The organism is Amnibacterium sp., from assembly GCF_051956055.1.
GTDB lineage: Bacteria > Actinomycetota > Actinomycetes > Actinomycetales > Microbacteriaceae > Amnibacterium.
On sequence record NZ_JBQCGC010000076.1, the window covers coordinates 1 to 55,703 of the forward strand.

Genomic DNA, 55,703 nt, shown 5'->3' on the forward strand with positions numbered 1-55,703 from the left:
GGGTTCAGGCTGATCGAGTCGATGCCGATGCGGGTGAGGAACGCGGCGACCTCCGGGTAGTCGGAGGGCGCCTGCCCGCACAGCCCCGAATGGATCCCGGCCCGCCTGCAGCCCTCGACGGCCTGCCGGATCAGCTCGAGCACCCCCGGGTCCCGCTCGTCGTAGTCGTCCGCGACGATCGCGCTGTCCCGGTCGACGCCGAGCGTCAGCTGGGTGAGGTCGTTCGAGCCGATGGACATCCCGTCGAAGCGCTTCGCGAACGCGTCGATCTGCACCACGTTGTTCGGGATCTCGCACATCGCGAACACCTGCAGGCCGTTGCGGCCGCGGGCGAGGCCCCGCTCCGCCATGCGGGCGAGCACGGCGTCCGCCTCGGCGACGCGCCGCACGAACGGGACCATCAGCACCACGTTCGTGAACCCCATGTCGTCGCGGACGCGGAGCATGGCCCGGCACTCGAGGTCGAAGCCCTCCTCGTACGCCTTATGGACGTAGCGCGCCGCACCGCGGAAGCCGAGCATCGGGTTCTCCTCGACCGGCTCGAACCACCGGCCGCCGAGCAGGCTCGCGTACTCGTTCGACTTGAAGTCCGACAGCCGCACGACGACCGGCTTCGGCCAGAACGCCGCGGCGATGGTGCCGATCCCCTCGGAGAGCCGCTCCACGAACGTCGCCGCCCCGTCCCGCCGAGGCCCGATGATCCGCTCCAGCCGCTCCCGCGTCCCGGCGTCCCCGACCTCCTCCGGGTGCAGCAGCGCGAGCGGGTGCGCGCCGATCCACGAGCTGATCACGAACTCCATCCGGGCGAGTCCCACCCCGTCGTTCGGGAGGAAGGACGCCGCGAACGCCCGGCTCGGGTCGCCGATGTTGAGCATCACCGCGGTGTGCGGATGCGGCAGGTCGCTGACGTCCGTGCGCTCCACCGTGAACGGCAGCGCGCCGAGGCGGACCGCGCCCACGTCCCCGTCCGCGCACGAGACCGTGACCCGCTCCCCGTCCGGCACCGTGGCGGTGCCGTCCCCGGTGCCGACCACCGCGGGGATGCCGAGCTCCCGCGCGAGGATCGCCGCGTGGCAGGTGCGGCCGCCCTGATCCGTGACGACCGCCGCTGCGGTGCGCATCACCGGCTCCCAGTCCGGTGTCGTCGTCTCCGCCACGAGCACGTCGCCCGGCTGGAAGCCCGCGAGCTCCTCCGGTCCGTGCACGCGCCGCGCGGTGCCCGCCGCGATCCGCTCGCCGACGGCGCGGCCGGTGGCCAGCACGGGCGCGTCCGCCGTGAGGTGGAAGGTCTCGAGCACGGTCGCGGATCGCGCCGCGGCGACCGTCTCGGGCCGCGCCTGCACGATGGAGATCGAGCCGTCGAGCCCGTCCTTCGCCCACTCCACGTCCATCGGCCGGCCGTAGTGCCGCTCGATGGCGATGGCGTCGCCCGCGAGCTCGAGGACCTCGTCGTCCGTCAGGCAGAACCGCGCGCGGTCCTCCTCGGGCGTCGGCTCGTCGTGCGTGCCGCTGCCGTCGCCGGTGAGCACCATCCGCGTCGCCTTGCTGCCGAGCTCGTGCCGGAGGACGGCGCGGTGCCCGGCCTCGTACGTCGGCTTGTGCACCGTGAACTCGTCGGGGTCGACGACGCCCTGCACGATGTCCTCGCCGAGGCCGTACGACCCGGTGATCAGCACCACGTCGCGGAACCCGGACTCGGTGTCGAGGGTGAACAGCACCCCGGACGACGCGAGGTCCGAGCGCACCATCCGCATCACGGCGACCGACAGCGCGACCGAGAAGTGGTCGAAGCCACGGTCGAAGCGGTAGTGGATCGCCCGGTCCGTGAAGAGGCTGGCGAAGCAACGGCGGACCGCGTCGAGCAGCGCCGCCTCGCCGCGCACGTCCAGGTACGACTCGTGCTGCCCGGCGAAGCTCACGTCGGGCAGGTCCTCGGCGGTCGCGGAGCTGCGGACGGCGAGGGGCACGTCGTCCCCGTACTCGCGCTGCAGGGCCCGGTAGCCGGCCCTGATCTCCTCCGCGACCTCCTCCGGGAGGGCCGCGGAGGACACGATGCGCCGCGCCTCGGCGCCCGCCGCCCGGAGCGCGTCCGCGTCGTCGGGGTCGAGACCGTCGAGCGCCTCGTGCAGCGGCCCCCACGCCGCCGCGGCGTCGAGCACGGCGCGGTACGCGGCCGCGGTGACGGCGAAGCCGTCGGGCACCCGGATCCCCTCGGCGGTGAGGGCTCGGCGCAGCTCGCCGAGCGACGCGGTCTTGCCGCCGACGAGCGGCACGTCCTCGATGCCGAGCTCGTCGAAGGATCGGGTCCAGCGGTGGGTCATGGTGGTTCCTCCTCGCGCCGCACCATCCCCGTGGCCGTCCCGCGCGGCACAGGGTCCTTGGGCCCTCCTGCCCGATCCGGGCCGGGCCGTACGGTCGCGGGCGTGAGCCCGGGATCAGGGGCCTCGCCGGACGGGCTCGGCAGCAGGGAGGCCGCGCGCCGGCTCGCGCAGCACGGTCCCAACGTGCTGCCCCAGCCCCGCGGCAGCGGCTGGCCGCGGCAGGTGCTCCGCCAGCTGCTGCACCCGCTGGCGCTGCTGCTCTGGCTCGCAGCCGGCCTCGCGTTCGGCACCGGGACGCCCGTCGTCGGCTGGAGCGTCGTCGTCGTCATCGCGCTGAACGCGCTCGTGGCCGTCGTGCAGGAGCGCCAGGCGGCGCACGCCGTGCAGGCGCTCGCCGGCTACCTGCCGCTCCGGGCCCGCGTGCGGCGGGACGGCCGCGTGCTCGACGTCGCCGCGGCCGACCTCGTGCCCGGCGACGTGCTCGTCGTGGCCGAGGGGGACCGCATCTCCGCCGACGCGCGCATCCTGAGCGGGGAGGTCGACATCGACGCCTCGGCGCTGTCGGGCGAGTCGGCACCGGTGCACCGCATGGCCGGCGGCCCTCCCGGTGACCGGCTGCTCGACGCGGCCGACCGCCTCTTCTCCGGCACGGCCTGCATCGCCGGTTCGGCGAACGCCCTGGTCGTCGCCACCGGCGTGCGCACCGAGCTCGGCAGGATCGCCGCGCTCTCGCAGCACCGCAGGAGGGGGGACCAGAGCCCCCTGGAGCGGCAGGTGCGGCGGGCCACCTGGGTGATCGCGATCGTCGCCATCGGCATCGGTGCGCTGTTCCTGCCGTTCGGGCTGCTCGCGGGCCTCAGCCTGCAGAACGCGGCGCTGTTCTCGGTCGGCCTGCTCGTCGCGAACGTGCCGGAGGGGCTGCTGCCCACCATCACGCTGGCGCTCGCGCTCGGCGTCAGGGTGCTGGCCAGGAGGGGCGCGGTGGTGAAGCGCCTGTCGGCCGTGGAGACGCTGGGGTCGACCACCGTGATCTGCACCGACAAGACCGGCACCCTCACCATGAACCGGATGCGGCTCGCGGAGCTGTGGGTGGCGGGCCGCTCGCTCGAGCCGGACGACCCCGCGATCCCGGCCCCGCTGCTCGCGGTGCTCGCGGACTGCAACCAGCTCGACGTCACGCAGGACCCGATGGAGGTGGCGCTGCACGACGCCGCAGAGCGCGCGGGCTGCACGCGGCGGCAGCCGGACGCCGTCTTCCCGTTCGACGCCAGGCGCAGGCGGATGAGCGTCGTGGTGCGCGAGGCCGCAGGGTTCGCGGTCGAGGTGAAGGGCGCGCCCGAGCAGCTGCTCGACCGATGCCGCGCGATCCTCGACGGGGCGGTCCGGCCGATCACGACGGCGGACCTGGCGGCGGTGGGCTCGGCCCTGCAGGCGCTCACCGCCCGCGGCCTGCGGGTGCTCGCCGTGGCGCGGCGCGAGGTCGACACGCCGCCCGACGATGCGGACGCGGCGGAGTCGGAGCTCGTGCTCCTCGGACTCGTCGCCCTCATCGACCCGCCGCGGCCCGGGGTCCGGGAGGCGGTGGCCGCCTGCCACGAAGCGGGCATCCGGGTGCACGTCATCACCGGGGACAACGGCGCGACGGCCGCGGAGATCGCGAGGCAGGTGGGCATCCGCGCGGACCGCGTGATCACCGGGGCGGAGGCGGACGCGTTGTCCGAGCCGCAGCTCGACGCGCTCCTGACCACCCGGGACGAGCTGGTGTTCGCCCGCGCGACGCCGGAGGGCAAGCTGCGGATCGCGGAGGCGCTCAGGGCCGACGGCGAGACCGTCGCGATGACGGGCGACGGCGTCAACGACGCCCCGGCGCTGCACGCCGCGGACATCGGGGTAGCGATGGGGCGGAGCGGGACGGACGTGGCCAGGGGCGCCGCGACCATGGTGCTGCTCGACGACGACTTCGGCACCATCGTCGCCGCGGTGCGGGAGGGCCGGCGCGTCTACGCCGACCTGCGCAAGTTCGTGCTCTACGTGTTCGTCCACGCGATGCCGGAGGTCGTGCCGTTCGTGGTCTTCGCGCTCGCGGGCGGTCTCGTGCCCCTGCCCCTGACCGCCCTGCAGATCCTCGCGATCGACCTGGGGACCGAGGTGCTGCCCGCGCTCGCGCTCGGCAGGGAGCCGGCGGAGCCGGACGTGATGCGCCGGCCGCCCCGCCCGAGACGCGAACCGCTCATGACGAGGGCGCTCCTGCTCCGGGCCTGGGGCCTGATGGGGCTGCTGTCTGCGGCGCTCGCGCTCCTCGCGTTCTTCGCCGTGCTCCTGGCCGGGGGCTGGACGCCAGGAGCGCCGGTCGGAGAGGGGACGGCGCTGCACACCACCTACCTCCAGGCCACCAGCGCCACGTTCGCGGCGATCGTGGTCTGCCAGATCGGCACCGCGTTCGCCGCGAGGACCGAGCGGGCGTCCCTGCGGTCGGTGGGGGTGCTGTCGAACCCCCAGCTGCTCGTCGCGATCGGGGTCGAGCTGCTGTTCGTCGTCGCCCTCACGACGCTGCCGCCCCTCCGGATCGCCTTCGGCACCGCGCCGCTGCCGTGGTGGACGTGGCTGCTGCTCGTCCCGTTCCCGGTGCTCGTGTGGGGCGTCGACGAGATCGCGAGGGCGATCAGGCGGCGAGCGGCTGCCGCTCCCAGGAAATGACCCAGGATCCCCTCAGTTTCCGGGGGTGCGGATCGGCCCTGGAGATCTACACTGGCGCCGTCGCGGGGTTCTCGCGGCGGCCGACCGGCCGAAGGAGGCGCGGTGAGCGACTCCGAGATCTCCTTCCCCGACGGGCCGCGCGTGCACCTCGACGACCGGCTCATGGAGCTGGTGCACGCCGCGAACGAGGTGCTCGCGGCGCAGGGCCGGATGCGGATGCTGCTCCGGGCGAGCCAGCGGATCACCGCCGACCTCGATCTCGATTCGGTGCTGCAGGGGGTCGTCGACGCGGCGGGTCAGCTCACGGGCGCACGCGCGGTCGCGCTCGGTGTCCTCGGCGCCGACGGCCGGTTCGACCGCGTCGTGCGCAGGGGGCCGGACGTCGTCGACATCGGGCGCCTCGGGAGGAGCGGGGAGGAGGGGAGTCCGCTCGCCGTGCTCATCGCCGGCGGGCGCCCCGTCCACGTCCCCGGCGAGGCCGCACCGGCGATGCTCGGCGTCCCCATCCCGATCCGGGGCGTCGTCTCCGGCGTGCTCCTGCTGCAGGGGCACCCGGCAGGCCGATTCACCGACGAGGACGAGCAGCTCCTCCAGTCCCTCACCGCGACCGCGGGCTTCGCCGTCGAGAACGCGCGCCTGAACCGGGAGACGCGGTACCGGGAGCGATGGGCCGCGGCCTCGGTCGAGATCACCGCGCGGCTCCTGTCGCCCGAGCAGGGCAGCGCCCTTCCCCTGATCGCGGCCCGCACGCGGGAGCTCGCGGACGCGATGAGCGCCTACGTGGTGGTGGGGACGGACGACCCCGAGCAGCTGCGCGTGGTCGAGGTCGGCGGCGAGGATCCGACCGGGGCCCGAGGCGCGCTGCGCCGTGTGCAGGACACGCTGGCCGGCGAGGTGCTGCGCTCGGGACGGGCGCAGCGCTACGGCGAGCAGGCCCTCCGCGCGCTCGGCCGGCCGGACCTCGACCCCTTCGGGCCGGTGCTGGCGCTGCCGCTCACCACCGGGTCGGGGACGATCGGCGCCGTGCTCGTGGCGCGGGCCGCCGGCCGGCCCGCGTTCACCGACGTCGATCTGACGGCCGCGGCCGACTTCGCCGGTCGGGCCGGGGTCGCCCTCGAGCTCGCTCAGGCCCGGGAGCAGGCCCAGCGGACGCTGCTCGTGGAGGACAGGAGGCGCATCGCGCGCGACCTCCACGACCGGGTCATCCAGCAGCTGTTCGCGACGGGCATGCAGCTCCAGCGGGTGCTCTCGACGCTCCCTCCTGGCCGGCGCGCCGAGCTGGTCGATGCGGCCGTCACGAGTCTCGACGCGGCGATCACGCAGATCCGGCGGATCATCGCCGCCCTGCGCACGGAGGGCGGCCCCGCACCGGCTCCCGCCCGCCTGCGGCTGTTCGAGGTGGTCGAGCGGCGCAGCGCGACCCTGTCCATCGAGCCGGAGGTGCTCGTCACCGGACCGATCGACGCCGTCCTCGACGGGGATCTCGCCGAGGACGTGCTGGCCGCGGTCGAGGAGGGGATCACCGATGTGGCCTGCCGTGAGGGCTGCATCGCCGTCGAGGTGGCGGCGGACGCGGACGGGGTCACGGTGATCGTGTCGAACGACGGAGTGGCGCCCGTCGAGGTGGCGGCGCGCGCCGATCTGCACCGCCTGGAGGAGCGGGCGCGGCGGCGTCGCGGCAGTCTCAGCCTCGCCCCCGTGGACGGCCGGACGGTGCTGACCTGGCACGTGCCGCTGCGACTGATGGCCACCGGCTGATCTCGGGCGCCGGCCACTCAGCCGGCGCGCTGCAGCGCGGGCACGAGGTCCTCGGCCCAGCGGGCCGCGCGGTCGAGCTCGCCGTCCGTCACGGGTCCGCGGGTCCCTTCGACGAGGAACTCGGCGGTGCCGATCACGCGCGAGCCCGATCGGCGCGCGCGGCGCCCGATGGCGCGGATCGCGCCGCGCGGATGACGCGGCGCCCCGCGGAGCCTCGTGTCGAACGCCGCCACCGCGAACCGGCGCCCGGCGGGCAGCACGGCGAGCCATTCGCGCACGCCGGGCAGGTCCCGCTCGGCCGGCGCGCCCTGCCGCACCGCGTCGTCGCGGGTCCGCGGGCTCGGCAGCGAGAACGCGTGGGTCGGCGCCCCGATGATCACGAGGTCGACATCGGGACCGGGGTCGGCGGGTGCCCTGGCGGCGTCGACCACCTCCACGTCCGCGACGCCGCCGAGCGCGTGCGCGATGCGGCGACCGATCGCCTCCGTGTTGCCGAACATCGATTCCACCACCACGAGCACCCGCATGGTCCCGACGGTCCTCGTACCTGCCGCCGCTGCGGGAGGGCCCTTCGTCCCTGGCGCGCGCGCGGCGCCGGACGGACCGTGATCCGGACCGCCGCGGCGCAGCAGGAGCGCGGCAGAAGGAGACACGGGCATGAGCACGATCGAGCAGCACACGGCGGAGCGCACCGAGTCGGCCGGCCGGCCGCAACGGCTGCTCCTCGCGACCGACGGCGGCCTCGCGGGGGTCGCCGCGATCCGCTGGATCGCCGAACGCGCCGCCGGCCGGGTCATGGAGGTGGAGGCGGTCCGGGTGCTGCCGGGCGACGGGCCCGACCTCACGGGCGCCGCCGCGGCGCGGATGGTCGACGCCAACGGCACGATGACGGAGGTGCGGGACCTGCTGCACCACCTGGCGCCCACGGTGGCGGTCCGGACCGAGGTGCTGACCGGGGACGCCGTGCGGACGCTGCAGCGCCGGGCGGAGCACGCGGACCTCGTGGTCGTCGGCACGAACCGCGGCGCGCGGGGGATCCCGCACCTCGTGGCGTCCTTCGCGACCCGGCTCGCCGACGGGTGCACGCGCCCGATGGTGGTCGTGCCCCGCGGGTGGATCCCCTCCTCCGGGCCGGTCGTGCTCGGGGCCCAGGGCGACGGCAGCGACGACGGGGCGATCGAGTTCGCGACCGCGGAGGCCGCTGCGCTCGGGCGGCACCTCGTGCTCGTCCACGCGTGGCGGCTCGCCGCGCTCGCCGCGCCGTCCGGCAGCGTCGACCTGGACCGGGACGCGGTGGAGCACGCCGAGAGCGACCGGCTCAGCGAGCTGTCGGACCGCATCCGCATCCGGCATCCCGACCTGCGGGTCGCGCCGGTGCTGGACCAGGACGATCCGGTGCGCGCGCTCGTCGCCGCGAGCAAGGGCGCTGCGCTCATGGTGCTCGGCACCCACGGGCTCACCGCGGTGGACCGGCTGCTGCTCAGCTCGGTGAGCCGGGAGCTGCTCGAGCGCCCCGCCTGCCCGATCGTGGTGGTGCCGGCCGCGGTCGAGACGGTCTGACCCGTACCGCGACCGCACGCGCAGAGGGAGCCCGTGGCGTCGGCCACGGGCTCCCTCTGCGCGCAGGGACCCGCTCAGGCCGCAGCGGCCCCCTCGGCGGCCCCGTTCGTGCCGATCTTGATCCGCTTCGGGGCGGCGACGGCCTTGAAGGGCACCGTGACGGTGAGGACGCCGTGGTCGAAGTCCGCCGTGATGTGGTCGGTGTCCGCCTGCTCCGGCAGGGCGATGCGCCGGTAGACGCTGCTCGACGTCTCGCGCACGACGTAGCGCTTCTTCTTGTCCTCCTCCTTCTCGTGCCGCTCGGCCTGGATCACGAGCGCGTCGTCGTCGAGGTCGATCGAGATGTCCGATTGCTCGAAGTCGGGCAGGTGCGCCTCCACCGTCAGCTTCGCGTCGTCCTCGGTCCAGACGTCCATCGCCGGCAGACGGGCGCCGCGCAAGAGCGGGGCCGTCCACCCGTCGCCGAACAGCTGCTTCTGCAGGTTCGAGAGCTCCGTGAGGGGGTCGAACCGGGCCAGGTTCCGTGACATGCGTGCTCCTTTCCGTTCCGCCGCGTGGGCCGCGGCGGCCGCACGGTAGGTCGGCGGCTCAGCGCCGGGCAGGGCCTTTGGTCCGCGCGGGTCGCAGGGACCTTCGCCACTGCGGCGCGGCTCCGGCGGGGGCCAGACTCACACCCTGATCGGGGGAGGGCGGACACGATGGCGAGGATCGGCACGATCGTCGGCTGGGACGGATCACCGGAGGCGGACGAGGCGCTGGCGTGGGCGGCGGACCGCGAGGACCACGCGGGCGGAGCGCTGCACGTGCTGCGCGTGCTCGACCTCGCGCGGAGCACGACTCCGGTCGAGCAGGTCGCCGCGGCGCGGTCGTCCCTCGCCGAGATGGCGAAAGCGCTCGCGGTGCGGAACCCCGGGCTGGAGACGCTGCCCGAGCTGGCCGTCGGCGATGTCGTCGCCGAGCTCGACCGGGCGGCCGGGCACGACCGCCTGCTCGTGCTCGGTGCCTCGCGGGCCGGCCGGGTCCGGCGCCCGGAGGCGCGGCGGATCCCGATCGCGCTCGCAGGCAGGGCGGAGGGCGTGACCGCGGTCGTGCCCAGGGGACCGACACCGGGCGGCACGGGCGTGCTCGCGGTCGTCAGCGGACGGGCGCACAGCCGGCCGACGGTCGACTTCGCCGCCGAGACCGCAGCGGCGCTCGGCGAGCGGCTCGTGATCCAGCGCCTCCACGACCCGCACGATCTCGAGGTGGGCGAGCCCACCCTGGTGGTCGAGAGCGAGATCGAGCGGGTCCGAGAGCACCATCCGGAGCTCGACGTGTCGCTCGCGAGCGGCTGGGTGAGCAGTCCGTACGGGCTGCTGTCCCGCTCGGACGCCGTGGCGCTGCTCGTGCTCGAGGGCTCCCGGCCGAGCGCGGCGCCGCCCCGATACAGCTTCGAGCGATGGCTCGCGGGCCAGGCGCGGGCGCCGTTCGTCGTCGTCGCGGAATCGATGCGGCCTCCCGCCGCGACGAGCGCGAGCGCCAAGCTCGCGCTCGCGGTCTGACGGCCGTGTCGACGCCGGAGGTGGGCGCGCGCCCGACGCGCGACCGGGCGGCCGCCGAGCACGTGCTGCTGGTGGCGGACGGCGGACTCGCCGGCATCGCGGCCACCAGGTGGATCGCGGCCAGGGCCGCTACCCGAGCGCTCGACGTGCACCTCGTCGACGTGCTGCCGCCCGAGCGGCCCGGCGACGGGGACGGGCCCGGGTCGATGCGAGCGGAGGCCGGCGAGGCGGCCGAGCAGGCACGCGACCTCGTCGTCCAGCTCGCGCCGGCGGCCGCGGTCCACGCGGAGGTGGTGCGCGGCGACGCCGACGCGGCGGTGCGGGACCGGATCGGCACGGCCGACCTCGTGGTCGTCGGGAGCAACCGGACGCCGCTCGACGTGCCGCGGCTCACCACGAGCTTCGCCGGGCGCATCGCGGCGTGGAGCAGCCGGCCCGTCGTCGTCGTGCCGCGCGGCTGGGAGCCCTCGAGCGGCCCTGTCCTCCTCGCCGCAGAGGGGGACGGCAGCGACGACCGCGCCGCGGCGTTCGCGGCCGAGGAGGCGGAGGCGGCCGGGCGGCAGCTGGTCGTGCTGCACGCCTGGCGGCTCCTCGGCCTCGGCTCGGTGGCCGCGGCTGCGGAGCGCAGCGGTCAGGAGGCCGCGGCGCGGCTCGACGAGGTCGTCCGGCAGCTGCAGCGCACGCACCCGGCGCTCCGGGTCGCGCCCCTGCTCGAGCGGGAGGGGCCGGCCAAGGCGCTCACGCGGCTCGGGTGGGGGGCCTCGCTCGTGGTGCTCGGGCGGCACGCCGTGACCCGGCTCGACCGGCTCCTGCAGCGGTCGGTCAGCGCCCGGGCGGTGGAGCGTCCCACCTGCCCGATCGCGGTCGTGCCGAACGCGGGCTGACCGCATCGGGCGGGAGGAGATCGATCGTGAACGCGGTGGTGGTGGCGCTCGTCGTCGCGGCGGCGGTGGTGCTCGTGCTGGTGCTGCTGTCCCTCCGGGTGGTCCGGCAGTACGAGCGGGGCGTGCATTTCCGGCTCGGGCGCGTGATCGGCACCCGCGAGCCGGGGCTGCGGGTGATCCTGCCGCTCATCGACCGGATGCCGAGGGTGTCGCTGCGCATCGTCACGTCGCCGGTCCAGTCCCAGGGGATCATCACGAAGGACAACGTGAGCGTCGACATCTCGGCGGTCGCGTACTACCGGGTCACGGATCCGGTCGCGTCCATCGTCCGGATCGAGAGCGTGCAGGCGGCGATCGACCAGATCGCGCAGACGACGCTGCGGAAGGTCGTCGGCCAGCACACCCTGGACGAGACGCTCGCCGAGACCGACGTCATCAACGGCGACATCCGGGTGATCCTCGACGCGACCACGACCTCGTGGGGCGTCGAGGTCACGCTGGTGGAGCTGAAGGACATCCAGCTGCCGGAGGGCATGAAGCGGGCGATGGCGAAGCAGGCGGAGGCGGAGCGCGAGAAGCGCGCGAAGATCATCGCCGCCGAGGGGGAGGCGCTCGCGGCGAGCGCCCTCGGCGCCGCGTCCGACACGATGATGCGCCACCCGCTCGCGCTGCAGCTGCGGAATCTGCAGACCCTGGTCGAGCTCGGCGTGGACAAGAACACGACGGTGGTCTTCCCGGCCCCGTTGATGAGCACGATCAGCGAGCTCGCCACCTTCCTCCGCCGGGAGACGTCCGCCCTGATGCCGGAGGTGCCCGACACCCCGGAGGCCGCTCACGCGGCGCCGCCCCGGGAGCCGGGCCTCAGCGCCTCCGATCCCCGCACCGGCTGATCGGGGCTCGCTCTCCTGCCAGGACGACGCGCGACCGCCTCGACCGCGGCGCAGCCGAGCAGCGAGATCGCGGCGGCGACACCCAGCGACGCCGGGGACGGGACGACCAGCCCGAGGAAGTCCCGTGCAGCGGGCACGACGAGCAGCAGCGCCGCTCCGGCCGCCGCGGCGCCGAGCACGAGCAGGCGCGCGACGTCCAGCGGGCGCGCGCAGACGACGAGGACCCAGATGCTGATCGCGCCCAGCACGACGAAGGCGGCGGTGGAGGCCGATTCGGGCGGCAGGAGGCCCAGCAGGCCGGTCGCCGTCGTGACGAGGATCGCGCAGGCGATGATCGCGCCCGCGGGCACCGCGAACCCGAGGGCGCGGCTGAGGAAGCCGCTCCGGTAGCGCAGCGCGTTCGGCCGCAGCGCCAGGAAGAACGCGGGCAGTCCGATCGTGAGCCCGTCGAGCACGGACAGCTGCCGCGGGAGGAACGGGAGCGGCCAGAGCAGCACCCCGGCGACGAGCGGCAGGACGACCGCCCAGACCGTCTTCGTGAGCGCGAGCATCGTGAGCCGTTCGATGTTCGCGATGACCTTCCGGCCCTCCGCGACGACCTGCGGCAGCCGGTCGAAGCGGTCGTCGAGCAGCACCGCGCGCGCGACCGCCTTGGTGGCGGCCGGGGCGGTGCTCATCGCGATGCCGAGGTCCGCCTCCTTCAGCGCGAGCACGTCGTTCAGCCCGTCGCCCGTCATGGCGACGACGTGCCCGCTCGCTCGGAGGGCGCGCACCATCGCCTGCTTCTGCCCGGGGGCGACCCGGCCGAAGACGGCGTCCCGCTCGAGGAGGGCCGCGAGCTCGGCCGGATCGCTCGGCAGGGTGCGCCCGTCGACCGCCCGGTCCGCGCGCAGGCCGGCGGCGCGCGCGACCGCCAGGGCGGTGCCCGGGTCGTCGCCGGAGAGCACGAGGAGGAGCACCCCCTCCCGCCCGAACCAGTCGAGCATGCCCGGCGCCTCGGCCCGCACCTGCTCGCGGAGGGTCACGATCGCGACGGGCCGCAGCCCTGCCGGCAGCGGTGCCGGCTCGGCGTCGCCGACCGTGAGGGGTGCCGCTGTGCAGGCGAGCAGCAGGGTGCGCCTGCCGGAGGAGGCCAGGGCCGCCGCGGCGCGGAGGGGCGCCTTTGCATCGTCGGGGAGCAGCGCCTCCGGGGCGCCGAGAACCCAGGTGCCCGACGGGTCGGGCAGTTGCAGGGCGCTCCATCGGCGCGCGGACCCGAACGCGACCCTCGCGGTCGGCGGGTCGCCCGCCGGCTGCGGGAACGCGGATCGCAGCGCGAGGGCGGTGCGGTTCGCGGTGTCGTCGGCGCCGAACCAGCCGAGTGCCTCCTGCCAGCCGGGAGCCGTCCCTCCGGGGAGCGGATGCACGGCGTCGAACGCGACGACCCCGTCGGTGAGCGTGCCGGTCTTGTCGAGGCACAGCACGTCGACCCTGGCCAGGCCCTCGACGGACGCGAGGTCGTGCAGGAGCACCCGGCGCCGGGCGAGCCTCGCCGCTCCCGCGGCGAGCGCGATGCTCGACAGGAGCACCAGGCCGAGCGGGATCATCGCGATCACCGCGCCGACCGTCCGCACCACCGCGTCCCGCCAGGCGCCGTCGCGGATCGCCGCCTCCCAGCCGCCCAGCGCCTGCAGCTGGCCGTTCAGGGCGACGAGCAGCACCGGGACCAGCGCCCACGCGATCACGCGCAGCACCCGGTCGAGGGCCGTGCGGATCTCGGAGGGGGTACGGGTGAAGCGTCTCGCGACGACCGTCATGGCGCCCGCGAACGACCCGCTGCCGATGCGGTCGACCCGCGCGCGGCAGCGGCCGGCGAGGACCGAGGAGCCGGCGAGCACCCGCTCGCCCGCCCCCTTGGCGACCGGGTCCGCCTCCCCGGTCAGCAGCGACTCGTCGACCTCGAGGCCCACGGCGACGAGCACGACGGCGTCCGCCACGACGACGTCGCCTGCCCGGAGCGCGAGGACGTCGTCGAGCACGAGGTCGCGGGCCGCGACCTCGAGGGCCGCGCCGTCCCGCACGACGACGGCCCGGTCCGCGGTGACGACCGCGAGCCGGTCGAGCAGCCGCTTCGCGTGCAGCTCCTGCGCGATCCCGATCACGGCGTTCGCGAGCGCCGACAGGCCGAACAGCGCGTCCCGCCAGGAGCCGATCGCGAGCAGCAGCACGAAGCCGCCCGCGACCACGGCGTTGAACAGCGTGAGGACGTTCGTCCGGATGATCGCGGCGACCGTCCTGCTGACGCGCGTCGGCACGGCGTTCGTGAGCCCATCGGCCACCCTCGCCGCGACCGCGGCCGACGACAGCCCCTCCTCGTCCAGCAGCGGGTCGTGGCCCCGCTGACCCGGCATGCGACGATCCTCGCGGGCGCGCCCGCTCGCCGCAGAGTCCAAGGTCACCGCGGTGCCCCGTGAGGACCATCGGCCCTCCCGCCCCGCCCCGCCCGGCGCTTCCGTGTGCGCGGGAGGAAGCCATGCGACGGTTCGGGGCACTCGTGATCCCGCTGGTGCTCTGCGGGCTGCTCGCGGGCTGCGGCACCGCCTCGCCGACGGCGAGCACACCGGCGACGTCCGCGTCGCGGACGACCGGCATCCCGGCGACCCGGCCCGCGACCGCCTCGCCCTCAGCGTCCCCGTCCGCGTCGGCGACCGGTGGCGTGGTCGTCTCATCGGTGACGACCCACCCGTTCGGCGTGCCGACGCCGGGCGCGCCGGTCGTGACGACCCACCGGGTCAGCCCGCCCGTGCTGCCGCCGCCCGCACCACCGCTGCCCTGCCTCCGCCAGGTCGCGGTCGGCGCGCACGCCGGGTACGACCAGGTCAGCTTCCGCTTCACCGGCGGCTTCCCGAGCTACGACGTCCAGTACGTCGCCGCGGTCACGGCAGGCGGCAGCGGCCGCCGGGTGCCGGTCGCGGGCGTCAGCCGGCTCCGGGTGCTGTTCCGGGACGCGCAGGCGCACGACGAGTCGGGTCGCTCCACCGTGACCACGGCGCCCGCCCGGCCCGTCGGGCTCACCGCGCTCGCCGACGTCGCGCCCGCCGAGGACTTCGAGGGCCAGGTCGTGTACGCGGTGGGCGTCGCCGTCCCACCGTCCTCGGGCGCGGGCCGGGTGCGGATCGTGGAGGTCGTGCGCACCGAGGGCGCCACCCGCTGGTCGATCGTGGCGCTCCAGATCGCGACGCGCTGAACCGTGCTCCAGCCGCTCAGGACGATGGACCCGGAGGACGCCGCCCTCCCGGACGTCGACTGGACCCGGCGTCCCGCCGGGGTGCGCCCGTGCGCGGCGGCGGTGCCCACCGGCGAGCTCGCGGGGCTGTGCGCGGGCGCGGACGGCGCGCCCCGCGCAGTGCTCGCGCCGGGCATCACCGGCTCCAAGGAGGACTTCCTGTTCATGCTGCCCGTCCTCGCTGCCGCGGGGTACCGCGTGGAGTCCTACGACGCGGCCGGGCAGTACCAGTCGGCTGCGGCCGGACCGGAGCGCCTCGGGCCCGGCAGGGGCTGGGACTACGAGCTGTTCGTGGACGACCTCGTCGCGGTGATCGAGCAGGGGCCCGCGCCGGTGCACCTCCTGGGGCACTCGTTCCAGGCGGTCGTCGCCGAGCTGGTCGCCGTCCGCCGGCCCGACCTCGTGCGCTCCCTCACGCTGCTCTCCGGGCCGCCGGTCGCCGCCGACGCGCTGGCCCGCGCGCGGCCGATCGGCGCGGTGAGTCCGCTGCTGCCCGCGGCGGCCCTGGCGGCGCTCGTCCGCTGGACGATCCGGCACAACGTCCAGCGGGTGCCTCCCGGGCGCCTGCGCTTCGTCCGCGCGCGGTTCGCGAGCACCAGGACGGACGCCCACGCCGCCTCCTTCGCGCTACTGCGTCGCGTGCCCGACGTCCGGGAACGACTCCGGGCCAGCGGCGTCCCCGTCCTGATCGCCGTCGGCGACCACGACGTCTGGCCCGTCGACCTGCATCGACGCTTCGCCGACGAGCTCGGCGCGGCCCTCCACGTCTACCCCGGCGGCCACAGCCCCTGCGAGACGTCCCCACACGCGCTGAGCCGCGATCTGCTCGCGCTGTTCCAGGCCGCGGAACAGCGGCGCTGACCCCGGTCCCGGGCGCCCGGTGGCGAGGTACCACGCGAACCGCATGCGGAGCAGGCCGTCCTCCCGCTGCGCCGCCGCGAGCGTGGCAGCGGTGAAGCGGAGCTGCCTGCCCGTCCCGCCGGGGCGCCGGAAGGAGCGCGCGGAGACCGCCATCGCGAGCGCCGGGTCGTAGCGGACGCGGACCCCGGGAGGCAGGTGCAGGGAGAGGTCCAGGTCGTCGTGCACGTCGCCGCGGTCGCGGTGCACGGCCGGCGCGATCCGCTGCCAGAGCGCCGCGGTGATGGCGAAGTTCGAGCCGTACAGCGGTGCGTGCCCGAGCAGCCCCGCGATGACCCGGAAGTACCCGACGGTCAACGACAGCCGGCCGAGGACGCGCACGACGCCGGGACCCCCGTAGAACGTCGCCGCGCCGCTGACCGCCGCGAGCTCCGGATCCTCCGTGAACGCCGTCCCGATGCGGGCGAGCCAGTCGGCGGGCGCCACCGAGTCCGCGTCGAGCCGCGCGAGCACGTCGCCGCGCGCGTGGTCGAACCCGGTCGCGGTGGCGCCGGGGATGCCGGGCACCCTCGCCGTCACCACGCGCGCGCCGTGGCGGGCGGCGACGCCGGCGCTGCCGTCGGTGCTGCCGTTGTCGACGACCACGATGTCGTCCGCCTGCCGGGTCTGGTCCTCGATCGCGGTGAGGCACTGCTCGAGCGCCGCCGCATCGTCGCGGACCGGGATGACGACGGCGATGCGCATCACGCGCCCCTGCCGGACGGCCCGCCCGGTTCCGCCCGGAGCGATCGCGCGCGGTGCCGGTCGGCGGCTCGCCTACCGTGGACCGCATGGCCCACGTGTCGGCGATCCCGGTCTGGGCGTGGCGCGTGCTGATGGGGCGGATCGCCGCCCGTCAGGAGGCCAGGTTCGCGAAGCACGCGGTGCCCGGGGTCGTGCGGGACCTGGACCTGGCGTACGTGCCGGACGGCGGTCGGGCGCACCGCCTCGACGTGCTGCGGCCCGCAGGGGGCGCCGCGGGCGCCCCCGTGTACGTGTACTTCCACGGCGGCGGCTGGACGAGCGGCGACAAGGCCGCGGTCGACGCCTACTGCGCGAGCCAGGCGGCCGCCGGGTTCGTGGTCGTCAACGCGAACTACCGCCTCGCCTCCGGGGGCGACGACCATTCCATGCGCTCCATGCTCGACGACGCGAACCGGGTCCTGGCCTGGACGAGGGACCGCATCGCCGGATACGGCGGCGACCCCGAGAGGATCGTCGTCGGCGGCGACTCGGCCGGCGGTCAGATCGCCGCGCTCACGGTCGCCGCGACGCTCGCGCCCGAGCTGGCGGCGCATTACGGGGTGGAGCCCGCGATGCCGCCCGGCGCGATCCGCGGTGTCGTCCAGCACTGCAGCTTCGCGGACCTGTCGTCGGCCGCGAAGCCTTGGTCGCCGGCCCTCGGATTCGTCCGGATGCTGCTGCCCGGCGCCGGCAGGGGGCTCCGCGGGGCGGCGTTCGCGGAGGCGGTCCGCTACCTGTCGCCGGTCGAGTGGGTCTCGGCCGCCTTCCCGGACACGTTCGTCTCGAGCTCCGCCCGCGACTTCCTGCGCCGCGCGAGCACCGCGCTCGTCGATCGCCTCCGCCGCCTCGAGGTCCCGGTGGAGGCGATGATCCTCGGCAGGCACCACACCCGCGCGCGGCACACCTGGCAGCAGGACGCGTCGCTGCCGGAGTCGCAGCTCGTGTACCGCCGGCTGCAGGCGTTCGTGCACCGGGTCACCGCCGCACCCGCCTGAGCGCAGGAGGCGGCGCACGCCGCCGGGGAGCTCGCTCACCACCGCACCCTCGAGCCGGGCCGCGCCCCCGACCAGGGCACAACGGCCCTGGCCCCGCCGTCCCGGCCACGACACCGTCGATCCCGCAGGAGCAGCACCACGACGGGAGGCGGCGGCGGGCGTGCGGACCTCGACATCCACGGCGCCGGACCAGGCGCCCGGTGGCCTCGCCGAGCCGGACCGGGCGGGCGGGGACCGTGCAGGCGTCCTCCGGCGCTACCCGTGGGTCGCGGCCTGGCTCCTGCTGCTCGCGGTCGCGCTCGTGCTGCAGCTCACGGGAGGCGCGGTCGCGGTGCCGTGGCTGCTGGGCGTCGGGTCGGCCGCCGCCGCGGTGCCGGAGGCCGTCCGGATGGTCCGCACCCTGCGCGCGGGCCGGTTCGGCGTGGACGTGCTCGCGATCGCGGCGATCGGCAGCACGCTCGCCGTGCAGGAGTGGTGGGCGGCCGCGGTCATCGTGCTGATGCTCCTCGTCGGCACCGCCCTCGAGGCCGCCGCGGGCAGGCGAGCCAGGCAGCGGCTCTCCACCCTCGTCGCCGACACCCCCACCGTCGCGCACCTGCGGACCGGCGACGAGCTGCGGGACGTGACGGTGGCGGAGGTCGCGATCGGCGACGCGCTGCTGGTCCGGCCGGGGGAGACCGTCCCCGTCGACTGCGCGCTCGAGTCCTCCGCGGTGCTCGACCTGGCGCGCCTGACCGGCGAGAGCCTCCCGGTGGACGCCGCCCCTGGCGACCGCGCCTCGAGCGGCGCGGTCGTGGTCGGCGCTCCGGTCCGGGCCAGGGCGCTCGCCTCCGCGGCGGACAGCGAGTACCAGCGGCTCGTCCGCCTCGTCGCGGAGGCGTCGGGCACCCGCGCGCCGATGGTGCGGCTGGCGGACCGGTACGCCGTGCCGTTCACCGCGCTCGCGTTCGCGATCGCGGGGATCGGCTGGGCGGTCTCGGGCGATCCCGTGCGGTTCGCCGAGGTGCTGGTCGTCGCGACGCCGTGCCCGCTGCTGCTCGCGGCGCCGATCGCGTACGTCGCGGGCTTCGGCGGCGCGGCCCGCGCGGGGGTGATCGTCCGCGACGGCGGGGCGCTCGAGGTGCTGAGCCGCCTCAGGTCGATGGCGCTCGACAAGACCGGCACGGTGACCAGGGGGCGCCCCGAGGTCACCGGGCTGCGCCCCGCGACCGGCACCGACGACCGGCTGCTCGGGCTCGCCGCCGCGGTGGAGCAGTACTCGGGCCACGTGCTGGCGGCCGCGATCGTCGCCGAGGCCGAGCGCCGGGGCATCCCCGTCCCGGAGGCGGCCGACGTCGTCGAGACCCCCGGGGGCGGTGTGCGGGGCGTCGTGGACGGCCGGGTCGTGGTCGTCGGCACGCGCCGCCACCTCGAGGCGGAGGGGGTGGCCGTCGGCGCTCCGGTCCTCACCACCGGCGCGAGCGTCGTCGAGGTCGCGGTGGACGGCGGGTACGCGGGCGCGGTGCTGCTCGCGGACCGGGCGCGACCGGAGGCGGCGTCGGTGCTCGCGGAGGTGCGCAGGCTCGGCGTGCGGCGGGTGCTGCTCGTCACGGGCGACCGCGCCGCGACGGCCGCGGCCGTGGCGGCCGAGGTCGGCATCGACGAGGTGCACGACACCTGCCGGCCCGAGGACAAGGTGCGGATCGTGCACGAGGTCGCACCGCGTCCCGTGGCGATGGTCGGGGACGGGGTGAACGACGCGCCCGTGCTGGCCGCCGCCGATGTCGGGGTGGCGATGGGCGCGCGCGGGTCCGGCGCGGCGAGCGAGGCCGCCGACGTGGTCGTGCTCGTCGACGACCTCGGCCGCCTGACCGCGGGGATGCGCATCGCGCGACGCACCGTGCGGATCGCCACCCAGTCGATCCTCACCGGCATCGGGCTGAGCGTCGCGCTGATGCTCGTCGCCGTGTGGGGCGTGCTCCCCGCGCTTGCCGGTGCGGTGCTGCAGGAGGTGGTCGACCTCATCGTGATCCTGCTCGCGCTCCGCGCCGCGCGCGACGCGGGAGCCCCGCGCGCCGCCTCCTCCTGAGCTGGCCCCAGGACCTTCTGCTCTGGCCGCGGCCGGGGACCGGGCCGAGCGTGCGCGCATGGAGCCGGCGATCGCCCCGCACCCGGGCCTGGTCGGCGGCCGCGGGCGGCGGATCGTGGTCGGCGTCGACGGGTCGCGTGATTCCGTCGCGGCGCTGCGGGCGGGGGAGTGGGCGGCCGCGATCCGCGGCGGCACCCTCGTCGCGGTCACGGCCTGGACCGCCTCCCGGCCCGTGCTCCGCACGCCGGAGCGGACGGAGGAGCTGCGGCGGATCGCCCGCGACGTCCAGCACGCCGCCGTCGAGGACGCCTTCTCGGGCCGCTGCCTGGTCCCCGTCGACCTCGTGCTCCGGCAGGGCAGGCCCGCGCCGGTGCTCGTCGACGAGGCGCGCGACGCGGACCTGCTCGTCGTCGGCAGCCGGGGCCACGGGGGATTCGCGGGTCTGCTGCTCGGGTCGGTCGGCATGGCCTGCGCCTCCCACGCACCGTGCCCGGTGCTCGTGATGCACGACGGCGACGTCCCCGCGGCGAGCCGTGCGCCGCTGCCGGACGGCACGGTCGTCGTGGGCGTCGGAGGGCGGCCCGATCCGTCCCGGGTCCTCCGGGTCGCCGCCGAGGCGGCGTCGGAGATGGGGGCGTCGCTCGACGTCGTCGCCGCGCTCGACGACGCGCAGCTCGCCGGCGGCGGCACCGACGCGCTGCACCGCGAGCTGCGCGCCGCGGCGCAGCAGGCCGTCGCGGAGGCCACGGCCGCCGCCTTCGCCGACGGGCGCCCTGTCGGGGTGCGCGAGCTCGTGCGCTCCGGCGGTGCGGCGCACGTCCTCGTCGAGGAGAGCGCGCACGCCGACCTCGTGGTCGTGGGCAGGAGCGGGGCGTCGGTGCTCACCGGCGTGCTGCTCGGCTCGGTCGCCCTGCCCGTCGCGCAGCACGCGGCCTGCCCGGTGCTGGTGGTGCCCGCGGCGCCCGTGCGGGCGGCAGAGGGGTCGATCGGGTGGCAGCCGGCCGCGGTCGCCTGAGCGAGAGCCAGGAGGACCTTCGGCCCTGCGGCGCGACCAGGGCGGTCGGTTGGATGCCCGCATGAGCACGATCGACGACGCGGTCGTCGGCTGGAACGGCACGCCGCCCGCGCGGTTCGTGGCGGACTGGGCCGCCGACCGGCAGGGCGGCCACGGCCGCCTGCTGCTGCAGCAGGTGCTGCGGCGGCACGAGGACGCCGGGGCGGCGCGGGCGGCGATCGCGGAGGAGGTGGCGCGCCTCGGTCGCGCGCATCCCGGGCTGCACGTGAGCGCCACCGCCGAGCACGGCGACGCCGAGGCGACCCTGCGGCACGCGGCTGGCCGCTCGCGGATGCTCGTGCTCGGGGTGCGGGCGCGGACGGACTCGGCTCCGTCGGCGGGCCGCGCGTTCGCGATCCGGGTGGCGGCGCTCGCCCAGGGGCCGGTCGTCGTGGTGCCCGACCGGGCGCCGACGCCCGGCGACCGGGTCGTCGTCGGCGTCGACGGCACGGAGTCGTCGATCGCGGCGGCGCTGATCGCCGCGGAGGAGGCCGAGCGGCTGGGCCAGCCCCTCGAGATCGTGCACGGCTGGTGGGACAGCGCGGGCTGGGACGCGCTCCCTCCCTACGAGCCCAGGACCATCCACGTGCTCGAGGCGGCCCACCGCGCGGTGCTCGACGAGTGCGCGGACGAGGTGGTGCGGCGCCTCCCGTCCTGCCGCCCGGTGCGCACGCTCGTGCACGCGCCCGCCGACGAGGCGGTGGCCGAGGCCGGCCGATCGGCGTCGCTGGTCGTGCTCGGCAGGCACGCGGGCATGATCGCGGTCCCCGCGCTGCTCGGCACCGCCGCGCGGTCGCTGCTGCGGCACGCGGCCGTGCCGACCATGGTCGTCGGCCCCCTGCGGGTGCCGCGCCTCCGGGACGCGCGGCCGGCGCGGGAACGGGTCGACTCGGTCGGCTGAGCCGGACGGAGGAGCGGGGAGCCGTGAGCGCGACCGTCTGGCGGACGCCAGGGCACGGGGGTGTGCTCGTGCGGCAGGAGGTGCCGTCGCCGGCGCTGCCTCCCGGTGAGGTGCGGGTGCGGGTGGAGGCCTGCGGCGTGTGCAGGACCGACCTCCACGTGGTCGACGGCGACCTGCCGCCGCACCGGCCCGCGGTGGTGCCGGGGCATCAGATCGTCGGCACCGTCGTCGAGACCGGGCCGGGGACCCATCGGTTCGCGGTGGGCGACCGGGTCGGGGTCGCCTGGCTCCGCAGCACCTGCGGGGTGTGCCGGTGGTGCAGGACGGGCCGGGAGAACCTCTGCCCCGACGCGCGCTTCACCGGGTGGGACGACGACGGCGGCTTCGCGACCGAGGCGCACGTGCCCGAGGCGTTCGCGTACCGCCTGCCGGCGTCGGCGGACCCCGTCTCGGTCGCGCCGCTGCTCTGCGCGGGCATCATCGGCTACCGCGCGCTGCAGCGCGCCCAGCTGCCTCCTGGCGGCCGGCTCGCCGTGTTCGGGTTCGGATCGAGCGCGTCGATCACCGCGCAGATCGCCAGGGCGGCCGGGGCCGAGGTGGTCGTCGTCACCCGCGGCGAGCGCAACCGGCGCCTGGCGGCGTCGCTCGGGTTCGCCGTGACCGAGGGGGAGACCGACCCGCCGGCGGAACCGGTCGACGCGGTGATCGTCTTCGCGCCCGCGGGGGAGCTGGTCCCGGTCGCGCTCGACGCGCCCGCGCCCGGCGGCACGGTCGTGCTCGCGGGCATCCACATGTCCGAGATCCCGGCCCTCGACTACGACCGCCTGCTGTTCCGGGAGCGCGACCTGCGGTCGGTGACGGCGAACACGCGCGCCGACGGGGAGCAGCTGCTCCGCGTCGCGACGCGGCTCGGGATCCGGCCCTCGACCACCGCGTACCGCTTCGAGGACGCGCCGCGGGCGCTCGACGACCTGCGGGGCGGCCGCGCCTCCGGCTCACTCGTCCTGCTGCCGCCGGTCTGATGGGGGACCCGGAGCTCACTCCCGATGGGTGAGGTGCACCACGGAGGCGTCGGCGCCGGGGAACACGAGCGCGGTGTGGCCGCTGTCGTCCCAGCGGACGAGGAACGGCTCGGTGCCGCCGGGGCCGTGCACCTCGAGGATCCGTCCGCGCCTCGGCTGCTCGTCCAGGTGGTGGGACTGCACGACGATCTCGTCGTCGACCTGTGCATGCATGGTGTGACCTCCACCGGGAGCCCACCCGGCCGGCCGGCGTCGCGACAGGGCCGAAGGTCGGTCGGCCGGGTCAGAGCCCGAGCACGAGCCCTTCGCGGATCGTCGGCTCGCCCGCCAGGTCGGCGAAGGCGCTGAACGCCCGGCCGAGCACCGCGCGCTCGTCCCCGTCGAGCCGGTCGAGGATCTCCCGGAGCGCGGCGACGCGCGCCGCCGAGACCTCGCCCACCAGCCGCCGCCCCTTCGGCGTGATCGAGACGGTGACCTCGCGTCGGTCGGCCGTGCCCGTGGCGCGGCTGATCCAGCCGCCGGCCTCGAGCCGGTCGAGGGACCGGCTGAACGTCGACACGACCGCGCCGACGCCCTCCGCGAGGTCCGTGACCCGCGCCGGGCCGCCGGTCTCCAGGAGCACGAGCACCCGGAACTGCGGCAGCGAGACCTCCTCGAGCGCGGGAGCGATGCTGCGGGCCACGATCCCGAGCATGGCCCGGGAGGCGCGCAGCGCCGGATCGACCTCCTGATCCACCACGTCCTCCCGTGTTCCGCGGGTTGTCGAGCCTACGGCAGCGCATCCGGGTCGGGGTGAGCCGACTCGTTTGTACCCGTGCAACAATCGGTGCTCGCAGCGTCCAGGGCAGCAGAAGGAGGCCGAGCCGTGATCGCATGCGGCACGTGCGGGGATTCGTCGTCGATCGACATCGTGCGGGACGGCGCGTCGCCCTGGGAGCGCCCGGCGGAGCAGTCCGGCGCGAGATGGGACGTCTCGTGCGGGGGCTGCGGGGCGACCTGGACCCTCGTGGACGAGGCCGATCAGGGCACGGACGGGCGGCCGGTCTCCACGTCCTGACGAGGGCGGGTCAGACCGCGGCGAGCCGGACGAGCGCGTCGCGGCCGTCGGCGGCCACGACGTCGCAGTCGGGCGAGCCGGGGTGCGACCGCTCGAACGCGAGCACCAGCTGCCGCACCTGATCGGCGATCAGCCCCCGCAGCGACTCGTCGCGGGTCTCCTCGGCGAGCCGCAGCGCCAGCGCGACCGTCGCACGGACGACGGACGTGTGCGCGATCCCGTACTGCCGGAGGCTGCCGAACACCCCGCCGAGCAGCTCCGCGGTGGTCGGCCAGCGGAAGGCGAGTCGGACCGCACCCCGCTCGTCGAGCCGGCCGCCGGGGGCCTCCCCGCGGCGGACCAGGGGCACCAGCGCGGCCTTGGACAGGTCGAGGGCGCTCAGGGTCGTGTACGGGTCGTTCGAGCCCGACGCGAGGCCGCGGACGGCCACCTCCACCAGCTGCTGCAGTGCGAACCGCAGGTCCTGCGAGGGCGTGCGCTCGTCCCCGAGCACATAGGCCCCGCGCACGGAGCGCGCGAGCGGCTCGGTGACCTCGCCGCCGGCGCGGACCACGACGAGCGGATCGCCCTCGAGCACGTGATCGCCCGGCATCGCGACCACCTCGAGCAGCAGATCCGCATCGGTCGCCGCATGCAGGAGCTGGTCGAGATCGACCTCCTGCACGTAGCCCTCCTTCGCGGACCGGACGGGGGACGTGCGCTCGCCCGACAGCGCCACGGGTCCCACCCAGCCCGGACGCGGGTCGGCGGGATGGCTGTGGTCGACCGCGCGGACGAGGTCGGTCTGCACCCGCTTCTGCAGCGTCGTGATCTGCACGGAGGTCGCGATGTGGTGGATGAAGAAGACGAGCACGGCCGAGTCGATGACGGCGCCGAGGACGGCGAGGTGCACCGCGAGCGTCGGCACGAACGCGGCCCGGTCGCTCACCTGCGTGCGGATCGACCTGAGCACGATCAGGCAGTACACGAACGTCGAGGTGAAGACGGCGAGCACCAGCTGGTTGGCGCGGTCCGCCATGAAGTTGCGCACGAGCCGCGGGCCGTAGGTGGAGGAGGTGGTGGCGAGCACCGAGATGGTGATCGAGAACGAGGTGCCCGCGACCGTCAGCATCGAGGTGCCGATCGTCGTGAGGATCGAGCGCCCCCCATCCGGGCTCAGCTCGCCGAGGAACGGCAGCCCGGCGATCGGTCCGGCGAACAGGCGGTCGGCGAGTACGAGCCCTTGCGCGAGCAGGACGGCGGCCACCCCGAACACCGCGGGCAGGAACCAGAAGGACTGCCGTGCCGCAAGGATCCAGCTCCGCATCCTCCGATCCTTCCCCATCGTCAGCGGACGGCGGCCGGAGTGGACTGCACCGACCGCGCCGGCCACCGCGCCGCGCGGCCCAGCAGCGCCAGTACCGCGGGGGTGAGCACGGGGCGCACCAGGAGCGTGTCGATCAGCAGTCCCACGGCCATGGTGAAGGCGATCTGCTCGAACGCGGTCAACGGGACGAGGGCGACCGCGGCGAAGGTCGCCGCGAGGATGGTGCCCGCCGCGGTGACGGTGCGCGCGGTGCTCGGCATGGTCGCCACGATCGCGTCCCGGAGGGGCACCGAGCGCGCCGTGCGCCAGATCGCCCCGACGGTGAACACGGTGTAGTCCGCCCCGAGCGCGAGGAGCAGCACCGCCGTCGAGAAGGGCGCGTAGAACGTGAGGCCGGGCTGGCGCAGCGCGTCCTGGAACAGCAGCACCGTGAGGCCGGACGCGGCGCCGACGCTGAGCAGGCCGGCGAGCAGCACCACGATCGGCGCGATCAGCGACCGGAGGTACATGGCGAGGATCAGGGCCTCGATGATGAACGCCGCGATGAGCGTGTCGCGCAGACTCTCCACGGTGAGGCCGGCCACCTCCGAGGCGATCCGGGTCTGTCCCGTGACGTCGACCCGGACGTGCCGCAGCCCGCTCGTGGCCGCCAGTCCGGGCAGCGCGCGCTGCAGCGCCCGGAGGTCGGCGACGGCCCTGGCCCCGAGCGGGTCGCTGTCGAGCACGACGATGTACCGCGCGGCGTTCCCGGCCGTCGAGTAGACGACGCCGATGTTCGCGCGGAGCGGGTTGTCGGCCGGGCCGATGACCCGGGCGACCCCCGGCTGCTGGGCGATGAGGACCTGGAGCGCGACGAGCTGCACGCGCTGCGCGTCGGCGACGTCCGTTCCCTCGACCAGCACCTCCACGGGGGCCGTGATGCCGCGGATGCCCGCCCGACCGAGGACGGCGGCGCTCCGCTGCACGGGGTCGTCCGCCGGGAGACCGGCGGTGAAGGAGAGGGAGAGCCGGGCGTGCAGCACCGGGATCGCCGCGACCGAGAGCGCCGCGACGGTGAGCACGAGGGCGACCGCGGCGATCGGGCGCCGGGTGAGCCGTCGCACGGCGGCCTCGGCGATCCGTCCGCGCCGGCCGCCGGCCGCCCGGCGCCGGCGCGCGCGCCGGATGAGCGCCGTCGGCCCCCGCAGGCTGAACAGCCGCGAGCCGACGATCGTCATCAGCGCGGGCGCCAGGGTGAGGGCGACGAGCACGGCCGAGACCACGGTCACCGCGAGCGACGGGCCGAGGGTGCGGAAGAACGCGAACGGGCTGACCAGGAGCGCGATGATCCCGCCGGCGACCGTCACCCCGGCGATCGCGATGACGGGCGCATCGTCACGGAGCGCGGACCGCGCCGCCTCGAACCGGTCCTCGCCCCGTTCGAGCGCGACGCGGTACGAGGAGAACAGCAGCACGCAGTAGTCCGTGATCACGCCGATGAACAGCGCAGCGAGCACGGGCTCGAGCTGCTGCGGCACCGACAGCCCGAAGTCGCCGGCGGTCCCCGAGAGCACGCGGGAGAAGATCACGTACCCGCTGCCGCCGGTGACGAGCACGAGCAGCGGCGCGAGCAGCGACCGGAAGGTCAGCCCGGTGATGACGAGGATGACCAGCAGGCTCGCGAGCTCGAACCTCGGCAGCGCCGCCGCGAGCTGCTCGCCCTGCGCGACCTGCGCCGGCACGAATCCGGTCACCGAGACGGACACCCCTGGCCGGTGGATCGCCCGCTGGAGCGTCCTGGCGTACGCCGTCGCGAGCGAGTCGGTCTTCCAGATCGACGTGCCGGGCGACAGGAAGAGGTAGCTGACCGCCACATCCCGCGAGACGAGCGGGACGGGCACCGCCGCGATGATCGAGCCCGGCGCGGAGGCGGGACCCGACCGGATCGTGTCCCGCGTGGCACGGTACGCCTGCAGCGCCACCTCGGCCCGCGTGCGGAGGTCGAGGCCGCCCTTCGCCTGCACCACGACCGTCGTGCCCGACAGCACCGGGACCCGGAAGGCGGCGAGCGCGCGCTGCTCGACCCGGAGCGCCGGGCTGTCGGCGGGCAGGAGGTTCGAGAACCCGGCGTCGCCGCCGACGGCGTGCCCCGCGGGGAGGAGTGTGAACACCGCCGCGGCGAGCGCCGCCCAGCCGAGGAGGACCGGCCAGCGACCGCGCACGACCGCGGTGCGATGGATCCGGCCGATCCCGCGGTCACGTCGCTCCGGGTGGGGCGCCGCTGCCGCGCGAGGCGTCGCCGCGCGGCGGGGAGGGGGCATCAGCACCGCGACCGCGAGCGCGATCAGCGCGACGACCCATCGAACCGCCCGAGCGGACGCCGTGCGGGTCGGAGCAGCCACGGCTACATCCGCTCCTTGACGCCCTTGCGGATGAGCCACGCGTTCATCGGGTAGGCGGTGGCGAAGCCGCCGAGCATCGCGAGCTGCATCACGAACCAGAACTCGGGCGTGAACACCGAGGCCGGTGCCCCCCACAGCGGCGTGATGACGAGGAGCTGCAGGACCGCCATCGTGCCGTACATGCCGACCTGCCAGGCCGTGATCGACAGGGTGTCCGCCTTCACGGCGGCCCACAGCCCCTGCCGGACGGACAGGCCGCGCATCGGCGCGATCGCGAAGTACTGGAACACGATCCCGATCGCGTACGCGACCACGTAGTCGAGGATCCAGGCCGCGAACATGCGGTGCGAGAAGAGCGTGCCGAGGCCGAGCGCCGCCGCGAGCGCCGGAATCGCGGCGATGGCGAACTCCGCGATCAGATCGCCGAGCGCGCAGCCGGCCCCGCAGTGGCTCGCGCCGACCGCGACGGACATCCGCCACGACACCGCGTCCTCCGCCTGGGCGCGGCGGTGCCGGTGGAACAGGCGCAGCCAGATCGGGCCGCCGAACAGCATCGTCACGGGCCAGACGACGTTCATCACGGCCATCCGGGCCGGCCGGCGCACGACCTCCACGGTGACCACCACGGCGCAGACGGCCGCCACGGCGAGCGACGCGCTCGCGAGCACCGTGAACCAGACGGGGAGGTCGCCGACCGACGACTCGGGTGCGATGTCGAGCGGCATCGGTGTCCCTTCCCGTCGATGGGCCCCGAACGCTACCGAGGAGGTCCTGGGCGACGACCGACCATGCAGTCCACCGCGGCCCTTCCGGCCGTGCGGGACCTTCGCCCCTACGGACGCGGATCGCGCCCGGCGGAGGCTCGGGCCGACGGAAGGACGTGCGGATGCCGGAGCGGCTCGCGGTGGCGTGGTCGGGGAGTGTCGCGTCGGAGCGCGCACTGGCGTGGGCGGTCGACGCTGCCCAGCGGTCGGGGACCGGGCTGCTCGTCTTCACCGTGATCCGGCGCGGCGAGGTGCCTGCCGTGTTCCGGGCCGAGCTGCAGCGGATCGCCGGCGCCGCCCTCCAGGACCGGATCACCGAGGTGCGCGCCGACACGAGGCTCCCGCACGTCCGCGGTCTCGTGCTCGACGACGTCGACGACCCGGCGGTCGCCGCGCTCGAGGGCGCGGTCGTCGCGGTCGGCGCCGACGCGCAGAACGGCATGCCTCCGCTGTGGCTGCTCCGGCTGCTACGCAGCGGCCGGCCCGCATCGGTGATGCGGGTGTCCCGTCGCGGCGCGCGGACCGCGCATCGCGTCATCGTGCCGGTCGACCGCAGCGACCACCCGTTCGAGGTCGTGCTCGCCGCCGCGGATCACGCGGCGCGCACGGCGGGATCGCTCCTCGTCACGATGGCGCCGGTGCCGTCGCGCGTGTCCCGCGCCGAGCACCGCCTGGGGCTGCTCGCCGCTGCCGCCAGGGAGGCGCATCCGGAGCTGGAGGTGGCGACCGAGGCGATCGCGCACGCACCGGGAGGGGGATCGGACGCGACGGTCCGCCGGGCGGCCGAGTGCGCGGCCGTCGTGCTCGAGCTCGAGCGCGCACCGAGCGGACGCAGTCCCGACGGGTTGGCGCGGAAGCTGCTCCAGCGCCTCGAGATACCGGTGCTGCTGCTGCCGAGCACGGCGCTCCTGCGCGCAGCGGGTGGGCTGACGGCGGCCTCCTCGGTCCCGGTCGCGGTGGGGGGCTGAGCGCGCCGCAGCACCTGCGCACGTGCTCCGCGTCGTGCGCGGACACGCCGCAGGAGGCGGGATGCGGGGGACGCGCCGCGTCGACCCCGGAGCATGGGGTGTGCCGAACCGCGAGCGATCCCGTGCGTGACGTCCTCCTGCGACTGTTCATGCGCACCTGGTACCGCTCGCGGGAGGGGGCGCTGGCGACGCTCCCCGCCCCCGGAGACGCCCCGGTCGCGCGCGTCCCCGGCCCCGATCCGCTGCGCGTGCTGCTGCTCGGCAACGGCGCCGCCTCCGGCTGGGGCGTCAGCTCGCACGACCTCGCGCTGACCGGTCAGCTCGCCAGGGCGCTCGCCGCCGAGCTCGGTCGCGGCGTGCAGGTCGACGCCCGCGTGGACCGGCTGCTCCGCCTCGCCGCGCTCGGTGCGCTGCTCGACGGCGTCGACCTCGGCCGGTTCGACGCCGTGGTGCTGCTCGCGGGCATGAGCGACGCCGTCACCCTCACTCCGCTCGACGAGTGGCGGAGGGCGATGGCGGCGCTCCTCGACCGCTTCCTGGGCGCGGCGCCGGACGCGGCGGTGCTCGTGATCGGGCCGCAGCCGGTGGGTACGGTCAGCACCTACGCGAGCTGGCCGAGTCGCATCGCGGACCGCCACCGCGTCGCGATGAACCGCATCAGCGCGGCGCTCGCGGCGGAGCGCGGCGCGCGGTTCCTGGAGCTGCCTGCCCCGATCCGGCCGCCCGGTGTGCCCGGGTACCGGTCGCCCGCGGTGTACGGCGAGTGGGCCGCCAGGATCGCGCCCGCGCTCGCCCCGGCGCTGCGCGGCCGCCCTCCGCGTTCCCCGCGCCCGCAGCCGGAGGAGGAGCGGCAGCGCGCCGCGCTCGCGATGCTGCCGGACGCGCCGCCCGACGCCCGGCTCGACCGGATCACCCACATCGCCGCCGAGACGTTCGGCACCCGGTACGCCGCCCTGTCGCTGATCGACGGCGAGGAGCAGCGGAACCGCTCCGTCGCCGGGACGGACCTGACGCGCATGCCCCGCTCGGTGTCGATGTGCGACCACGCGATCCGGAGCGACGGACCGCTCGTCATCGCGGACCTGGCTCTCGACCCGCGGTTCGCGGACAGCCCCGCCGTCACCGGCGAGCGGGGCCTCCGGTTCTACGCCGGGTACCCGATCGAGTCGCCGGACGGGTACCGCGTGGGCGCCCTGTGCGTGCTCGACACCGAACCGCGCGACCCCGACACGATCGACCTGGGCGCGCTGTCCGAGCTCGCGCTCATGGCGCAGAAGGAGCTGTGGGCCTCGGTCGAGCGCGCCGAGGAGTGAGCGCGGCCGTCGGGCGTGACCTTCGGCCCTGACCTCGGACCGCGGGGCGGCGGGAGGCTGGGCACCGGCGGTCGCCGCGCGGGCGGCCGGTCCACGCGGAGGAGCGGCGCATGACCACGGGAACGACCGGCGCGTTGACCACCACCGAGCTGACCGAGCGGGAGTGCTGGAACCGGCTCGCCGAGCACGGGATCGGGCGCATCGCGATGGTGGCCGGCGGCGAGCCCGTCATCCTCCCGATCGGGTACGCGGTGGTCCCCGGCGGGCTGCTGCTGCGCACCCGCCCCGGCAGCAAGCTGTTCTCGATCCTGCTCGACGGGCGCGTCGCGTTCGAGATCGACGACCACGACGACGAGCACGGCTGGAGCGTGCTGGTCGTCGGCCGGGCGGAGGAGGTGCTGCCGCGCGACCACGTCGGGATCCCGCCGGCGGCGCCGTTCGCGGGCGACGACGCCCGGGCGCTCGTGATGATCACCCCGATCCGGGTCACCGGCCGCGAGCTGCGGCTCGCCTGAAGCCCTCAGGAGGCGGACATGGACACCGACGTGGACCCGGAGGAGCGCATCGAGCACCTCGACGAGCACGAGTGCTGGCGCCGGCTGCTGTCGAACCAGCTCGGCCGGCTCGCCTTCGTGACCGGCGGCAAGGTCGAGATCCTGCCGCTCAACTACGTCGTGCGCGAACGGCGCATCCTGTTCCGCACCGCGCTGAGCTCGGACGTGCTCGACGCCCAGCGACGGCTCGTGCCGTTCGAGATCGACGGCTGGGACCGGACCACGGCGTGGTCCGTGATCGCCCGCGGCGTGCTCGGCCGCGTCGACGACCCGTCGGCCCTCGCGCTGGAGGAGCGGATCGGGCTGGCGCCGTGGGCGCCGGACGAGACGGGGCCGCGCGACACGCTCATCGAGCTCGAGGTCCGCGAGCTGACGGGGCGCGCGTTCCACCGGCGCGTCGACGAGCAGGAGCGCTGGTTCTGGTGAGCGCCGGCCCGCGCGGGACCTTCTGCTCTGGTCGCGGCCCCTTCCGGTGACGAGCCTCGGACCATGGATCCGATGAGCCACCCCGAGACCGCACCGGCGCACACGGGGGGAGGACGCGTCGTCGTCGGCGTGGACGGCTCACCCGACTCGATCGCCGCCCTGCGTGCCGGCGAATGGGCGGCGGCCGCCCAGGGCGGCACCCTCGTCGCGGTCACCTCCTGGGGTGTCCCGATGATCGTGCCGCGTGCGCCCGTCGTGATCCCGGACCTCGGCCGGGCCGCGCGCCAGCTGCTCCGCACGGCGCTCGACGAGGCGTTCGAAGGCCGCTGCCTCGTGCCGATCGACACGGTCGTCCGCATGGGGCGGCCGGCGACGGTGCTCGTGGAGGAGAGCCGCGACGCCGACCTCCTGATCGTCGGCAGCCGCGGGCACGGCGGCTTCGTGGGCCTGATGATGGGGTCCGTGAGCCTGGCGTGCGCGATGCACGCACCCTGCCCCGTGCTCGTCATGCACGGGGGCGACACGGTGCCGCAGGGATCCGCGAGCCGCGTGGTGGTCGGGGTCGGCGGGAGCCCCGAGACGGTCTCGGTGCTCCGCGCCGCCGCGGACGCCGCCGACCGCATGGACGCCCGCCTCGACGCGGTCGCCGCATGGTCCGACGCCGCGATGTACGGCGACGCCTGGCTGGAGGACAGCATCGACCTCGAGAAGGCGGCGCAGGAGGTGCTCGACGACGCGATCGCGACGGCGTTCCCGGAGGGGCGGCCGCCGCGCCTGCACTCGTCGCTGCGGCGCGGCTCGCCCGCGCAGGTGCTGGTCGACGCGAGTGCGACGGCGGACCTCGTCGTCGTGGGCCGCGCCGGCCGGCGGGAGTTCGCGGGCGTGCTCCTCGGCTCGGTCGCGATGCCGGTCGCCGCGCACGCCAAGAGCCCGGTCCTCGTCGTACCCGTTCCGCGCGCTGCTGAGCAGGAGCACGCCGGCGCCGATCTCGCGGAGGCGACCGCCTGACCGACAGCGCTCGCGGAGGACCTTGGGCTCTGACCCGGGGCGACGCGACCCGTGAACCTCGACGCACGACGAAGGAGTGGCGGTGCAGGGGATGCGGAGCGACCCGCTCTACGAGCTGACGGAGGCCGACTGCTGGGCGCTGCTCGAGCGCGGAGCGCTCGGCCGGCTGGCGGTCGCGGTCGGCGACCTGGTGGACGTCTTCCCCGTCAACTACGCGGTGTCCGACGGTCGCATCCTGTTCCGGACGAACGAGGGCACGAAGCTCGCCGCGCTGACGATCAACCGGCACGTCGCGTTCGAGGTCGACGGCGTCGACGAGCAGACCGCCTGGAGCGTGGTGGTGAAGGGCGTCGCGCGCGCCGTCGAGGGGTTCGACGAGGAGGCGGACGCGCTGCCGCTCGTCTCGTGGCTGCCGACCCCGAAGACGCAGGTCGTTCGCATCGAGGCGGGCGAGATCAGCGGGCGCGGGTTCGTCCGCGGGGCCGAGCCGGAGACGGACTGGTACTGACGATCGCGGGGGACCTTGGGCCCTGGGAGGCGGCGAGGGGCGGGCGGACCATCCGGGCATGAGCCCGACGCACCCGCTGACCGCGACAGCCGAGCGGGCCCACGGCGCCGAGACGCCGGCCGGCGTCCGGTCGGAGGCGGGCGCGCTGCGGACCGCCCTCGTGGACGTCTCGCTGCGGGACGGGGGCCGGGACCGCTGCGCGACCGCCGTCGCGCGGGCGCTCGGCGACCGGGGCGTGACCGTCCTCGGCCTGCCCGACCTGCTCGCCGACGCGGTCCGGGCCACCGCGGTCCGTCGCGTGCTCATCGAGCAGGTGCTCGCGACCGCGGCCCTCGCACCCGCCGTCGCCCGCCGCGCGGCCCGCATCCTGGCGCACCTGGATCCGGCAGCAGCGGCGCGGGCACTCGAGGACGGGCTGCCCGCGCGCGACTGGGACCCCACGCGGGCCGCATCGCCGCGCACGCGCTTCCTGCTCGAGCCGATGCCCGCGGCCAGGTCGCTCCGTTCCACCGCGATCGTGGTGGGCGACGCGGTGCTCCCGGCGCTGCCGCCCGCGGCGATGCCGGAGGCACGGCGCGCGGTCGCGATCGTGTCGCTGCTGGGGCGCGTGCATCCGGCGCTGGCCTCCCTCCGGTCGCTCCGGTACGCGGCGGACCCCGGGCTGCGGCGCAGCGCCGCGCAGGTCAGCGGCGACGACGTGCTGCTCGCGGCGGACGGCTCCCTCCTCGTCGGCATCGGGTTCCGGACGACCGCGCACGGCGCGAGGCAGCTCGCCCGCACGGTGCTCGACGCGGGCCTCGTGCGGCACGTCGTGGTCGCGGCGCTGCCGAAGGGCGCGCGGGTGGACCGGCTGGACCGGTTGATCGGCCTCGTCGGCACCGGTCTCGCGGCCGTGCACCCGTCCGCCTTCGACGACGACGTGACGACCTGGACGCTCGAGGCGGACCCGCGCGACGACGGAGCGCTCGCGTCCGGCGCGCCGCAGCCGCTCCGCGACGTGCTGGAGCGGTTGACGCACGGCGCCCGCCTCCTGGAGCTGCCGCCCGACGCCGCGCCGGCCGAGTACCTCCCGGTCCGGCCGGGCGTCGTGCTCGCCTCGGCACCGGAGGGGGTCCGCGCGACGGCGCTGCTCGAACGGGCGGGGGTCGAGGTGGTCCCGGTGCCCGACGCGGCCGGCCCGGCGGGCGGCCTGCGGCGGCTCGTGCAGCCGGTGCAGCGCGACGCGCTGCCGACCGGGTGAGGAACGACCGATCACGGCGATCGGATCCGACGACGACAGGAGTGGACATGTACGAGGACGTGGTGATCGGCTGGGACGGCAGGCCCCCCGCCGAGGAGGCGGTCGAATGGGCCGTCCGGAGGCCCATCGGCCACCGCTACCGGCTGGTGCGGGTCGTGGACGACACGCGGGCCGAGCGGGACGCGCCGTCGCCGGCCGAGCTCGAGGCCGCCGCCGAGCACGCCGTGCGCGAGGAGGTCGACGAGCTCGCGCGCACGCATCCCTCCATCCGCATCACGGGCGAGGTGGCGATCGGGGACGCCGCCCCGGAGCTCGAGCGCCGCACCGGCCAGGCCGCGCTGCTCGTGCTCGGGAGCGACCGCGTGCCGCACGCCGCGCCGCGGGTCCGCTGGACCGCGTCCGCCAGGATCGCCGCCCACGCGCACGGGCCCGTCGTCGTCGTGCCCGCGGGCACGCGGGACCGGCCGGGCCACGTCCTGGTCGGCGTCGACACCACCGCGGCCTCCCGGGCGGCGGCGCTGCGGGCGGCCGAGTTCGCGACCGCGACCTTCGCACCGCTGGTCGTGCTGCACGCCTGGCAGGCGCAGGGGGAGCCCGACGACCCGGCGGCCGTCGAGCCGCCGCTGGACGGGTTCGGCGTCGACGCCGACCACCCGGACGACGACCCTCCCTCCCGGACCCTGCCCGAGGCGCACGCCGAGGTGCTGCGGGCGGCCGTCGCCGAGGTCAGGATGCGGTACCCGCGGCTCCACGTGACCGGCAGGCTGGTGCACGAGTCCGCCCCGCGCGCGCTCCTCGAGGCCGCGGGAGGCGCAGCGCTCCTCGTCCTCGGGAGGCACAGCCGATGGTCCTCGTCGGCGCTCCTGCTCGGATCGGTGACGCACGAGCTGCTGCTCTCGAGCCCCGCTCCCGTCCTCGTGGTGGGCCGCAGGGACGTCCCGCTGCTGGAGCCCGTCACCCCGCAGCACGAACCGGCCGAGGTGCTCGGCTCCTCGCGACAGGTCGTCGGCTGATGGCGCCCGAGGGGCGGGCGGCCGGTGCGGGCGAGATCGAGCACGCGGTCGTGGCCTGGGACGACGCCGCCGTCGCCCGGCACGCCGCGGAGTGGGCGGTGCGGCGGCTCGGCGGCACCGGCCGGATCCGCCTCCTCCGCGTCGCCCCGGAATGGCGGGACGGTGCGACGGGGGCGAGCGAGCTCGCCGCGGACGTGACGATGCTCCGCCGGCTGCACCCGACCATGGACATCACGGGCGCCCTCGAGCACGGCGATCCCGAGGTCGTGCTGCGCCGCGCCGCGACACCCCACACGATGCTCGTCATCGGGGTGGCGGCCGGGGACGGCGCCGACCGCGGCGTGGCCGTGCGGGTCGCCGCGCGGGCCGCCGGGCCGGTCGTGATCGTGCCCGACCCCCTGCCGCACCCGGGCGACCGGGTGGTCGCGGGCGTCGACGGCAGCGAGGCGTCGATCGCCGCCGCGCTCGTGGCCGCGGCGGAGGCGGTGCGCCTCGGGCAACCGCTCGTGGTCGTGCACGCCTGGTGGGAGACGATCGGCTGGGACGCGATGCTGCCCTTCGAGGCGCACGTGATCGACTCGCTCGAAGGCGCGCACCGTGCGGTCCTCGACGAGTGCGCCGGCGTCGTCGCGCGACGGTTCCCCGTCCTCGAGATCACGCGCCTCCTCGTCCACGCGCCCGCGGGGGAGGCGCTCGCCGGTGCGAGCGGCTACGCGTCGCTCGTGGTCCTCGGGCGGCACAGCGGTGTCGCGATCCCCGCGCTCCTCGGCGCGTCGGCGCGGGCGCTGCTCCGCAGGACCGCCGTGCCGACGATGGTGGTCGGCGTGGACCGGGCGCCGGTGGCCGAGGAGGAGCCGGTCGAGGACCCCGCCCCGGCGCACGCCTGACCGCGCTACCGCCTCGCCGCGCCGTCGCCCGCCTGCGGCGCGGTCGTCAGCCGGTCGACGACGCCGACGGATCCGCGCACCCGCAGGACGGCGCGGCGGACGTGCACGTCCTCCGCGAGGTCGTGCACCCGCCCCCGCAGGTGCACGACGCCGTGGTCCACCCGCACCTCGATCCCGCTCGCGTCCACGGAGGACGACCAGGTCAGCTCCTCCTGCACCGCGTGCTCGAGCTCCTCGTCGCTGGGCCGGTCGGCCGGGCGGTGGTGGACGGCGGTCGCTTCGCTCATGCGACCAGGGTCCCCGGCGACGCGCCGCGCGGACACGGACCTTCGACCCTGGCCGTCCGCATTGCCGCGCCCGGATCGTGGTCGGGGATGGACGGGGATCCTCGGGAGGAGGACGGCATGCTGGAGCACGTCGTGGTGGCGTGGACGGGATCGGCGCGGGCGCGGGCCGCGCTCGAATGGGCGCGGCGGCGGCCGACGACCAGGGCGATCCGGCTGCTCAGAGTGCTCCCCGACGACGACGGCGGCCACGACGTCGCGGCCGGCGCCCGCCTGGCGCTCGAGGCCGAGGTCGACCGGCTCCACGAGGTGCGGCCGGACCTCGAGGTCGCGTCCTCCGTCGTGCACGGCGACGTCGAGGCCGCGCTGCTCGGCGCGGCAGCGCCCGGCGCGCTGCTCGCGCTCGGCGTCGGCGGTGCCGCCGCCCTGCGCCTGCCGCACCGCAGCGCGCTCCTCGCCGCGATCGCCCGCGAGGCGGTCGGACCGGTCGCGCTCGTGCCCGTGCACGGCGGCGACCCGCACGGCCCCGTCATCGCGGGCGTGGACGGCACGGCCGCCGGGGTCGCGGCGGCCCAGGTCGCCGCGACGGAGGCGGCCGCGACCGGCACCTCGCTCGTCGCCGTGCACGTGCACCCGAGAGGGCCGATCGACGGCTGGCCCGGCGGATCGCTCGACGCGGCCGCTCGCGACATCACCGCGCACCTCCCGCATCTGCTCGTGCGCCAGCGCATCGTCCGCGGCGACGTCAGGGCCGAGCTGCGGAGCGCCGCGACCGGCGCCTCCCTGCTCGTGATCGGGCGGCACCGATCGCCGGGCCCCGGCAGCGAGCTCGAGCACGACGCCGTGGCCGGCATGGCGTGCCCGGTGCTGCTCGTCCGTGCGGAGGACGCCCGCTGGTCGGCACCGGCTGCCGCCTCCGGCGCAGCCGTCGCGCCCGCCGGGTAGCGGTCAGCCGACCGTCGCGAGCGGCCGCTCGTCGTCCCCGAGCACGTCGTCCTGCTCGCCGCCCGCCGGATCCGTTCCGAGCAGCAGCAGCGCGCAGGCGGCCCGCTCGATCAGGGACTCCCTGGTCCCGCTGCCGCGCAGCCGCGGTCCGAGGACGATCAGCGACACCTGGTCGACCGCCTCCTCGAGCGCGTCGACCGGGGGCCTGCTGCTCAGCACCACCCGCAGGTGCAGCTCCGGGTGGGCCGCGCGGACGACGGCGACGAGCTCGGTCGCGGACAGCACCCCGGCCCGGCCGAGGCCGTCGCCCCGCAGCAGCACGAGGTCGGTGCCGCCCCGCTCGGCGAGCTCCGCCGCCGCGAGCACGGCGGTCCGCTCGGTGCCGGGACCCACGCCGACGAGCACAGGACCGCTCCGGTAGCCCTCGTGGATCAGCGCCACGGACGCCTCCTGCCGTTCGGCGAGGCGCCGGGCGAGTCCGGCGTGCGATCCCCACACGGGCCGGGGCGCACCGAGCACGATCGTGCCGCCGCGTCCCGCCCGCTGCAGGAGCACCTGCTCGGGGTCGCCGACGACGTGGCTGCCGGTGACGACGAGCTCCGGACGGAGCACCGCGATCCGCGCCGCCTCGGCGAAAAGGGCAGCGCGCTCCCGCGTCTGCTCGGGCGTCAGCGCGTCGTCGTCGCCGTCGAACTCGTCCAGCACCTGCACCAGCTCGATCGCGTCCCCGGGAGCCGCGTGCGCGACCGCCCAGCCCAGGGCGGCGCGGGCCGCGGCGCGGCCGTCCCACCCGACGACCGTCCGGCTCCGCGCGCTCACGTCCGGCATCGGCGTCCCCCTCCCGATCGACGACCTCGTCGGCGACGATGCTCGTGCGGGGGGCCGGGCGGGATCAGAGCCTTTCGTCCTCAGCCGATGGGTCGCGCGCGCCAGGCCGAGGGATGCGTCCGCAGCACGATCCCGCTCAGCACCCCCCGCACGCCGGGGACGGTCCTCGCGACCCGGACCGCCGCGGCACGCTGCGCGTGCCGGTCCAGGGTGCCGGTCAGGAGGACCGTGCCCTCCCGCACATCGACGGCGAGCCCCTGGAAGACGGGGTCGAGCCCGTACAGCAGGTCCTCGACCGCGATCGCGAGGTCCAGATCGGAGCCGGCGACGCCGGCGTCCGAGGCGGGGTCGAGCGCGTCGTGCACCGTCCGCACGCCCGGCGTCCTCCTGCAGGCCGTGACCGCCGCCAGCCGGGCCCGCTCCGTCGGCACCGGACCGGTCAGCGTGACGACGCCGTCGCGCACCGCGGCGTGCATCCAGATGCCGGCCTCACCGAGTGTCGTCTCGATCCGCTCGCGCACCGCTCGCGCGGCGCGGGCGTCGGCGAGGTCGCGCACGTCCGTCATGCCGAGACCCTGACTCGCCGGGCGCCCCCGATCGAGGGACCAAGGTCCCGGGGATCCCGATGTCCACGATCGGCGCACGCCCTCCGTATGCTGTCAGCGTCGTCCCGGCTCCGTCGGGGAGCGGCCTTCGACCCGGCGCAGGAGCAAGCGTGAGCGACCCCGACCTCACCTTCCCGGATCCGCCGCGCATCGAGCTGGATCGCCGGCTCTCCGATCTCGTCGACGCGGCCAACGAGGTGCTGGCCACGCAGGGCAGGCTCCGCGCCCTCCTGCGGGCGTCGCAGCTGATCACGCAGCAGCTCGACCTCGACTCGGTGCTGGAGAGCGTCGTCGAGGCGGCGCGGTCGCTCACGGGTGCGCAGTACGGCGCGCTCGGCGTGCTCGACGACCACGGCGGTCTCGAGCGGTTCATCCACGCCGGGATGGATCCCGCCGACGTCGAACGCATCGGCCACCTCCCTCGCGGGCGCGGGCTCCTCGGCGCGTTGATCTCGGATCCGCGACCGATCCGCATCGACGACATCGGGGCCGACCCGCGGTCGGCGGGGTTCCCCGCCGGGCATCCGCCGATGCACGACTTCCTCGGTGTCCCCGTGCCCGTGCGGGGGGTGATCTACGGCAACCTCTACCTCAGCGGGTCCCGGGCCGGGGCCTTCACGGACGAGGACGAGCAGCTCCTCACGTCCCTCGCCGCGACCGCGGGGTTCGCGATCGAGAACGCCCGGCTCTACCGGGAGACGCGCCGCCGGCAGGAGTGGGCCGCAGCGTCCGCCGCGATCACCAGCCGGCTGCTCGCCCCGCACGAGGGCGACGCGGTGCCGCTCATCGCGGCCAGGACGCGGGAGGTCGCGAAGGCGATGAGCACGTTCGTCCTGCTCGTCACCGACGACCCGCAGTTCGTGCGGGTCGCCGAGGTGGCGGGCCGGGACCCGAACGACGCGCGCGGCCGGCTGCGCCCGGCGGGCGCGACCATCGCGGCGCAGACGATGCGCTCCGGTGAGCCGCGCCGGTGGGAGGAGTCCGAGATCCGCGACCTCGGCCGAGAGGACCTCGCGGCGGTCGGGCCGGTGATGACGCTGCCCCTGCGCACGCCCGACCGCACGGCCGGTGCCATCGTCGTCGCGCGCGCGCCCGGCGCGCCCCCGTTCGACGACGGCGACCTCGCGGCTGCCGCCGACTTCGCCGGCCGCGCCGCCGTCGCGCTCGAGCTGGTGCAGGCGCGGGACCAGACCCAGCGGATGCTCCTGTTCGAGGACCGAGGACGGATCGCGCGGGACCTGCACGACCAGGTGATCCAGCAGCTGTTCGCGACGGGCATGCAGCTGCAGGGCGTGCTCGGCACGATCGAGCCCGGGCGGAACGCCGATCGCGTCGATGCGGCCATCACGAGCCTGGACGACTCCATCACGCAGATCAGGCGGATCATCTTCACGCTGCAGTCGACGGGGGGCGGTCCCGCTCGCTCCACGGGACGGCAGCGGCTCTTCGACCTCATCGAGCAGCACAGCGCGGCCCTGTCGATCGAACCCGACGTCACGGTGACCGGTCCGGTCGACGCCGTGCTCGACGGCGACCTGGCCGAGGACGTGCTGGCCGTCGTCGGCGAGGGCATCAGCAACGCCGTCAAGCACGGCGGCGCCTCCTCCGTCGAGGTCGCCGTCGCGGCGGACGCGAGGGGCGTCACGGTCACGGTCGGCAACGACGGGGAGCCGCTGGCCGACAGCGGCCGGCGAAGCGGACTCACGAACCTCGAGGAGCGCGCGCGCCGCAGGCGCGGGACGGTGCGGCTCGAGGCCCTCGATGGGCGCACCGTGCTCACCTGGGCCATCCCGTTGCGCGCCGGTCCCTCGCGGACCGAGTGATTCGAGGGCCGAAGGTCCCATGGTGGCGGGCGACCGCCTGACGCAGGATGACCGGCGCGGGAAGCGCCCGCGTGAACCCAGGAGGACCAGGAGCCCCATGAGCGACCCGATCACCGTCTTCCTCGTCGACGACCACGAGCTGGTCCGTCGAGGCGTCGCCGAACTGCTCGAGGCCGACCCGGAGATCCGCGTGGTCGGGGAGGCGGGCAGCGTCGAGCAGGGCCGCGGGCGGATCCGCGCGACCGAGCCGGACGTCGCACTGCTCGACGTCCGGCTGCCGGACGGCAGCGGCATCGACCTGTGCCGCGAGCTGCACACCACGATGCCCGCCGTGCAGTCGGTGATGCTCACCGCGTACGACGACGACGAGGCGATGATGGCCGCCGTCATCGCGAACGCCGCCGGCTACGTGCTGAAGGACATCCGCGGCAGCGGGCTCGTGGACGTGGTGAAGCGCGTCGCCTCCGGCCGGTCCGCGCTCGACCCCGGCCTGGTCCGCGCGGTCCGCGACCGGCTGCGGGGCGCGACCGACCGCGACCCGAGGCTCGCATCCCTGAACCCGAGGGAGCGCGAGGTGCTGGCCCTCATCGCGGACGGGCTCACGAACCGGCAGATCGGCAACCGGCTGTCGCTGACCGAGAAGACCGTGAAGAACTACGTCTCGAGCCTGCTCGCGAAGCTCGGCCTGCAGAGCAGGACCCAGGCGGCCGTGCTGCACCTCGAGAGCCAGCGCGTGGAGCAGGCGCACCGCTGAGCGGCACGGGCCGGGCGGCGCCCCCATCGCCACGAAGCGGGCGCCGCCCGGCGGCTCATGCGGCGACGACGATCCGGTTGTCGACCACCGTCACGTGCGGGGATGCCCACGCGGCCGACTCGGCCTGCCGGCGCTCGGCGAAGGACCGCACCCGTCCCTCCAGGATCGCGGTGGTGCCCTCGACCCGGACCGTGACGTGGTTCGCGTCGACGACCGCGTTGCGGCGGATCGCGGCCCGGATGCGCTCCTGCGTGTCGGCGGCAGACGGGCGGCGCACCAGCTCGATGCGGCTGTCGAGCCCGCGGACGCCGCGGAGCCGCTCGACGACCTTCCTCGCGACGACCCGCTGGGCGTTCGTCTCCACCGTCCCCGTGAGCACGACCACCCCGTCCCGGACCACGATGTGGATGTCCTCCGCAGGCACCTCCGCGTCGTCGCGGAACGCCCTGGCGACCATCGCGGCGAGCTCGTCGTCGTGCAGGACGTCCGCCTCGTCCGGCCGGACGCGGATGTCGTCGGCGACCGCGCTCACCCCGCGCACCCGCAGGGCCGCGCGCTCAGCGGCGAGCCGCTGCCGGTAGGAGTCGACGACGCCCGAGAGCGTGACGGCGCCGTGGTCGACCGCGACGCCGACGTCCGCGACGTCGAGGGCCGGGGTCCACTCGAGCTCCTCGAGCACCGCGCGCTGGATCTGGTGGTCGGCGATCGGTGTCGCCGGAGTGGTCGTGGTCATGCGGTCAGCGTGCGGCGCGAGCGGCCAGGCGGGCAGGGCCGAAGGTCCCCGCCCGACGCCGCTCACGGCACGACGCGCAGCCGGTCGTGCACGACCGTCACATGCGGCGACGACCAGGCCGTGAACACGGCCGCGCGCCGCTCCGCCGCCGAGCGGACGGAGCCGGTGAGGACCGCCTCCGTGCCGTCGACGAGCACCGTGACGTGGGAGGCGTCGAGCATCGCGTTGCGCTCCAGCGCGTAGCGGATGCGGTCCTCGGTGCCGGCGTCGGGACCCCTGGGGGTCAGGCCGATGCTGGTGTGCACCGCGCGTACCCCGGCGAGGTGCTCGACGAGGCGGGTGACCGCCTCCCGCTGCTCGTTCCAGTCGACCTCCCCGGTCAGGGTCACGATCCCGTCGTGCACGGTCGCCTGCACGGCGCCCGCGGCGACGGCGGAGGTCCGCTGCAGGGCGGCCGCGACGGTGGCCGCCACCTCCGCGTCGGTCGCCCTCGCCCACTTGCCCTGTCGCACGCGCAGCTCGTCGGCCACGGCCGCCACCCCGCGCACCCGCTGCACCGCCCTCGTGATCGTGACGGCCTCCGCTCGGGAGCCGGGCTCGCCGGTGAGCGTGACGACCCCGTCGTGCACCGCGACGCCGACGGCCGCGGCGTCGACCCCGGGGGTCCACGCCAGCTCGGCGGCGACCGCCTCCTGGATCTCCTGATCGGTGGCGGGTACCGGTGCGGAGCGCAGCGTGGACGACATGGCGGAAGGGTCGCGCGGCGGGCGATCCGCGCGCACCGGCCGAAGGTCCCCGTGGCACGAGGAGCCCGGCGGGACCTTGGTCCCTAAGCGGTGCAGGGCGCGTTCAGGAAGCGTGGAGCCGGACGGGGCACGGGCCCGGTCCGAATCGGAGGAGACCCGCCAGTGGACCCGCTCGCGCTCGCCAGGTGGCAGTTCGGCATCACGACCGTCTACCACTTCCTGATGGTGCCGCTCACCCTCGGCCTCGGTCCGGTGGTGGCCTTCATGCAGTGGCGGTGGCTGCGCACCGGTGACGAGCGGTGGCTGCGACTCACCCGGTTCTGGGGCAAGCTCTACCTGATCAACTTCATCATGGGCGTCGCCACCGGCATCGTCCAGGAGTTCCAGTTCGGGATGGCCTGGAGCGAGTACAGCCGCTTCGTGGGCGACGTCTTCGGCGCCCCGCTCGCGATGGAGGGGCTGCTCGCGTTCTTCTTCGAGTCGACCTTCCTCGGCCTCTGGATCTTCGGCTGGGACCGGCTGCCGAAGCGCATCCACCTCGCGACCCTGTGGATCGCGGTGGCGGGATCCATCGTGTCGGCGTTCTTCATCATCGTCGCCAACTCCTGGATGCAGCACCCGGTCGGCATCGCCATGGTGGACGGCCGGCCGCGCCTCGTGGACATCTGGGCGGTGCTGACGAACAGCACCGCGCTCGCCGCGTACGCCCACACCCTCACCGGCGCGCTCGCGGTCGCGGGCGGGTTCCTGCTCGGCATCGCCTGGTACCAGCTGTGGCGCCGCCGGCACGAGGGGATCGACGTGCTCCGGTCGGACGGCAGGCTCCGCGTCGGCACCGACCCGGACGATCCGTCTCGCGACGCCGCCGACCATCGGGTCTGGTTGTCCGCCCTCCGCATCGGCGCCGTCGTCGCGATGGTCGGGTTCGCCGGCGTGGCCGTCACCGGGGACGCGCAGGGCAAGCTCATGTTCCAGCAGCAGCCGATGAAGATGGCGGCCGCGGAGGCGCTGTGCGAGAGCGGCACCGACTTCTCGGTGCTGTCCATCGGCGACGTCGCGTCGCGCGACTGCTCGACCATCCGACCGGTGATCGTCGTGCCGGGTCTCCTCTCGTTCCTCGCGACCGGGAACACGACGACGACCGTGCCCGGCGTGCAGCAGCTGGTACCCGTCTACCAGCAGCGCTACGGGACGACGCTGCCCACCGGCACGAAGTACGGCGCGCGGTCGGGCCAGGCCATCGACTACGTGCCCGATGTCCGGGTCACCTACTGGGGGTTCCGCATCATGATCGGCTTCGGCGCCATCGCGGCCTTCGCCGCGCTGGTCGCCCTGTGGCTGACGCGCCGGGGCACCGTCCCCGCCTCCAGGTGGCTGTCGCGGCTCGCGGTGTTCGGCATCCTCGCCCCGTTCGGCGCCAACGCCGCAGGGTGGGTCTTCACGGAGATGGGACGCCAGCCGTTCGTGGTGGCGCCGAACCCCACCCCCGGCGGCATCGACGGGGTGTGGATGTTCACCGCCGCCGCGGTGTCGCCAGGGGTGTCGGCGGGGGAGGTGCTCTTCTCCGTCATCGCGCTCACCGGGATCTACGCCGTGCTGCTCGTCGTCGAGGTGTTCCTCCTCGTCCGCTTCGTCCGCGGCGGGGTGGCGAGCGCGATGCCCGAGCTGGCCGCGCCCGCTCCCGCCGAGCAGGACGACGTGCTCGCGTTCGCCTACTGACCGCCACCACCGACGAGGACACCCACCGTGCTTCCCACCATCTGGTTCATCGCCATCGCCGTGCTCTGGCTCGGCTACCTGCTGCTCGAGGGGTTCGACCTCGGCGTCGGCATGCACATGCTCGTCACCGCCAGGAGCGACGGCGAGCGGCGCGTCATGCTCAACACCATCGGACCGGTCTGGGACGGCAACGAGGTCTGGCTGCTCGTCGCGGGCGCCGGCACGTTCGCGGCGTTCCCGTTCTGGTACGCGTCCCTCTTCTCGACGCTCTACGTGCCGCTGGTGCTCGTGCTGCTCGGCCTCATCGCGAGGGCGGTCGCGATCGAGTACCGCGGCAAGGTGCAGCACGACGCCTGGCGCCGCGCGTGGGACCTCGCGATCGGCATCGGCTCGGCGGTCGTGGCGTTCGGCATCGGCGCGGCGCTCGCGCTCACCACGACCGGGCTGCCGATCGACGCGAACGGCGACCGGGTTGGCGGCCCGTTCGTGTGGTTGAACGGCTGGGCGGTGCTCGGCGGCCTCGCGGTGGTCGGGTTCTGCCTGGTCCACGCGGCGGCGTTCCTCGCGCTCAAGACGGACGGCGCGGTGCGCGCCAAGGCCGCCAGGTGGGTCGTGGTGGGCGCGCCGATCGCGCTGCTGCCGATCGTGGCCTGGGTGCTCGCCGTCCAGGTGCGCACGGGCGGCGCCGTGAGCTGGGCGCTCGTCGGCGTCGCGGTCGTCGCCGTCGTCCTCGCCTGGCTGAGCGCGCGGGGCGGCAGGGAGGGACGGGCGTTCGCGGGCATGACGGTCTTCCTCGCTGCGGGCGCCGGTTCGATCTTCGCGGCGGTCTACCCGGTCGTGCTGCCGTCGACCCTCGACCCGGCGTTCGACCTCACGGTCGCGAACGCGTCGAGCGGCAGCTACACGCTCACGGTGATGACGGTCGTGACCGCCTTCGGCCTCCCGCTCGTCCTCGCCTACCAGGCCTGGTCGTACTGGGTGTTCCGCAAGCGCCTCGACGTGCGGCACATCCCCGGTGTCACGGAGCACCGGGAGCCAGCGTCCCGATGAACCGCGCGACGCGGGACGAACGGATCGAACGGGCGGTGCTCGCCGCGGACGACACGCACGGTGCGGTCGCCGCCGCCGGATGGCTCGCCCAGCGGAGCCGCGGGCGCCCCATCAGCGTCGAGATCGTGGTCGTGGAGGGCGGGGTGCACGCCGCGCCGCCGGGACGGCCGGCGCACCAGAGCGCCGAAGGGGTCGCCTGGGGCATGCGCGAGTACCTCGCCGCCCGGACTCCGGGCACCCCGCTGTCGGTGGCCGTGCTGGAGGGTCCCGTCCTCGAGGCCGTCCACGCGGCGGCCGCGCGCGGCGACCTGCTGGTGCTCGGCTGCAACCGTGGAGGGGCCATGGGACGCCTGCCGATCGCGTCGCGGTCCACCCGGCTCGCCGAGGCGGCGGTCCGCCCGACCGTGCTGGTGCCCGCGACCTGGCAGCCGCACGTCGGACCGGTGGTGGCCGCGGTCGGGACGAACGGCGGCGACGCCGTCGTCGACTGGGCAGCAGCGGAGGCCGCCGGGTCGGGGAGCGAGCTGCTGCTCGTCCGCGGCAACCTGCTGCCGTGGCTCGCCGCGGCCCCGAGCGGCGCGATCCTCGACGCGGCGGTCCTCGACGACGTCGACGCACGACTGCTCGGCCGCGCCGTCGCCCGCGCCCGAGCGGCGCATCCGGACCTGGTCGTGCACGCCAGGCTCGACCACGTCGGGATCGTCCCCGAGCTCGTCGCGGAGGGAGCCCGAGCGGCCCTGCTCGTGCTCGGCACGGGCTCGGGACCCGCGTTCGGCTCGGTGCTGCGGGGCGTGCTCGAGCAGGCCCCGTGCCCCGTCGCGGTGGTGCCCGCCGCGCAGGCGCGGTGACGGCGGGACCTTCGCCACTTCGCCCGGCCGGTCGCCTCGGGTCATCGTCGGACCGTGGAGGAGCGCGGACCCGTGCCGGCGCGGCACGACGTGATCGTCGGCATCGACGACGCGACGGACCCGGTCGATGCGCTGCGAGCCGCCGAGTGGATCGCGGCCTCGTTCGGCGGCCGGCTCGTCGTGGTCGCGGTCGACCCGCGGTCCGGGTCGCGGCGCCGGGGCCGGACGCCCGCGGCACGGCGGCTCGAGGTGGCGCTCGCGCGGGCCTTCGCCGGGAGCCCGCTGGTCCCGGTCGAGACGAGGCAGCGGCGCGGCTCGCGCGCCGCGGTGCTCCTCGCGGAGAGCGCGCAGGCCGCGATGCTCGTCGTGGGCGCGCGGCCCGGCCGGGCGCTCGGGCGCGTCACCGCCGCGTGCGTGGTGCGTGCACGCTGCCCGGTCCTCGTGGTGCACGGCGGCCGGCCCCGGACCCGGCGGCGGGTCGTCGTGGGCAGCGCAGCCGGCTCGGCCGACACCGCGTTGCGGCTCGGGGCGATGATCGCGGCCTGGGCCGGTGCGGAGCTCGTCGCGGTGCGCGCGTTCGACCGACCGGCCGGGCCCTCCTGGACGGCCGGCCTCGTCCCCTCGGTCCCGGAGGTCGTCGCCGCACTGCCCGACCGGACCGCGGCGGTCGCCGATCTCGCGGCACGCCTGCTGATGCTCGAGCACGACGTCCCGGACCGGCTGCGCGCCGCCGTCCGCGACGGGCCCGTCCCCGGCGTGCTGCTCGGCGCGGCCGATCACGCGGATCTGCTCGTCGTGGGCTCGACCGCGAGGAGCACCTGGGTCGCGGGGGCGCTGGGCTCCGTGACGCTGCAGGTCGCCGCCCGCGCCGCGTGCCCCGTCCTGGTCGTGCCGCCACCGGACACCGTCGACCGCGTGGACGACGCGCCGTGGAGCGCGCTCGGGACCAACGGCTCTGCTGCTGGCCCCCTCGGCACCCGAGCCTGACCGCATGCAGACCCCGCCGGTGCTCGAGGCCGTGCGATGAGCCCCGTCGCCGTCGCCCGCCGCGCCGTGACCGGTGCGCGGCCGAGGCGCTCCGCGGTGCGCGTCCCGCCGCGGGCGCCGGACGTCGCGCCCGTTGCCCTGCCGATGGGGACGACGATCGACGACCGCTACCGCATCGACGGCGTGCTCCGGACCGGCGCGATGGCGGTGCTCCACACCGCGTTCGACCGGGTCCTGCTGCGCGACGTGGTGGTGAAGCTGCTCCCGGCCGAGCGGGGAGTCGACCGCTTCGGGCGCCCCGTGGAGTCGGAGGCCCGCATCGCGGCCGCCCTCCAGCATCCCCACCTCATGCCCGTGCTCGACGGCCGCCACGTCCGCATGCCGGACGGTCGCGACGGGCTCGCGATGATCATGGAGCGCATGGCCGGCGGCGACCTCCGGGACCTGATCCGGCGGCAGCCGCTCGCGTGGCAGCAGACCGTGCGGCTCGGAGCGGGGCTCGCGGACGGACTCGCGCAGCTGCACGCGGCAGGCTGGCTGCACCGCGACGTGAAGCCCGCGAACGTCCTGCTCGGCGGCACCGACCCCGGGCAGGACCTGGGGGCGCGCCTCGGCGACTTCGGCGCCGCCACGAGCGCGCACGACGCGGCGGACGGGCCGCTGCTCGGGACCGCCGCCTACCTGTCGCCCGAGCAGGTGCGGGGGTCCGCGGCGACGGACCGCTCGGACGTGTACGCGCTCGGCCTGGTCCTCGTCGAGACGATGACGGGGCGGCCCGAGTTCTCCGGGTCCGCCGAGGAGGCGGCGTTCGCCCGGCTCGATCGGGACGTGACGCTCCCGGACGGGCTGCCCGCACCCGTCGCGCACGTGCTGCGGACGATGACGGCGCAGCGGCCGGAGGATCGCCCGAGCGCGGCAGGAGCGGCAAGGCGGCTGGCGGCGCTCGCGCCGAGCGCCGCGCCCGAGCTCGCCGAGGTCATCCGCTGACGCGGTCCGCCGACTCCGGCATCGGCTCCTCCTGCTCGGGGACGCCCGGACGCCGCCGCCCGAGCGACAGGGAGGCGAGCAGCCCGATCGTGAGGAAGCCGGCCGCCGTCCACGCGGCGAACGCGGTGCCCTCCGAGAACGCGCTCCTGGCCGCCGCGGCGACCGCGCTGGTCGGCCCCTGCGCGGCCAGGCCGGCGATGGCGCCGCCCGAGCTGTTCACGACCGCGTGGACGAGCGGTTCGCTCGTGGCGCGCGCGATGCCGCGGTCGTCGAGCGTGCCCTGCAGCACCGCCTGGGTCCCGCTGTAGAGCACGGTGCCGAGCACCGCGACGCCGAGCGCGGAGCCGACCTGCCTGGCGGTGCTCGCGATGCCCGACCCGGCGCCGGAGGAGCGCACCGGCACGTCGACGAGCACGACGGAGGTGAGCTGCGCCGTGGCGAGCCCCACGCCCGCGCCGTACAGGAAGAGCGCCGGGAGGAGCCAGCCCCAGCCGTCGTCCGGCCGCACGGCGAGGCCGACCAGCGCGACGCCGACGATCTCGGCCACCAGCCCGATCCGCACCACCGTCACCGGCGCGATGCGGCCGCTCGTCGACGCCGCGAAGCCGCTCGCCGCGAACGAGCCGACCGCGAGGGCGAGGAGCACGAGACCGGTCTGCAGCGCGGTGAGGCCCTGCACGTTCTGCAGCCAGATCGGCAACGAGAGGATGACGCCGAACTCGCCGAGGCTCACGAGCACCGCGACGGCGTTGCCGTTCCGGAAGCTCGTGATGCGCAGCAGGCCGAAGTCGACGAGGTTGGGCCGTCCCTGTCGGCCCCGGCGCAGCCCCCGCACGACGAACGCGACGAGCACGACGACCGAGAGCGCGAACGCGACGGGGATGGGGGAGAGGTCGAACGGCCAGCGCCAGGAGCCGATCGACAACCGGGTCTCCGTGGTCCACCAGCCGTACTGCCGGCCTTCGATCAGCCCGAAGGCGAGCAGACCGAACCCGACCGCGACGGCCACCGCACCGAGCCAGTCGATCCTGGCCGCCGCCTTCGCCCGCGACTCGGGGACGAACAGCAGCGTGCCCGCGACGATCGCGGCGCAGATCGGCAGGTTGATGCCGAACGCCCAGCGCCAGGAGAAGGCCGTGGTCAGCCAGCCGCCGAGCAGCGGCCCGACGGCCGCCATGCCGCCGATGGTCGAGCCCCACACCGCGAACGCGATCCCGCGCTCCCGGCCGGTGAACGTGGCGTTGATCAGGGAGAGGCTGGTCGGCAGGATCATCGCCCCGCCGAACCCCTGGAGCACGCGGCTGCCGATGAGCAGCGGCCCGCTGGCGGCGAGCGCGGCGACCACGGAGGCGACGGCGAACAGGACGGCGCCGATCACGAGCAGGCGCCTGCGGCCGATGCGGTCGGCGACGACGCCGAAGACGAGCAGCGTGGCGGCGAACACGAGCGTGTAGGACTCCTGCACCCACTGGACCTCGGTCGAGGACAGGCCGAGGTCGCGGACGATGTACGGCACCGCCACGTTGACGATCGTCGAGTCCACGACGATCAGCGCCACCCCGAGGCTGATCGCCACCAGCCCGAACCACCGGTTCCGGGTTCCCGTCGTCCCCATGCCGCCTCCTGTGCTTCGTTCGCCGAAGTATATGGCGGACGAAGCGCACGCGTCTAGGCTGCCCCCATGGCGTCCGGACCCGCGGAGCGGCCGCGCATGGCGGTCGAACCGGAGACGGTCGCGCTCCGCACGCTGCAGAGCGCGCTCGCGGAGGCGCAGCTCGCGCTCGGCCGGCGGATGCGCATGCACCCCTCCGATCTCGCGGCGATGGACCACATCGCGGGCGCGCCCGGCAGGATCGGGCCGACCGACCTCGCCGGCCGGCTGGGGCTCAGCGCGCCGGCGGCCACGGAGCTCGTCGACCGCCTGGAGCAGGCCGGCCACGTGCTGCGGGAGCGCGACCCCGAGGACCGACGGCGGGTCCGGCTCGTGCCGACCGCGTCGGCGAGGGACGAGGTGCTGGGCGGCCTGCGGGGGCTGCTCGACGCCCTCGATGCGGTCGCGAAGGACCTGCCCGACGAGGACCGCGACGCGGTCCGGCGCTACCTCGACCGTGCCGCGGAGGCCTCGCGGCGCTTCGCCGCCGACGACCCCGTCTGAGTTCCCAGCGGCGTCCCGTCAGCGCGCGGTGTAGCCGCCGTCGACCGTCCACTGGGCGCCGACCACGAACGACGCCGCGTCGGAGAGCAGGAACGCGACGACCTCGGCGACCTCCGCCGCCGTGCCGAGCCGGCCGACCGGGTGCTGGTTCACGAGCGCCGTCCGCGTCTCCTCCGGGAGCACGCCGAGCAGCGGGGTGTCGATGTAGCCCGGGTGGATCGAGTTGATGCGCACCCCCTTCGCCGCGTAGGCGATGGCGGCGGCCTTCGTCATGCCGCTCACCCCGTGCTTGGCGGTGACGTAGGGCGCGGCGCCCGGGTCGCCGACGAGCCCGAAGATCGAGGACATGTTCACGATCGCCCCGCCGCCGGACGCGAGGATGCGCGGGATCTCGGCGTGGAGGCCGTAGAAGACCGCGTTCAGGTTGACGTCGATGAGCCGCCGGTAGCCGTCGAGGTCGACGTCCGCGAGCGGACCGAGCGGCCCGCCGATCCCCGCGTTGTTGAAGGCGAGGTGGAGGGCGCCGAAGCGGTCGACGGCGGCCTGCACCGACGCCTCCACCGCCTGCTCATCGGCCATGTCGCCCACGAAGACGGAGGCCGTGCCGCCGCCGTGCGTGATGCGGTCCGCGACCCGCTGCGCCGCGTCCTCGTGGAAGTCGACGACGAGCACGGACGCGCCGTGCTCCGCGAGCAGCAGGGCCGTCGCCTCCCCGATCCCGGACCCGCCCCCGGTCACGAGCGCCGATCTGCCGGTGAACCGCCCCATCTCGCATCCTTCCGTCGCGTGCCGCTCGAGCGTCGTCGGCGCCGCGGACGGCGGGCAGAGGCGAAAGACCGGCGCCGCTCAGCGGTCCGTGCGGATCCAGTTCTGGACGAGCCGCACGCCGGGGGTCGACCACGCGGCGCGGCCGGCCACCGCGCGGTCGCGCGCGTCCGCTGCGCGCCCCACGAGCGTGACCACCGATCCGTCGCAGCTCACGAGCACGGTCGCATCGCTGCCGGCCAGGTGCAGCGCGTCCTGCACCGCGCGCGCGACGGCCTCCGCGGCCTCCGCGCGGCGGCGCGGCCGGGCGCCCACCAGCTCAGTCAGGTCGGCGATCGCGGCGGACGGCATGCCGGCGACGAGCCGGTCCCGCATCCTCGACCACGTCGCCGTGTCCGGCACGACGCCCCGCACCGTGCGGATCCCGTCGGACTCGCTGATGCGGACGTGCTCGAGCACCTGCTGCGACGACGACATGGCGGCTCCTTCCCGTCCACCGCACCCTGTCGTGCGGCTTGAGGCACGCCAAGGGCCGAAGGTCCGGCCGGCCCGCGGTCAGCGGGTCGGCGCGGTCAGAAGCCGCCCTCCTGGATGTTCGACACGTTCGTGCTCGCCTTCGACCCGTCCGGCGCCCGGTAGCCCGCCTTGTCGAGCGCGGACTGCAGCGACGCCTCATAGGCGAGCGAGGTGTAGGTGGCGCCGCTGATCGTGTCGACGGAGGCCGACTGCTTGGACAGCACCTCGGTCCGCAGCATGGGAGCAGCCGTGGTGCTGATCGCGTACGACCGCGGGTCGTTCTGGTTCAGCTGCACGGTCTGGACCTCGGTGATCTTCCCGCCGGCGAGCGTGACCTTCACCTGGGTGGTCCCGAACCGCGTCGTCTCCGCGGCTCCCGTGTAGCTGCCGGAGCTCGCCGACGAGCCGCTCGCCGAGGAGCCGCTGGACGGGGTGCTCGTCGCGCTCGGGGTGGAGGAGGCGGACGAGGACCCGCCGGTTGAGCCGGACGAGGCGCCGGTGGAGCCGGAGCTCGCCGCGCCGGAGGAGCCGAGGGCGCTCGTGCTCGCCACGGAGGCGGTGTCGAACGGCTTGAAGAGCAGCACGCCCGCGGTGCCGAGGACGGTCGCGGTGATGACGATGGGGGCACGGCGCATGGGGATCTCCCGATCAGAAGGCGAACGACTCGAAGTGGATGCGCTGCGCCGGCGTGCCCGCCTCGCGGCACGCGGCGGCGACCGACTCGGTGAAGGCGTCGGGCCCGCACACGAAGACGTCGCGCTCGGCGATGTCGGGCAGGGCCCTGGTGAGCGTCTGCGCGGTGATGCTGATGCGGTTCCTCGGCCCGAGCGCGGTCCAGAGCGCGCCGTCGCGGCGCTCGACCTCGTCCGCGATCTCGTCCCGCAGCGGGATGTCCGACTCGGTGGACCCGCGGAGCAGTACGGCGACGTCGGCGTGCTCGTCGAGGTCCTGCAGCAGGCTCCTGAGCGGCGTGACGCCGACCCCCGCGCCGACGAGCAGGACCCGGTCGCCGCTCGTCGCATCGGCCGTGAACCGCCCGTACGGGCCCTCGATGAAGACCGGGGTGCCCATCGGCATGGCCGCGAGGTCGCCGCTGTGATCGCCGAGGTCCTTGACCGTGATCCGCATCCGGTGCTCGTGGGGCACGTGCGAGAGCGAGAAGGGGTGCGCCTGCCACCACTCGCCCTTCGTGAGGAAGCGCCACTGGAAGAACTGGCCGCCCGCGACGGGCAGGCGGTCGAGCCGCCGGCCCTCGAGCACCACCGAGACCACGCCGTCCGACTCCGGCACCACCTCGACGACCCGGACCCGGTGCCGCAGCGAGCGGCCGATCGGCAGCAGGATGCGCCAGCCGACCACCGCGGCCAGGAGGAGCACCCACAGCGCCGTCCACCACAGCGTCGCGAGCGGGTGGCCGATGAAGGAGGCCCCGACCTGCACCTGGTGCTGGAACGCGAACAGCAGCGCGAGGTAGGTGTACAGGTGGACGGCCCACCAGGTCTCGTAGCGCATCCGGCGGCGCGCACGGCGGTAGGAGGTGAGGCCGGCCATGAACAGCAGCAGCATCGCGACCGAGGCGCCGAGCAGGCCGGGGTAGGTGAGCACGAGCGACCAGACCTGGGCGAGCACGCCGGTCTGCGCGAGGCCCGCGTATCCCAGCACGATCAGCACCACGTGGGCGAGCAGCAGCCAGAGCCCCCACGGGCCGAGGGTGCGGTGCCAGCGGATCAGCCGGTCCTGGCCGATGACGCGCTCGAGCGGGCCGATGCGGGCCGACAGGGCGACGGTGATCATCATCGCGTACGCCGACAGCAGGCCCGCGATCCGCCCGGCCGCGGTGAGCAGCCCGGGCAGCGTGCTCACGCTCGCGGGGGTCTGCGCCTGGATGCCGAGCGCGATCGTGATCCCGAGCCCCAGCCCCGCGAGCGCCGCGAGCAGGTCGACGACGAACGGCCGGGCCCTCGGCGGCCTGCGTCTCGGCGGCATCGCGCCCATGCGCGCCGGCCGCGTCAGCGTCGCCGTCACGCGGCGCTGCCCAGGGCGTCCTGCGCGGGGGCGACCCGGAGCGGGACCCCGTGCACCATGCGGGGGAACGCCTCCGTGGCGAGCACGCGGCCGTCCGGCAGCACGCTCCAGCACTCGTAGCCGGCCACGGTCGCGACCCTGGCCGGCCCGTCCGCGCCGAGCACGAAGGCGGCGGTCGCCAGCGCGTCGGCGAGCCCGAGGTCCGGTCCGCAGACGGTCGTCGAGAGCGCGGCCGCCGCGGCGGCACCGGAGCGCGGGTCGGCGATGTGGTCGCCGCGCTCGTACCGGCCGGACGTGGCGACCGCGAGGTCGCCGGCCTCCACGACGGTCGCGAGCGCCTCCGGGTCGAACGGGTGGCGCACGCCGATCCGCCACGGCGCGCTTCCCGCCGGGGCCGTGACGAGCACGTCGCCGCCCGCGTTGACGGACCAGTGGTCGCAGCCGCGGGCGCGGAGGAGGGCGGCGGCCCGCTGCACGGACCACCCCTTCACGTAGGCGGAGGGATCGAACCCGGTCGGCCGGTCGGCGTCGAACGCGCCGCCGCTCGCCGCACGGACGGCGTCGCAGGCGGCGAGGACCTCCGTGAGATCCGCGGACCGCTCGTCGTCCCGCAGCTCGCCCCGGGCGAAGCGACGCACCTCGCTGTCCTCGCGGTACGGGCTGAACCGGGCGTCCACCTCGTGCAGCCAGGCGGTCGCGGCCGTGATCGCACCGCGGTGATCGCCTCCGCCCCGCAGGTCGAAGGACACCGCGGTGCCCATGACGTGCTCGACGTGCACGGTGCGCGGGGCGCGGTCGGCGGAGGTCATGTCGTGATCATGCGATGCGCGCCCGGACGCGAGCCGATGGATCACCTGTGCGCCGGCTATGACCGCGGCGCCGATCCTGCGGGATCTCGAAGGAGCCGAGCAGCCGCTCGCCCCCTCCTCGGCGGCATCTGCCATCCTCGCTCCCGTGCCCGACGTGCTGGTGGTGGAGGACGACCCGCAGATGCGGGTGCTGCTCGCCGACTCCCTGACGGACGAGGGGCACCGGGTGGAGACGGCCGCCGACGGGCTCGAGGGCCTGCTCGCGCTGCGGACCCGGCCGTTCGACGTCGGGGTCGTCGACGTCGCGCTGCCGGGCATGAGCGGCGTCGAGCTCTGCCGCCACGTCCGCCGGGAGAGCCTGCCCGTCGCGGTCCTGCTCGTCACGGCGCGCGACGGCGTCGAGGACCGCGTCCACGGTCTCGACTCCGGGGCGGACGACTACCTGGTGAAGCCCTTCGCGCTGTCCGAGCTCTCGGCGAGGATCCGAGCCGTGCTGCGCCGCACCGTCTCGGCCGGCGGTCGGATCGAGGTCGGCGACGTGCTCCTCGACCCGCTCAGCGTGCGCGCCACGGTCGCGGGCAGGACGGTGCCGCTCAGCGTCAAGGAGTTCGCGCTGCTCCGCACCCTCGCGCTGCGCTCCGGCCAGGCGGTGGACCGGAGGACCCTGCTCGCCGAGGTGTGGGGGGACGCGGAGTCGTTCGACGGAGCGATCGTCGACCAGTACGTCAGCTACGTGCGGAAGAAGCTGACCGCCTCCGGCGCCGTGCTCGCCATCGAGACCGTGCGCGGGGTCGGGTACCGGGTGGACGCCGGGTGAGGCGGCCGCGCTCGATCCGCCTCCGCCTCGCGGTGACGAGCGCCCTCATCGCGGCGGTGGTCCTCGCCCTGCTCACCCTCGTCGTGACGATGGAGGTGCGGGCCGCGGCGAACGCCTCCGCGACCGCGCTCGCGCGCAGCGACCTGCTCTCCTACGCCACCGATCTGCGCATGCAGCCCGACGAGGGACCGGACCTCCCGGCGACCGGCCTCCTCGTCTCGGTGACGGCGCCGGACGGCCGGGTCCGGCGGACCACCATGCCGGAGGCGGTGCTGCAGGCGTCCT

The 55,703-nt window shown here is 75.5% G+C and carries 54 protein-coding genes and 1 pseudogene (1 of these 55 running past the window's edge); 34 read left to right on the forward strand and 21 right to left on the reverse strand.

Annotated features, from left to right (window positions below; genetic code table 11):
- On the reverse strand, positions 1-2,321 hold a 2,321-nt coding region (ppsA, locus tag ACTHLI_RS10925), incomplete at its 3' end, for a phosphoenolpyruvate synthase (RefSeq protein WP_440183505.1).
- Between the two features lie 102 nt (positions 2,322-2,423).
- On the opposite strand from ppsA, the gene ACTHLI_RS10930 reads away from it, so the two are divergent.
- Entirely contained in the window at positions 2,424-5,018 is a 2,595-nt protein-coding gene (locus ACTHLI_RS10930) for a cation-translocating P-type ATPase (RefSeq protein WP_440183506.1), read from the forward strand.
- A 102-nt stretch (positions 5,019-5,120) separates the two neighbouring features.
- Positions 5,121-6,776 (forward strand): GAF domain-containing protein, encoded by a 1,656-nt coding sequence (locus tag ACTHLI_RS10935; protein ID WP_440183508.1) that lies wholly within the window; start codon positions 5,121-5,123, stop codon positions 6,774-6,776.
- 17 nt (positions 6,777-6,793) lie between these two features.
- Here ACTHLI_RS10935 and ACTHLI_RS10940 read toward each other — a convergent pair whose 3' ends face one another.
- A complete protein-coding gene (locus ACTHLI_RS10940) occupies positions 6,794-7,303 on the reverse strand; it encodes a flavodoxin family protein (RefSeq protein WP_440183510.1) in 510 nt (169 codons plus the stop codon).
- 130 nt (positions 7,304-7,433) lie between these two features.
- Between ACTHLI_RS10940 and ACTHLI_RS10945 the strand changes: the two genes are divergently transcribed.
- On the forward strand, positions 7,434-8,336 hold the full coding sequence (locus ACTHLI_RS10945) for a universal stress protein (protein ID WP_440183511.1): 903 nt from the start codon (positions 7,434-7,436) through the stop codon (positions 8,334-8,336).
- Between the two features lie 74 nt (positions 8,337-8,410).
- On the opposite strand, the gene ACTHLI_RS10950 is transcribed toward ACTHLI_RS10945, so the two are convergent.
- Complete coding sequence (locus ACTHLI_RS10950; protein WP_440183512.1) at positions 8,411-8,866, reverse strand: Hsp20/alpha crystallin family protein; 456 nt, start codon at positions 8,864-8,866, stop codon at positions 8,411-8,413.
- 168 nt (positions 8,867-9,034) lie between these two features.
- On the opposite strand from ACTHLI_RS10950, the gene ACTHLI_RS10955 reads away from it, so the two are divergent.
- From ACTHLI_RS10955 to ACTHLI_RS10965, 3 genes are read left to right on the forward strand one after another with little or no spacing between them, the layout of a single operon-like run.
- Entirely contained in the window at positions 9,035-9,877 is an 843-nt protein-coding gene (locus tag ACTHLI_RS10955; protein WP_440183514.1) for a universal stress protein, read from the forward strand.
- Positions 9,878-9,882: 5 nt separating this feature from the next.
- A complete protein-coding gene (locus tag ACTHLI_RS10960) occupies positions 9,883-10,761 on the forward strand; it encodes a universal stress protein (protein WP_440183516.1) in 879 nt (292 codons plus the stop codon).
- Between the two features lie 35 nt (positions 10,762-10,796).
- Positions 10,797-11,651 (forward strand): slipin family protein, encoded by an 855-nt coding sequence (locus ACTHLI_RS10965; RefSeq protein ID WP_440183613.1) that lies wholly within the window; start codon positions 10,797-10,799, stop codon positions 11,649-11,651.
- Here the strand turns inward: ACTHLI_RS10965 and ACTHLI_RS10970 are convergent.
- On the reverse strand, positions 11,594-14,041 hold the full coding sequence (locus ACTHLI_RS10970) for an HAD-IC family P-type ATPase (protein WP_440183517.1): 2,448 nt from the start codon (positions 14,039-14,041) through the stop codon (positions 11,594-11,596). The genes ACTHLI_RS10965 and ACTHLI_RS10970 overlap by 58 nt on opposite strands.
- Positions 14,042-14,163: 122 nt before the next feature.
- Here ACTHLI_RS10970 and ACTHLI_RS10975 point away from each other — a divergent pair, with 122 nt between their 5' ends.
- Together ACTHLI_RS10975 and ACTHLI_RS10980 are read left to right on the forward strand one after the other, a co-directional pair.
- Complete coding sequence (locus ACTHLI_RS10975; RefSeq protein ID WP_440183519.1) at positions 14,164-14,877, forward strand: AMIN-like domain-containing (lipo)protein; 714 nt, start codon at positions 14,164-14,166, stop codon at positions 14,875-14,877.
- Between the two features lie 3 nt (positions 14,878-14,880).
- Complete coding sequence (locus tag ACTHLI_RS10980) at positions 14,881-15,777, forward strand: alpha/beta fold hydrolase (RefSeq protein ID WP_440183521.1); 897 nt, start codon at positions 14,881-14,883, stop codon at positions 15,775-15,777.
- A 174-nt stretch (positions 15,778-15,951) separates the two neighbouring features.
- Here ACTHLI_RS10980 and ACTHLI_RS10985 read toward each other — a convergent pair.
- Positions 15,952-16,518 (reverse strand): annotated as a pseudogene (locus ACTHLI_RS10985) (glycosyltransferase family 2 protein); the annotation flags it as partial.
- Between the two features lie 86 nt (positions 16,519-16,604).
- On the opposite strand from ACTHLI_RS10985, the gene ACTHLI_RS10990 reads away from it, so the two are divergent.
- From ACTHLI_RS10990 to ACTHLI_RS11010, 5 genes are all read left to right on the forward strand, one after another.
- The gene (locus tag ACTHLI_RS10990; RefSeq protein ID WP_440183523.1) at positions 16,605-17,552 is read left to right on the forward strand and encodes an alpha/beta hydrolase; all 948 of its coding nucleotides are present in this window, start codon (positions 16,605-16,607) and stop codon (positions 17,550-17,552) included.
- A 160-nt stretch (positions 17,553-17,712) separates the two neighbouring features.
- Positions 17,713-19,620, forward strand: coding sequence for a heavy metal translocating P-type ATPase (locus tag ACTHLI_RS10995; RefSeq protein WP_440183524.1), 1,908 nt, complete (start codon positions 17,713-17,715; stop codon positions 19,618-19,620).
- A gap of 58 nt (positions 19,621-19,678) precedes the next feature.
- Positions 19,679-20,635, forward strand: a complete 957-nt coding sequence (locus ACTHLI_RS11000) for a universal stress protein (RefSeq protein WP_440183526.1) — start codon at positions 19,679-19,681, stop codon at positions 20,633-20,635.
- Positions 20,636-20,696: 61 nt separating this feature from the next.
- Positions 20,697-21,575, forward strand: coding sequence for a universal stress protein (locus ACTHLI_RS11005; protein WP_440183527.1), 879 nt, complete (start codon positions 20,697-20,699; stop codon positions 21,573-21,575).
- 23 nt (positions 21,576-21,598) lie between these two features.
- Positions 21,599-22,597, forward strand: a complete 999-nt coding sequence (locus tag ACTHLI_RS11010) for a zinc-dependent alcohol dehydrogenase family protein (protein WP_440183529.1) — start codon at positions 21,599-21,601, stop codon at positions 22,595-22,597.
- A gap of 15 nt (positions 22,598-22,612) precedes the next feature.
- On the opposite strand, the gene ACTHLI_RS11015 is transcribed toward ACTHLI_RS11010, so the two are convergent.
- A complete protein-coding gene (locus ACTHLI_RS11015) occupies positions 22,613-22,810 on the reverse strand; it encodes a DUF1918 domain-containing protein (RefSeq protein ID WP_440183531.1) in 198 nt (65 codons plus the stop codon).
- 70 nt (positions 22,811-22,880) lie between these two features.
- Positions 22,881-23,336: a MarR family winged helix-turn-helix transcriptional regulator gene (locus tag ACTHLI_RS11020; protein WP_440183532.1), complete on the reverse strand. Its 456-nt coding sequence runs from the start codon at positions 23,334-23,336 to the stop codon at positions 22,881-22,883.
- Positions 23,337-23,462: 126 nt separating this feature from the next.
- Between ACTHLI_RS11020 and ACTHLI_RS11025 the strand changes: the two genes are divergently transcribed.
- Positions 23,463-23,654, forward strand: coding sequence for a hypothetical protein (locus ACTHLI_RS11025; RefSeq protein WP_440183534.1), 192 nt, complete (start codon positions 23,463-23,465; stop codon positions 23,652-23,654).
- Positions 23,655-23,664: 10 nt separating this feature from the next.
- On the opposite strand, the gene ACTHLI_RS11030 is transcribed toward ACTHLI_RS11025, so the two are convergent.
- Genes ACTHLI_RS11030 through ACTHLI_RS11040 form a run of 3 tightly spaced genes read right to left on the reverse strand, consistent with a single transcriptional unit; the run spans position 23,665 to position 28,066 of the window.
- On the reverse strand, positions 23,665-24,960 hold the full coding sequence (locus ACTHLI_RS11030; RefSeq protein WP_440183536.1) for a DUF2254 domain-containing protein: 1,296 nt from the start codon (positions 24,958-24,960) through the stop codon (positions 23,665-23,667).
- A gap of 20 nt (positions 24,961-24,980) precedes the next feature.
- Positions 24,981-27,341, reverse strand: a complete 2,361-nt coding sequence (locus ACTHLI_RS11035) for an MMPL family transporter (protein WP_440183538.1) — start codon at positions 27,339-27,341, stop codon at positions 24,981-24,983.
- Between the two features lie 2 nt (positions 27,342-27,343).
- Positions 27,344-28,066, reverse strand: coding sequence for a DUF4396 domain-containing protein (locus ACTHLI_RS11040; RefSeq protein WP_440183540.1), 723 nt, complete (start codon positions 28,064-28,066; stop codon positions 27,344-27,346).
- Positions 28,067-28,227: 161 nt separating this feature from the next.
- Here ACTHLI_RS11040 and ACTHLI_RS11045 point away from each other — a divergent pair, with 161 nt between their 5' ends.
- The 9 genes from ACTHLI_RS11045 (at position 28,228) to ACTHLI_RS11085 (ending at position 36,022) form a co-directional block, all read left to right on the forward strand.
- Positions 28,228-29,073 (forward strand): universal stress protein, encoded by an 846-nt coding sequence (locus tag ACTHLI_RS11045; protein WP_440183541.1) that lies wholly within the window; start codon positions 28,228-28,230, stop codon positions 29,071-29,073.
- Positions 29,074-29,195: 122 nt separating this feature from the next.
- Entirely contained in the window at positions 29,196-30,386 is a 1,191-nt protein-coding gene (locus ACTHLI_RS11050; protein ID WP_440183542.1) for a GAF domain-containing protein, read from the forward strand.
- A 110-nt stretch (positions 30,387-30,496) separates the two neighbouring features.
- On the forward strand, positions 30,497-30,901 hold the full coding sequence (locus tag ACTHLI_RS11055) for a pyridoxamine 5'-phosphate oxidase family protein (RefSeq protein ID WP_440183543.1): 405 nt from the start codon (positions 30,497-30,499) through the stop codon (positions 30,899-30,901).
- An 18-nt stretch (positions 30,902-30,919) separates the two neighbouring features.
- Positions 30,920-31,366, forward strand: a complete 447-nt coding sequence (locus tag ACTHLI_RS11060) for a pyridoxamine 5'-phosphate oxidase family protein (RefSeq protein ID WP_440183545.1) — start codon at positions 30,920-30,922, stop codon at positions 31,364-31,366.
- A gap of 72 nt (positions 31,367-31,438) precedes the next feature.
- A complete protein-coding gene (locus ACTHLI_RS11065; protein WP_440183546.1) occupies positions 31,439-32,374 on the forward strand; it encodes a universal stress protein in 936 nt (311 codons plus the stop codon).
- Positions 32,375-32,465: 91 nt separating this feature from the next.
- A complete protein-coding gene (locus ACTHLI_RS11070) occupies positions 32,466-32,882 on the forward strand; it encodes a pyridoxamine 5'-phosphate oxidase family protein (protein ID WP_440183615.1) in 417 nt (138 codons plus the stop codon).
- A gap of 58 nt (positions 32,883-32,940) precedes the next feature.
- Positions 32,941-34,122, forward strand: a complete 1,182-nt coding sequence (locus ACTHLI_RS11075; RefSeq protein WP_440183548.1) for an arginine deiminase family protein — start codon at positions 32,941-32,943, stop codon at positions 34,120-34,122.
- Between the two features lie 47 nt (positions 34,123-34,169).
- Positions 34,170-35,135, forward strand: coding sequence for a universal stress protein (locus ACTHLI_RS11080; protein WP_440183549.1), 966 nt, complete (start codon positions 34,170-34,172; stop codon positions 35,133-35,135).
- The gene (locus ACTHLI_RS11085) at positions 35,135-36,022 is read left to right on the forward strand and encodes a universal stress protein (protein WP_440183551.1); all 888 of its coding nucleotides are present in this window, start codon (positions 35,135-35,137) and stop codon (positions 36,020-36,022) included. Before ACTHLI_RS11080 ends, ACTHLI_RS11085 begins: the two co-directional genes overlap by 1 nt.
- Positions 36,023-36,027: 5 nt before the next feature.
- Here the strand turns inward: ACTHLI_RS11085 and ACTHLI_RS11090 are convergent, their stop codons facing one another.
- Complete coding sequence (locus ACTHLI_RS11090) at positions 36,028-36,309, reverse strand: BON domain-containing protein (RefSeq protein WP_440183553.1); 282 nt, start codon at positions 36,307-36,309, stop codon at positions 36,028-36,030.
- Between the two features lie 117 nt (positions 36,310-36,426).
- Here ACTHLI_RS11090 and ACTHLI_RS11095 point away from each other — a divergent pair, with 117 nt between their 5' ends.
- The gene (locus tag ACTHLI_RS11095) at positions 36,427-37,251 is read left to right on the forward strand and encodes a hypothetical protein (RefSeq protein ID WP_440183554.1); all 825 of its coding nucleotides are present in this window, start codon (positions 36,427-36,429) and stop codon (positions 37,249-37,251) included.
- A 3-nt stretch (positions 37,252-37,254) separates the two neighbouring features.
- Here the strand turns inward: ACTHLI_RS11095 and ACTHLI_RS11100 are convergent, their stop codons facing one another.
- Together ACTHLI_RS11100 and ACTHLI_RS11105 are read right to left on the reverse strand one after the other, a co-directional pair.
- A complete protein-coding gene (locus ACTHLI_RS11100; protein ID WP_440183555.1) occupies positions 37,255-38,079 on the reverse strand; it encodes a hypothetical protein in 825 nt (274 codons plus the stop codon).
- 80 nt (positions 38,080-38,159) lie between these two features.
- Positions 38,160-38,645: a BON domain-containing protein gene (locus ACTHLI_RS11105; RefSeq protein WP_440183556.1), complete on the reverse strand. Its 486-nt coding sequence runs from the start codon at positions 38,643-38,645 to the stop codon at positions 38,160-38,162.
- Positions 38,646-38,794: 149 nt separating this feature from the next.
- On the opposite strand from ACTHLI_RS11105, the gene ACTHLI_RS11110 reads away from it, so the two are divergent.
- The gene (locus tag ACTHLI_RS11110; protein ID WP_440183557.1) at positions 38,795-40,507 is read left to right on the forward strand and encodes a GAF domain-containing sensor histidine kinase; all 1,713 of its coding nucleotides are present in this window, start codon (positions 38,795-38,797) and stop codon (positions 40,505-40,507) included.
- 97 nt (positions 40,508-40,604) lie between these two features.
- Positions 40,605-41,261, forward strand: coding sequence for a response regulator (locus ACTHLI_RS11115; protein ID WP_440183558.1), 657 nt, complete (start codon positions 40,605-40,607; stop codon positions 41,259-41,261).
- A 55-nt stretch (positions 41,262-41,316) separates the two neighbouring features.
- Here the strand turns inward: ACTHLI_RS11115 and ACTHLI_RS11120 are convergent, their stop codons facing one another.
- Together ACTHLI_RS11120 and ACTHLI_RS11125 are read right to left on the reverse strand one after the other, a co-directional pair.
- A complete protein-coding gene (locus tag ACTHLI_RS11120; protein ID WP_440183559.1) occupies positions 41,317-41,994 on the reverse strand; it encodes a BON domain-containing protein in 678 nt (225 codons plus the stop codon).
- A 62-nt stretch (positions 41,995-42,056) separates the two neighbouring features.
- Entirely contained in the window at positions 42,057-42,740 is a 684-nt protein-coding gene (locus tag ACTHLI_RS11125) for a BON domain-containing protein (RefSeq protein ID WP_440183561.1), read from the reverse strand.
- Positions 42,741-42,902: 162 nt separating this feature from the next.
- On the opposite strand from ACTHLI_RS11125, the gene ACTHLI_RS11130 reads away from it, so the two are divergent.
- From ACTHLI_RS11130 to ACTHLI_RS11150, 5 genes are read left to right on the forward strand one after another with little or no spacing between them, the layout of a single operon-like run.
- Positions 42,903-44,459 carry a cytochrome ubiquinol oxidase subunit I gene (locus ACTHLI_RS11130; protein WP_440183562.1) on the forward strand — a complete coding sequence of 519 codons (1,557 nt, stop codon included), beginning with the start codon at positions 42,903-42,905 and terminating at the stop codon, positions 44,457-44,459.
- A 27-nt stretch (positions 44,460-44,486) separates the two neighbouring features.
- Positions 44,487-45,509 (forward strand): cytochrome d ubiquinol oxidase subunit II, encoded by a 1,023-nt coding sequence (gene cydB, locus ACTHLI_RS11135; protein WP_440183564.1) that lies wholly within the window; start codon positions 44,487-44,489, stop codon positions 45,507-45,509.
- The gene (locus tag ACTHLI_RS11140; RefSeq protein ID WP_440183566.1) at positions 45,506-46,357 is read left to right on the forward strand and encodes a universal stress protein; all 852 of its coding nucleotides are present in this window, start codon (positions 45,506-45,508) and stop codon (positions 46,355-46,357) included. Before cydB ends, ACTHLI_RS11140 begins: the two co-directional genes overlap by 4 nt.
- Before the next feature lie 54 nt (positions 46,358-46,411).
- Positions 46,412-47,344 (forward strand): universal stress protein, encoded by a 933-nt coding sequence (locus ACTHLI_RS11145; protein WP_440183568.1) that lies wholly within the window; start codon positions 46,412-46,414, stop codon positions 47,342-47,344.
- A 36-nt stretch (positions 47,345-47,380) separates the two neighbouring features.
- Positions 47,381-48,331: a serine/threonine-protein kinase gene (locus ACTHLI_RS11150; RefSeq protein WP_440183569.1), complete on the forward strand. Its 951-nt coding sequence runs from the start codon at positions 47,381-47,383 to the stop codon at positions 48,329-48,331.
- On the opposite strand, the gene ACTHLI_RS11155 is transcribed toward ACTHLI_RS11150, so the two are convergent.
- Positions 48,321-49,946 carry a DHA2 family efflux MFS transporter permease subunit gene (locus tag ACTHLI_RS11155; RefSeq protein WP_440183570.1) on the reverse strand — a complete coding sequence of 542 codons (1,626 nt, stop codon included), beginning with the start codon at positions 49,944-49,946 and terminating at the stop codon, positions 48,321-48,323. The two genes, ACTHLI_RS11150 and ACTHLI_RS11155, sit on opposite strands and share 11 nt — an antisense overlap.
- A gap of 66 nt (positions 49,947-50,012) precedes the next feature.
- On the opposite strand from ACTHLI_RS11155, the gene ACTHLI_RS11160 reads away from it, so the two are divergent.
- Positions 50,013-50,486, forward strand: coding sequence for a MarR family winged helix-turn-helix transcriptional regulator (locus tag ACTHLI_RS11160; protein WP_440183572.1), 474 nt, complete (start codon positions 50,013-50,015; stop codon positions 50,484-50,486).
- 18 nt (positions 50,487-50,504) lie between these two features.
- Here the strand turns inward: ACTHLI_RS11160 and ACTHLI_RS11165 are convergent, their stop codons facing one another.
- The 5 genes from ACTHLI_RS11165 to ACTHLI_RS11185 all read right to left on the reverse strand — a co-directional run bounded on the left by ACTHLI_RS11165 (position 50,505) and on the right by ACTHLI_RS11185 (position 54,601).
- The gene (locus ACTHLI_RS11165; protein WP_440183573.1) at positions 50,505-51,254 is read right to left on the reverse strand and encodes an SDR family NAD(P)-dependent oxidoreductase; all 750 of its coding nucleotides are present in this window, start codon (positions 51,252-51,254) and stop codon (positions 50,505-50,507) included.
- Positions 51,255-51,332: 78 nt separating this feature from the next.
- On the reverse strand, positions 51,333-51,728 hold the full coding sequence (locus tag ACTHLI_RS11170; protein WP_440183574.1) for a BON domain-containing protein: 396 nt from the start codon (positions 51,726-51,728) through the stop codon (positions 51,333-51,335).
- A gap of 95 nt (positions 51,729-51,823) precedes the next feature.
- Positions 51,824-52,402, reverse strand: coding sequence for an FMN-binding protein (locus tag ACTHLI_RS11175; RefSeq protein ID WP_440183576.1), 579 nt, complete (start codon positions 52,400-52,402; stop codon positions 51,824-51,826).
- Positions 52,403-52,415: 13 nt separating this feature from the next.
- Positions 52,416-53,792 carry a ferredoxin reductase family protein gene (locus ACTHLI_RS11180; RefSeq protein WP_440183578.1) on the reverse strand — a complete coding sequence of 459 codons (1,377 nt, stop codon included), beginning with the start codon at positions 53,790-53,792 and terminating at the stop codon, positions 52,416-52,418.
- Positions 53,789-54,601: an FAD:protein FMN transferase gene (locus ACTHLI_RS11185; protein WP_440183579.1), complete on the reverse strand. Its 813-nt coding sequence runs from the start codon at positions 54,599-54,601 to the stop codon at positions 53,789-53,791. Before ACTHLI_RS11185 ends, ACTHLI_RS11180 begins: the two co-directional genes overlap by 4 nt.
- Positions 54,602-54,746: 145 nt before the next feature.
- Here ACTHLI_RS11185 and ACTHLI_RS11190 point away from each other — a divergent pair, with 145 nt between their 5' ends.
- The gene (locus tag ACTHLI_RS11190) at positions 54,747-55,418 is read left to right on the forward strand and encodes a response regulator transcription factor (RefSeq protein WP_440183581.1); all 672 of its coding nucleotides are present in this window, start codon (positions 54,747-54,749) and stop codon (positions 55,416-55,418) included.
- A protein-coding gene (locus tag ACTHLI_RS11195; protein WP_440183582.1) for a sensor histidine kinase crosses the window boundary here: on the forward strand, positions 55,415-55,703 show its start. 1,049 nt of this gene lie beyond the right edge of the window; 289 of the gene's 1,338 nt are visible here — the first part of the coding sequence; the start codon lies at positions 55,415-55,417; the stop codon falls past the right edge of the window. Before ACTHLI_RS11190 ends, ACTHLI_RS11195 begins: the two co-directional genes overlap by 4 nt.

Coding starts and splice junctions, on each gene's coding strand:
- ACTHLI_RS10940 (WP_440183510.1), bottom strand. CDS start 7,303: ATGCGGGTGCTCGTGGTGGTGGAATCGATGTTCGGCAACACGGAGGCG.
- ACTHLI_RS10945 (WP_440183511.1), top strand. CDS start 7,434: ATGAGCACGATCGAGCAGCACACGGCGGAGCGCACCGAGTCGGCCGGC.
- ACTHLI_RS10950 (WP_440183512.1), bottom strand. CDS start 8,866: ATGTCACGGAACCTGGCCCGGTTCGACCCCCTCACGGAGCTCTCGAAC.
- ACTHLI_RS10955 (WP_440183514.1), top strand. CDS start 9,035: ATGGCGAGGATCGGCACGATCGTCGGCTGGGACGGATCACCGGAGGCG.
- ACTHLI_RS10970 (WP_440183517.1), bottom strand. CDS start 14,041: ATGCCGGGTCAGCGGGGCCACGACCCGCTGCTGGACGAGGAGGGGCTG.
- ACTHLI_RS10975 (WP_440183519.1), top strand. CDS start 14,164: ATGCGACGGTTCGGGGCACTCGTGATCCCGCTGGTGCTCTGCGGGCTG.
- ACTHLI_RS10990 (WP_440183523.1), top strand. CDS start 16,605: ATGGCCCACGTGTCGGCGATCCCGGTCTGGGCGTGGCGCGTGCTGATG.
- ACTHLI_RS11000 (WP_440183526.1), top strand. CDS start 19,679: ATGGAGCCGGCGATCGCCCCGCACCCGGGCCTGGTCGGCGGCCGCGGG.
- ACTHLI_RS11005 (WP_440183527.1), top strand. CDS start 20,697: ATGAGCACGATCGACGACGCGGTCGTCGGCTGGAACGGCACGCCGCCC.
- ACTHLI_RS11015 (WP_440183531.1), bottom strand. CDS start 22,810: ATGCATGCACAGGTCGACGACGAGATCGTCGTGCAGTCCCACCACCTG.
- ACTHLI_RS11030 (WP_440183536.1), bottom strand. CDS start 24,960: ATGCGGAGCTGGATCCTTGCGGCACGGCAGTCCTTCTGGTTCCTGCCC.
- ACTHLI_RS11040 (WP_440183540.1), bottom strand. CDS start 28,066: ATGCCGCTCGACATCGCACCCGAGTCGTCGGTCGGCGACCTCCCCGTC.
- ACTHLI_RS11045 (WP_440183541.1), top strand. CDS start 28,228: ATGCCGGAGCGGCTCGCGGTGGCGTGGTCGGGGAGTGTCGCGTCGGAG.
- ACTHLI_RS11055 (WP_440183543.1), top strand. CDS start 30,497: ATGACCACGGGAACGACCGGCGCGTTGACCACCACCGAGCTGACCGAG.
- ACTHLI_RS11060 (WP_440183545.1), top strand. CDS start 30,920: ATGGACACCGACGTGGACCCGGAGGAGCGCATCGAGCACCTCGACGAG.
- ACTHLI_RS11065 (WP_440183546.1), top strand. CDS start 31,439: ATGAGCCACCCCGAGACCGCACCGGCGCACACGGGGGGAGGACGCGTC.
- ACTHLI_RS11070 (WP_440183615.1), top strand. CDS start 32,466: ATGCGGAGCGACCCGCTCTACGAGCTGACGGAGGCCGACTGCTGGGCG.
- ACTHLI_RS11075 (WP_440183548.1), top strand. CDS start 32,941: ATGAGCCCGACGCACCCGCTGACCGCGACAGCCGAGCGGGCCCACGGC.
- ACTHLI_RS11080 (WP_440183549.1), top strand. CDS start 34,170: ATGTACGAGGACGTGGTGATCGGCTGGGACGGCAGGCCCCCCGCCGAG.
- ACTHLI_RS11085 (WP_440183551.1), top strand. CDS start 35,135: ATGGCGCCCGAGGGGCGGGCGGCCGGTGCGGGCGAGATCGAGCACGCG.
- ACTHLI_RS11090 (WP_440183553.1), bottom strand. CDS start 36,309: ATGAGCGAAGCGACCGCCGTCCACCACCGCCCGGCCGACCGGCCCAGC.
- ACTHLI_RS11095 (WP_440183554.1), top strand. CDS start 36,427: ATGCTGGAGCACGTCGTGGTGGCGTGGACGGGATCGGCGCGGGCGCGG.
- ACTHLI_RS11100 (WP_440183555.1), bottom strand. CDS start 38,079: ATGCCGGACGTGAGCGCGCGGAGCCGGACGGTCGTCGGGTGGGACGGC.
- ACTHLI_RS11105 (WP_440183556.1), bottom strand. CDS start 38,645: ATGACGGACGTGCGCGACCTCGCCGACGCCCGCGCCGCGCGAGCGGTG.
- ACTHLI_RS11115 (WP_440183558.1), top strand. CDS start 40,605: ATGAGCGACCCGATCACCGTCTTCCTCGTCGACGACCACGAGCTGGTC.
- ACTHLI_RS11120 (WP_440183559.1), bottom strand. CDS start 41,994: ATGACCACGACCACTCCGGCGACACCGATCGCCGACCACCAGATCCAG.
- ACTHLI_RS11125 (WP_440183561.1), bottom strand. CDS start 42,740: ATGTCGTCCACGCTGCGCTCCGCACCGGTACCCGCCACCGATCAGGAG.
- ACTHLI_RS11140 (WP_440183566.1), top strand. CDS start 45,506: ATGAACCGCGCGACGCGGGACGAACGGATCGAACGGGCGGTGCTCGCC.
- ACTHLI_RS11150 (WP_440183569.1), top strand. CDS start 47,381: ATGAGCCCCGTCGCCGTCGCCCGCCGCGCCGTGACCGGTGCGCGGCCG.
- ACTHLI_RS11155 (WP_440183570.1), bottom strand. CDS start 49,946: ATGGGGACGACGGGAACCCGGAACCGGTGGTTCGGGCTGGTGGCGATC.
- ACTHLI_RS11160 (WP_440183572.1), top strand. CDS start 50,013: ATGGCGTCCGGACCCGCGGAGCGGCCGCGCATGGCGGTCGAACCGGAG.
- ACTHLI_RS11165 (WP_440183573.1), bottom strand. CDS start 51,254: ATGGGGCGGTTCACCGGCAGATCGGCGCTCGTGACCGGGGGCGGGTCC.
- ACTHLI_RS11170 (WP_440183574.1), bottom strand. CDS start 51,728: ATGTCGTCGTCGCAGCAGGTGCTCGAGCACGTCCGCATCAGCGAGTCC.
- ACTHLI_RS11175 (WP_440183576.1), bottom strand. CDS start 52,402: ATGCGCCGTGCCCCCATCGTCATCACCGCGACCGTCCTCGGCACCGCG.
- ACTHLI_RS11185 (WP_440183579.1), bottom strand. CDS start 54,601: ATGACCTCCGCCGACCGCGCCCCGCGCACCGTGCACGTCGAGCACGTC.